Below are 41,778 nucleotides of genomic sequence, written 5' to 3' on the forward strand. Positions count from 1 at the left end.
CCGCCGGTCCGCCGCCAGTTGAAAGTCCCCGCCGGGAGTCTGGGCGAAGACGAAGCTGGAGCCGTTGTCGGTGCGAATGATGCTGATCGAGGTGGCGTTCAGGGGCCGCAGGTAGATCTTGTCGATGCCCGTCTGGAAGTCATAGAGGTTGTCGTAGGCAGTGACATTGGATTCCGACACGGCGTTGTAGACGAAGGTGTCCGCGGCCTCTCCGCCCGCGAGGGCGTCTGCTCCGCCACCGCCGATCAATAGGTCATTCGCCTCGCTGCCAATCAAAGTGTCAGCAAGGTAGGCTCCGTAGATGGTAAACGGAATGTTAGTGCGTCCGCCCACGAGGATGTCGGAGGCTCGTTGGACCCAACCTTCAACCTGAATAAACAGTTCTGGGGAGTTATTTTGAGGTCCAAACCAAGCATTAACATAACTTCCATAAACTGCCACCGACCCGAAAGGAGGATTAAAGCCTGAGAAAGTCGTTATAACGATGCTGGAAGGCACCAAAGTTGTAAGATTGATGGAATCAATACCAGTCTCAAAGTCAGTTATAAGATCATAATCACCAACATCGACTCCTAGATTTCGATTGATCCGATTGCTGTCCGTAGTATTTACGTATATAAACTGATCTCTACCCGATCCACCATATAGGGTGTCGCTTCCTCGAGAGCCTGTTAGGAAGTCATCGCCTACTCCACCGCTCATCGTGTCCCCCTGATCGGTACCGATCAAGACGTCGGAAAGATCGGAGCCAGCCATGTTGACCCGAAACTGATTGTTCTGGGGGTCGCGGAAATCAGCACCTTGTATGGTTCCGTTAACGCCGATGACATCCTGCTCGCCGGAGCCACGGCCTATAAACACCACGGTGCCACCACCGTTGGTCCGAACCGTGCTGACGGTCGTGACCGCGCCCTCGATGACCAGAGTGTCGACGCCGGTCTGGAAGTCCGCAATGGAATCGATCGCCGACCCCGTCGAATCTCCCGCCGCGAACACAAACCGGTCGGCGCCCGCCCCACCCGTCAGCTGATCAAGGCCCCGACCTCCGCGCAAGATATCGGCTCCTGCGCCGCCGATCAGGGCGTCGGCGAAGTCCGAACCGATGACGCCCTCAATGCCATTCAGAATGTCGGTACCGGCCGCGCCGGTGGCCGATCCCGTAGCAAGGTTGACGGTCACGCTGCCCGAGGCGTCGCTGTAGTCAGCAAAATCTATGCCTGCACCGCCGATCAGGGTGTCACTACCCAATCCGCCCCCGAGAGTGTCGTTGCCGTTGTCACCCTTCAGGGTGTCAGCGCCGGCTCCGCCGCGCAGGACGTCGTCGCCGTCGCCGCCGTTCAGGGTCGAGGAGTCTGCGGTCCCGGTGATCGTGTCGTTCCCCGCTCCTCCATAGATTCGCGTCGCACCGGACAATGTGTCGTCGCCCGTCGTGCCATAGATGCCAATGACCGTTGTATCGACAATCCCCTGAGGTGCGCTCGAGACGGGTCCGTTGTTCATATAGGCGCTGGTCGGGATCGAGGACGCCGCGACGTTCAGCAGCCGCCCGTAGATCAGGTCGGGGTTGACGCTGGAATAGAATACGGTGTCGGCACCTTGCTGGGCGACATAGACGCGGCTGTAGGACGTGCCGGTCCCGACCGTCGTGCTTTGCGACAGATCTAGACGATCGTTCGCCACGTTGAAGTCCGTGACGACTGCGGTCCCGACGGGGTTCCAGATGGCGAAGGTGTCTGCGCCCGCGCCGCCGGTCAGCCGAACCGTCGTGTCAGTGCCGGTCGGAACAATATAGATCTGGGCGCGCGTATCGAACGTGTTGATGATCCCGATGCCCACCGTGATCAGGTCGTCGCCGTCGCCGCCGTCGATCACCGCGTGGCTTCTTGCCGTGAGGGTATCGGCGCCCGCATCGCCGTTGATCCGCACGGCCAGACCGTCCTGCGCGACGACGCGCCGGTTGGACTCGAAGGTGCTGGACACGCCTGAGTATCCGACCGTGATCACGTCGTCGCCCGCGTCGCCGTTGAACACCGAGCCGTTGGTCACGCCTTCGGCCACGATCTGGTCATTGCCGTCGCCACCCGACACGACGTCATTGACGTTGGACAAATGGTAGTTGGTCACCGTGTCGGCTGGAACAAAGGTCAGGAAGCGCGACCCTGGGTCCAGGTAGTCGTCGCCCGCGCTTCCCGTCAGGGTGTCGGCATAGCTCGAGCCAATCAGTCGGTTGATACTGACCAGCTGGTCGGTGCTGTAGCCGGTGTTCTGGAACCCCGAGACGGCCAGGGACACGGTCACCGCGTTGGTCGCGTCCAGATAGCTGACGGTATCATTTCCGGGCCCGCCGTCGAGATAGTTCCGACCCGACCCGCCGCTCAGGACGTCGTCGCCACCCGCCCCGATCAGAACATCGTCCCCGCCCAGGCCGGTGATGACGTCGTCACCCTCTCCGCCGGTGAGATTGTCGTCGCCTGCGGTTCCGGTGAGGGTCGGCATGGATCAACTCCCTGATGTCTCCGGCAACCCTACGCCCCGGTCACCTGATGGTTCAACTCACGATAGGGCGACGGAAGTCGGACCTTCGTGCCCGGCCCGGAACGTCGGAGCCGGTGGTACCGCGCCGGCGATGCCAAACTCTCCAACTTCGAGCGTCAAATCCCTTGCGCCAAAAGGCATTGCGCGATTCTCGAGCCCTTCGACCTGGCGCCTCTTCCAGCCGTGGTAGACTGCGGCCTCGCCCCGGTCTTTGACAATCAGCCCGCGTCCGCCCCGGAAGGAAGCAGGAGTCCGGACTCAATGGACTCTTCGGACTCTGTTTTTCGAGTCCGGACAGTCCACGAGCGTCAAGCGTCCTTGACATTTTCAGACCATTCGGACCTTTCAGACCCGCACTTCTACCTCTGAAGTCGTATCCTCACCTGATCCCACCCACGGTCCGGCCCCGGTCGCATCCGTGACCCCGCTGAACCCCCGCTTGCCCGAAGACGTTACCGGCACTAGGTTCCGCCGCTTCCAGCGCGGCCTCCCCGCCCGCCTCATCGGACGCCCCATGGCCACCCACTATCTCGAGTTTGAAAAGCCGATCGCCGAGCTCGAGGAGAAGATCGAGGAGCTGGGTCTGCTAGCCGCGACCTCGGGCTCGTTCGAGACCGAGATCGCAGGCCTGAAGAAGAAGGCCGATCAGCTTCGTCGCAAGACCTACGCCGACCTCGACCCGTGGATGAAGACCCAGGTCGCCCGCCACCCCGAGCGGCCCCACTTCATCGACTATCTGGACCAGCTGTTCACCGACTATGTCGAGCTGCGCGGCGACCGCCAGTTCGGCGACGACCAGGCCATCCTGGGCGGCCTCGCCCGCTTCCGGGGTCAGGCCGTCGTCGTCATGGGCCATGAGAAGGGCCACGACACCGCCACCCGCCTGACCCACAATTTCGGCATGGCGCGGCCGGAAGGCTATCGCAAGGCCGTGCGCCTGATGGACCTGGCCGACCGGTTCGGCCTGCCGGTGCTCAGCTTCGTCGACACCGCCGGCGCCTATCCGGGCCTGGGGGCCGAGGAACGCGGCCAGGCCGAGGCCATCGCCCGCTCGACCGAGCGCGGCCTGACGCTCGGCGTGCCCTTCATCACCACGGTGACGGGCGAAGGCGGCTCGGGCGGTGCCATTGCGCTCGCCGCCGCCAACAAGGTGCTGATGCTGGAGCACTCCATCTATTCGGTCATCTCGCCCGAGGGGGCCGCCGGCATCCTGTGGCGCGACGGGGCCCGCGCCCGCGACGCCGCCATGGCCATGAAGATCACCGGCCCGGACCTGTTGGGGCTCAAGATCGTCGATCGCCTGATCCCCGAGCCCGTCGGCGGGGCCCATGCCGACCCCACGGCCGCCGTCGATTCCGTCGGCGACGCCATCTCCGAGGAACTGGCCGCGCTCAGCCCCCTGGACCCCACCGCCCTGCGCAAGCAGCGGTCCGACCGGTTCTACGCCATCGGTCGCCTAAGCTGAGCGTTAACCGCTTCTCCATCGCGGTCTGACAGCGTCCGGGCGTCTTCAGTACCGGCGTTGCCCATGAGCTTTTCCGAGAACCTGCGCGAGAGCGCGGTCTTCAACTTCACCGACGCCGTCACCATGGTCGTCGACGACTCGCCGTTCAGCATGGAGCTGACCGTCGCGGCTCTGCGCGGCTTTGGCGTCCAGGTCCGCTATTCCTGCACCACGGCCGCCGCAGCGATGGATATCCTGAAGCAGCACACGGTCGATCTGGTGTTCGTCGATACCGAGATGCAGGGCATGGACGGCCAGGACCTGGTGCGCTGGGTGCGCAACTCGAACCTGGAGCCCAACGCCTTCGTGCCGATCATCATGACCGCCGGCCACGTCCGCAAGTCCAAGGTAGGCGACGTGCGCGACTGCGGGGCCAACTTCCTGATCACCAAGCCCTTCAGCCCCGCCAGCCTGCTGCAGCGGCTGATCTGGGTGGCCCGCGACGCCCGCCCCTTCCTGCAGGTCGGCGACTACCGCGGCCCCGATCGCCGGTTCAAGGACGCCACGCCCCGCGACGAGAACGAGCGGCGTGGCGACATGCGCAAGCTGGCCGCATTCAACCGACAACAGGCGGCCGAGGCCGCGGAGAACGGCTCATGAGCGTCGTCCTGACCATCCCCCGCACCTCGCGCCTGTCCAGCATGATCAATGCGCCGGGCGGCATCAGCATCGGCGTCGCCCTGACCCAAGCGCGTGACAATGTTCAGGCCTTGCAGGAACGGGGCCTGGAGATCGTGGCGGAACGGGTCGCGGCCCTGATGGCGCTGGCCCCGCCCGTGCCCGATGGGACGGATGCCCTGGAGCGTCGCTCGACTGCCTATCAGCTCGCCAGGGCCGTCATCGACGCCGCCCACCCGTTCCAGCGGGACGACCTGTGTACCGCCGCCTCCAGCCTGTGCGACCTGGTCGATGCGGCCCCCGAGGACAGGCCGTTCGATTGGCGCATCGTCACCGTCCACGCCCAGGCCATGCAGTTGATCCTCGCCCTGCCGCCCGAGGCCGCCGACACCCGTCGCCAGATCCTGGACAGCCTGGCCCAGGTCGTGGCGCACAAGATTCCGGGCGCGGCGGCCGACTGATCTATTCGGCGGCGGGAACCGGATTGCGGGCGCCGCGCGTCTGCTTCTTCCACAGCGAGGCGTATTCGCCGCCGACCCGGGCCACCAGTTCGTGGTGCGCCCCCCGCTCGACGATCCGCCCGGCCTTGAGCACCAGGATCTGGTCGGCGTCGGCGATGGTCGACAGGCGGTGGGCGACCACCAGGGTCGTCCGGCCCGCCTGGGCCCGCCGCAGGGTCTTCTGGATCGCGGCCTCGGTACGGCTGTCCAGGGCGCTGGTCGCCTCGTCGAGGATCAGGACGCACGGGTCGGCCAGCAGGGCCCGGGCGATCCCCACCCGCTGGCGCTCGCCGCCCGACAGCTTCAGACCCCGCTCCCCCACCCGGGTCTGCATCCCGTCCGGCAGGGCGCGGATGAAGGCCGCCAGTTCCGCCGCCTCCGCCGCCGCCCAGATCGCCGCATCGTCGGCCTCGGGCCGGGCAAAGGCGATGTTGGTGCGGATGGTGTCGTTGAACAGGGCCACGTCCTGGGGCACCAGCGACACGGCCCGACGCAGCGAGGCCTGGGTGACGTCGCGCATGTCCTGACCGTCGATCAGCACCCGCCCGCCCTGCGGATCCAGCAGGCGCAGCGCCAGCTTGACCATGGTGGACTTGCCCGCGCCCGACGGTCCGACCAGGGCCGTCGTCGTCCCCGGCGCGGCGACGAAGCTGACGTCCTCCAGCCCGTTGGCCCGGGCGTCATGCTGGAACGACACCTGCTCGAATACCACCGAGGCACCTCGCGCGTCACGCGGGGGCGGCAGGTCGGGAGCGCCGGGGGCGTCGGCGACCTGAGGGCTCTGGCGCGTGATCTTGAGCATCTCCTCCATGTCGATCAGCGACTGGCGGATCTCGCGGTAGGCGAAGCCCAGGATGTTCAGCGGCGCATAGAGGGAGATCATGATCAGCACGGCCGCGGTCACGTCGCCCGGCCCCATCCGCCCCGCCGCCGCCTCGAACCCGGCCATGACCGCCATGATGCCGAGACCCACGTTCATGATCAGGCCCTGAACCCCGTTCAGCAGGGCCAGGGAGGTGTTGGCCTTCAGCGAGGCCTGGTTGTAGACGCCCAGCGCCCGGTCATAGTCGGCGGCGGCGCGTGTCTCGGCCCCGAACGACTTGACGGTCTCGTAGTTCAGCAGGGCATCGACCGCGAGACCGGCCGCCTCGGTGTCGGCGGCGTTCATCGTGCGCCGGTGCTCGATCCGCCAGTTGGAGATGGCGAAGGTCAGGCCGGTGTAGATCACCACCACGACCACGGCGACGGCCGCGAACCGCCAGTCGTACTTGCCCCCCAGCACGGCGGCGGCCATGATCAGCTCCAGCACCGTGGGGATCAGGTTGAAGGCCAGAATCCTCAGCAGGAAGTCGACGGCCCGCGAGCCCCGGTCGACGGTGCGCGACAGCGAGCCCGACCGCTTGGTCTGATGGAAATCCAGCGACAGGTTCAGGGCGTGGGCAAAGGTCTCGGCGGCCGTCCGCCGCTGGGCCGCCGCCCTGACGGGCGCGAAGACCACGTCCGAGATCTGGGGCGCCGCCGACGACAGGAACCGGACCAGAGCCCATCCGACCGCGAAGCCCGCAAAGCCCAGGCCGATCGCCACCTCGGTCGGCTGATCGCGGGCCAGATGATTGACCGCCGCGCCCAGCACCAGCGGTGCCAGGACGCCCAGCGCCTTGCCGCCCAGGGTCAGGAGGATCGACAGGAACAGCCGCAGACGCAGCTGCGGCGCCTCGGATCGACCCACCAGCCGCACGAGGTCGGTCAGGGCGGCCAGGGTATTGGGATCCTCGACCTTGTCGGTCGGGGGCTTGCCGATCATGGCCTTGGTATCCGGGTCCCGGCTCCTGCCCCCGCGCTCGACGCCTCTCATGGTCATGAGGGGTCATATGGGCTGTGTCGCCGCCCGGTGAAAGCCGTCAGTTGAGACCCGCGATCGCCTCCAGCAGTTCATCCACGGCCTCTTCCCGGGTGGCCCAGGAGCAGACGAAGCGGACGGAGCCGTCGTCGAAGCGGTAGCAGGCCCAGCCGAGCGCGTTCAGGCGGGCGTGGGCGGTCTCGGGCATGCGGACGAAGACGGCGTTGGCCTCGACCGGGTGGGCCAGGACGAAGGGGGATCGGGTGGCGATGCCTTCGGCCAGACGCATAGCCATCAGGTTGGCGTGCGCGGCCCCGCCCTCCCAGTCGCCGCTCTCCAGCAGGCCCAGAAAGGGCGCGGCGAGGAAGCGGGCCTTCGACGCCGTCTGGCCGGCCTGTTTCAGGCGGTTGTCGAGCCGCCGGGCCAGGGACTTGTCGAACAGGACGATGGCCTCGGCACAGTTCGCCCCGGCCTTGGCCCCGCCGAAGACCAGGACATCGACACCCAGCCGTGCGATCTGCGTCAGGTCGAAGCCCGCGGCCGCCGCATTGGCGAGACGGGCGCCGTCGAGGTGGACGCCATAGCCGCGCGCCTTCACCGGCTCGATCAGGTGGCGCAGTTCCTCCTCGGAATAGACGGTGCCGTATTCGGTGGACTGGGTCAGAGACAGTGCGGCCGCGGGCTGGCGGTGGCCGACCTCGGGCTCTTCGAGGGCGGCCAGGAGCGCCGTCTCGTCGATCCTTCCCGACAGGCCGGGCAGGCCGATCAGGCCCATGCCCTGGCCGAAGAAGCCTGGGGCACCGGTCTCGTCTGTGCAGACGTGGGCGGCGTGGTGGGCCAGGACGGCCTCGAACGGAAAGGCCAGCATGGACAGGGCGATGGCGTTGGCCGCCGTGCCGGAGAAGACGAAGCGCACCTCGGCGTCGGCGTCCAGGCGGGCGCGGATCTGGTCGGCGGCGCGGGCGGTGACGTCGTCGGCGCCGTAGGCCCGGGCGAACCCTGCGTTGGCGGCGATGACGCCTTCGAGGGCGGTGGGGGCCATGCCGGCGGTGTTGTCGGAACCGAAATCGTAACGCATGGGGTCAGGCTTCACTGGTGTCGGGCTGGTGGTCGGCGGAGGTCTCGTCGGGCGAGGTCGAGGACCGGCGAGGCAGGGCGGCCCCACCTTCGACGTAGACCGACAGGCCGGGTTCGGGGCCATAGGGGACGGCGACCTGGTGCGGGAACGGGATCTCGATCCCGGCGGCGTCCAGCGCCTCCTTGGCCGCCTGGAAGACGTCGGCGCGGGCCTGCCAGTAGTCGCCGGACAGGGTCCAGGCCTGAAGCGTCACCTCGACCCCGCTGTCGAGCAGGTTGGTCACCCCGGCCCAGGGCGGCGGGTCCTTCAGCACTTCCGCGATGCCGGCCGCCGCCGCGACCAGGACGTCGCGGGCCTGGCTGAGATTGGCCCCGTAGCCGACGCTGATCTTCAGCTCCATGCGGCGGGTCTTCTGGCCCGACAGGTTCAGGATGGTGTCGTCGAAGGCCAGCTTGTTGGGCACGACGATCTTGACGTTGTTGGCATCCACCATCTGGGTCGTGAACATGTCCAGCCGGGTGACCTTGCCGATATTGCCGTTGATGTTGATCAGGTCGCCGACGCGGTAGGGCCGCAGGATCAGCAGCATCATCCCCGCCGCCACATTGGACAGCGTCCCCTGCAAGGCCAGGCCGACGGCCAGGGAGGCGGCCCCCAGCACCGCGATGATCGAGGTCGTCTGGACCCCCAGCCGTTGCAGCACAGCGATGAAGCCGATCAGCAGGACGATGACCCGCACCACCTGCACGGCAAAGCTGAGCACCGTGGGGTCGTGCCGGAAGCCCCGCACCCGCCCCAGCGCCCGCCGCGTCCCCGCCGCCGCCCATTTCGAGGCGAAGATGGTGACGACCAGGATGATGACGGCGATCGAGGCGCTGACCGCGAACTGACCGGCCAGGTCGGTAACCTTGGCGATCATGGCGGCGTCGAAGGCCACGGCCTTCTGACCGGCGGCCACGGCCTGGGAAACGGAGTTGGAGACGGGCGACGACATGCAGCGGGGTCTAACGCCTCAGGCCCGGAATGGAACCCGGCGGGCGGGATTTCATGGGGATGTGGGTTGGGGTGGGGGCTGAGCGGCGTGGGCTGGCATGCTGAAAAAACAGGAGTCTGAAAAGTCCGAATCGTCTGAAACTTGGGGTTGGGGCTGGCACCGCTGCGAAAAATGCAGGGTCTGAAAGGTCTGAATGGTCTGAATGCCGGGTCGGGCAGAGAACCCACCCTGACAGCACGACACTGAAGGTCAGCTGGGGGGCGGGATAACGATGACGGCTTACGACCGAGGCTGTGTGAAAACGCCTCGGGAATGAGCGAATTTAGGTAGCCTCCTGAGGTCTTCAGGAGGTGGGTATGAGCCGCTTCGTTCAGGGTGTAGATCGCCGGCAGCCGACGCTGCTTCCCGAATGTCTCGACGACTATGTGGCCGAGGATAATCCGGTCCGGGTGGTCGATGTCTTCGTGGACGAGCTGGATCTCAAAGAGTTGGGTTTTGAGGGCATGACGCCGGCGGCGACGGGCCGACCAGCCTATCATCCGGCCATGCTGCTGAAGCTCTACGTCTACGGCTACCTGAACAAGGTGCAGTCCAGCCGCCGTCTGGAGCGTGAGGCGCAGCGCAACGTCGAACTGATGTGGCTGACGGGGCTGCTGGTGCCGGGCCACAAGACCATCGCCGGTTTCCGTCGTGAGAACGGTCCGGCGATCCAGGCTGCCTGTGCTCAGTTCGTTGTGCTGTGCCGCGAGCTCGGCCTGTTCGGAACCGCCCTGGTCGCGATCGACGGCTCCAAGTTCAAGGCGGTGAACGCCCGCGACAAGAACTTCACCGTCTACAAGGTGAAGCGGCGGATCGAACAGGTTGCCGAGCACATCGCCAGCTACCTCGAGGACCTCGATACGGCCGATCGGCACGAGGGGGATGGCGTGGAGGCACGGTCGGTGAGGCTGGTCGAGAAGATCGATCGCCTTCGCGCCCAGATGGCGATGTTGAAGGTGATGGAGGCTGAGGTCGAAGCGTCACCTGACGGCCAGGTGGCCCTGACCGATCCCGACGCTCGCGCCATGGCGACATCAGGCCGGGGGAGCGGCATCGTCGGCTACAACGTCCAATCCGCCGTCGAGGGCGAGCATCACCTGATCGTCGCCCACGAGGTGGTGATGACCGGCTCGGACAAGCAACAGCTCGCGAACATGGCGGGTCAGGCCAAGGAGGCCATGGGCGTGGAGAGGCTCGATGTGCTGGCGGACCGGGGCTACTTCTCCGGCGAGGAAATCCTGGCCTGTGAAGCCCTGGGCGCGACGCCCTTCGTGCCAAAGACGCTGACGTCCGGGGCCAAGGCGAATGGGCGCTTCGGCAAGCAGGACTTCGTCTATCTGCCTGATCAAGACGTCTACCGTTGCCCCGCCGGCTCCCTGCTTCCGTACCACATGACCGTCGTCGAAAGAGGCATGACGCTGCATCGCTATTGGGATCGGGCCAGTTGCACAGGCTGTAGCATCAAGGCTCAGTGCACGCCTGCGGTCGAGCGAAAGGTCACGCGCTGGGAGCATGAGGCGGTGATCGATGCCCTTCAAACCCGAATGGACCTGAGGCCCAGAGCCATGCGTGAACGGCGAAGCCTGGTCGAACACCCGTTCGGCACCATCAAGGCCTGGACGGGCCACACCCACTTCCTGATGAAGCGACTACCCAACGTGAAGACCGAGATCAGCCTCCACATCCTGGCCTACAACATGAAACGGGTCATGGCGGTGCTGGGTACCAAGCCGTTGATGGAAGCAATCAGGGCCTGAAACGATGGCGCTCTGCGCCTCAAATGCCTGTTGCGGTCGGAGCCGACCCCGCACGTTTTTACACGGCCTTGTGCGTAAGCGGCGAAGGATGGGTCTGCTGATCAAATGCCGGTGGATGTTGAAGGTGTTGTAGATCGCCGCGTGGGTGGTGAGAAATCTCGGGGCAGAGGCTTGGGATTTGAACTGCTGCTGTCGCTTTCCCCTGAAGCTAAGGCTGAACCGAAAGTACAGCCAGACCGCCTGACGGATTATATCAGCCGGAAATCTGTGGCGTTTGAATGAGATCGGCTTCACGAAACATCATCTCCATCAGCGGCTTACGCTGTCTAAAATGGAGACGTTTTAGCGTTAGACTGACAGCACCCCGCTCGGGCATGACAACAGATTCATGGGCGAGAGCGAGAGCGCGAGAGAGAGAGAGAGAGAGAGAGATTAAGCGGCGAGAGAGCCTAAATGCTTGGTGAGCCTACTTGCAATCGATTGCATTTTGCGATTGACTGCGTCATGGGATGAAGCCCTATCAGTTCTTCAGAAGTCAGTTCGTGTCCATGTCGAATAGATCCCCTGACATACTCTTCTCCAATCACGTCCGCGATCACCCGTCGTGGTCGGTGTTCGAAGCGCGGTTTCAGGACATCTACGGCTCGGGTCCTGAAAGGATGGCGGTGCTGGCGCGCATCACCGACAGCTTGGCCGACGCCCTGCGAACACGCTCGACCGCTCTGGTCGAGTTGGACCGGGCCAGATCCGCTGCGCCGGATTGGACATCCGTATCGGGAAACGTCATCTACACCTTCTACGTCGATCGATTCTCGCAGGATCTGGCGGGGCTGATCGAGCGGCTCGACTATCTCCAGAGCCTTGGCGTGCGCTGGCTGCATCCCCTCCCGCTGCTCAGATCGCGACCCGGTGATAGCGACGGCGGCTTTGCGGTGGCGGACTTTCGCCAGATCGAGCCCCATCTGGGGAGCATGGACGACCTGGCCGCCCTGACCACAGCCCTGCATCAGCGGGGCATGGGCCTGCTGCTGGACGTGGTTTGCAACCACACGGCCCGCGAGCACGCCTGGGCCGTCGCCGCCCGCGCCGGGGACCTGGCCAGCCGCGCCTTCTACCGGGTCGAATCGACCGAGACGTCGGTCGCGGCCTGGGGAGAGCATCTGATCGACGTCTTTCCCGACACCGCCCCAGGCAGCTTCACCCACGAGCCCGAGATGGGCGGCTGGGTCTGGACCACATTCTACCCGTTCCAGTGGGACCTGAACTACGCCAACCCGGCCGTCTTCATCGAGATGCTGGACGTGCTGCTGTTCCTGGCCAACCAGGGGGTCGACGGGTTTCGCCTGGACAGCGCGCCCTTCCTCTGGAAGCGCGAAGGGACCTCGTGTCGCAACCAGCCCGAGGCCTACCGGATCGTCGAGGCCTGGCGCGCGGCCCTGTCGATCGTGGTGCCCGGCGTCGTCCTGCTGGCCGAGGCGATCGAGAGCATCGACGACGTCCTGCCCTTCTTCGGCCAACAGTCGCCCGGCTGCGACCTGGCCTACAACAACGGGGTGATGACCGCCTTGTGGGGTGCCCTGGCGGACGAGGACGCGGGCATCGCCAGGACCCTGATCGAGGCGGCGTCGGTGCGGCCGGCGCATGCCGCCTGGCTCAACTATGTTCGCTGCCATGACGACCTGATCTGGAATGCCCTGGCCGCCTATGCGGAGCCGGCGGATCTGAAACGCTGGTCCGACTTCTACGCGGGCGGGGGGTTCTCGGGGGGGCGAGCTTTCCAGACGGCTCCGGGCGGCGTGCCCTCGACCAACGGCATGGCGGCGGCCCTGGTCGGTCTCGGGCGCGACGGCGTCGATCAGGACCTGGCCGCGCGCCGGTTGACCCTGCTGTACGGGATCATCCACGGCCTGGACGGCTGGCCGCTGATCTATATGGGCGACGAGGTGGCGCTGGGGAACGACGAGGCTTTCGACCGAGACCCCGCCCGACGCGACGAGGGTCGGTGGCTGCACCGGCCGGTCATGGACTGGTACAAGGCCGAGGGTCGCGACGATCCCGACCGGATCGAGGGCCGGACCTTCGCTGCGTTGAGGCGGTTCGGCAAGCTTTCCCGGTCGCTGGATGGGCTCGACATTCGCGGGCCGGCCCGGCCGGTCGCCCTGACCGAAAAGGCCGTGCTGGCGTTCGAGCGGTTCGAGGGGTCGCGTCGGCTGCTTGTGCTGGCCAATCTGTCGCCCCGTGGCGTGGTCGCCGATCTTCCACCCGGGTGGGCCGGCGGGGGCCACGACCTGGTGTCGGGCCGAGACCAGAGCGGCCCGTCGATCATGCTGGAGCCCTACGATCTCCTCTGGCTGGCGGATCGGACGTGAGCCGTTTCGCCGGCATCGAACTGGGCGGCACCAAGGTGCTGGTGGCCTTCGGCTCGGGCCCGGACGACCTGTCCGAACCGTTGCGAATCCTGACCACAACGCCGGACAAGACATTGGCCGCCGTCGGCGACCTGCTGGCGGCCGAGCACAGCCTCGGTCCGCTCGACGCGATCGGCATCGCCACTTTCGGCCCGGTGCGGCTGGATCGCCATGCACCGGACTGGGGCCACATCCTGCCCACGCCCAAGCCCGGCTGGACCGGCGCGGACCTGATCGGACGCTTGCACCGCTTCGGCGTGCCCATCGCCTTGGAGACCGACGTTTCCGGAGCTGCCCTGGCCGAGGGCCGATGGGGCGCGTCACAGGGGCTGATCGATCACGCCTATGTCACCGTCGGCACCGGCGTGGGGGTCGGGATCGTCAGCGGAGGCCGTCCCGTCCACGGGCTGATGCACCCCGAGGCCGGTCATATCCCGGTGTCCCGCGCCCCCGCACGCGATCCCTTCACAGGGGCCTGCCCCTTTCACGGCGACTGTCTTGAAGGGCTGGTTTCCGGACCGGCGTTGGCGGCGCGGCTGGGCCGGCCCGGCGAGACGGTCGCGGTGGACGATCCGGTCTGGAACCTGATCGCCGACTATCTGGCGCAACTGGCCGCGACCCTGACCTATGTGGCCGCGCCCCGGCGGATCGTGATCGGCGGCGGGGTGGGAGGCAATCCGGCACTGCTGGGGCGTGTCCGAACGGCCCTGAAGACGCGGCTCGGCGGCTATCTGCCGGCCCTGGACGACGATGCGGCCCTCGCGGCCTATCTGGTCCCGCCCGGCCTGGGCGAGCGATCGGGCGTTCTGGGCGCGATCGCCCTGGCCGCCGATATCTTTGAACAATCGAGATCCCGCAAGACGGCGACCGCACCGGCGGCCGACCGGGGGTCCGTGGAGGACGACGCCCGTGACCCAGACCGCACCGACGCCTGACCGGGCGCTGAACACCCGGCTCATCAAGGGCCTGACGTTCATGATGTTCATGATGTTCGCAATGACCACGGATTCGGTCGGCGTCATCATCCCCGAAGTCATCCGCGAGTTCGACCTGGGCATGACCGCGGGCGGCGCGTTTCACTATGCGAGCATGAGCGGGATCGCCCTGGCCGGGCTGATGCTGGGTTTCCTGGCCGACCGGATGGGGCGCAAGCCCGCCATCATCCTGGGTCTGGCTCTGTTTGCGGGCGCAGCCTTCCTGTTCGCGGTGGGGCGGTCGTTCGAGTTCTTCCTGGTCCTGCTGTTCGTCTCGGGCGCGGCGATCGGGGTGTTCAAGACGGCGGCGCTGGCCCTGATCGGCGACATTTCGACCTCGACCAGGTCGCACACCGCCACCATGAACACCGTCGAAGGCTTCTTCGGCGTCGGGGCCATCATCGGCCCGGCCATCGTCGCCGCCCTGCTGGCCGCAGGTGCCTCCTGGAAATGGTTATATGTGATCGCAGGCGTGCTGTCGGTCGGCCTTATCCTGACGGCGCTGATGGTTCGCTATCCGGCGGCGGTGAAGACCGCCGCGCCGCCGACCGACCTGAAGTCCACCGTGCGCATGATGCGCGATCCTTACGCCCTGGCCTTCAGCCTGGGGACGATGTTGTACGTTGGGGTGGAGACCGCCATCTATGTGTGGATGCCGACGCTGCTTCTGGGATACGAAGGCCCCGCTGTCTGGGTCGCGGTCTATGCACTGTCGATCTTCTTCGTACTGAGGGCGGCAGGCCGCTTTCTGGGCGCCTGGATGATGAGCCGGTTTCGCTGGACCATAGTGCTGGTCGTCGCCAGCCTGGCCATCCTGGTCTGTTTCGCAGGATCGATCGCGGGCGGGCGGAGCGCGGCGGTGTGGCTGTTGCCACTGTCGGGACTGTTCATGTCGGTGATCTATCCGACCCTGAATTCCAAGGGCATCAGCTGTTTCGCCAAGGCCGAGCATGGCGCGGTGGCGGGGGTGATCCTGTTCTTCACCTGCGTCAGCGCCGTGCTGGCACCGCTCGCCATGGGAGCGGTCAGCGACATCTTCGGCGCGCCGATCTACGGCTTCGTCCTGGCCACGGTCCTGGCGGCGATCCTGTTCGGAGCGCTGGCGGTCAACGCGGTTCTTGACCCTGCCAGGGCGCGCCTCGCCCGGTTCGACGACAGCCAGTACGGGGTTTAGAACAGCGCGAGTTCGCGATCTCGAAGAACGCGATCCTCGCCATTCACGCCAATGACGACGTTCAGGCCGACTGACGCACGATCAGTTCGGGGGGCAGGATGACGGAGTTTGTGTCCTCGCCGTCAAGCCGCCGCATCAGCAGATCCACCATGGCGATAGCACCCGCGGCGATGTCCTGACGCACGGTTGTCAGGGCCGGGGCGGCGTGGATGGCGATTTCCAGGTCGTCATAGCCGACCACGGCCACGTCGCCGGGCACCGCCAGCCCCCGCTCCGTCAGGGCGCGGATCGCGGCCATGGCGATGATGTCGGTGGCCGCAACAATACCATCCACGCGCGCACCGCCGTCCAGGAACTCGCCGATCGTCTCATAGGCGGTCTGAGGCGTCAGGTGTACGGCCAGCAGATGCTCGGGCGGTGCCGCTCCCGCCTTGCGGTGCGCCGCCAGGAACCCCTCGTACCGCTCGCCCAGCTCGGGGAAATCCGGATTGCCGAAGAAGGCCAGGTGCCGGCGTCCGCGGTTCAACAAATGTAGCGTCGCAATCTCTCCGCCCGTGCGGTTGTCGGTGCCGACGGTGCACTGGACCCGACCGGGAAAACTCGCGCCCCAGATCACCAGAGGCGGATAGCGCTGCGCGACCTCTTCGATGGTCTCGATCTGGTCCGACTGGCCGATGATCAGAACCCCATCGACCCGGCCCGAATCGGTCATGTTGGCAAGCCAGTCGTCGCCGGACGGAATCACTCGCGAAAGCAGCAGATCGTAGCCCCGCGCCGTCAGGGCATCGGCCAGATGCCCCAGCAGGGTGATGAAGAACGGGTCCGACACCGGCTGACCGACCTCGTGCCCCAGCGGCAGGATGACTCCGATCGCCTGGGTCCGCCCGGTCCTGAGATTGCGCCCGACGACATTGGGCCGATAGCCGTGCTCGCGGGCCAGGGCGGCGATACGCTCGCGGGTCTCTCGACGGATCGCCGGATTGCCGGCCAGGGCACGCGACACCGTCGAGGTCGAGAGCCCCGCCAGGCGCGCCAGATCAGCCAGGCTTCCGACGGTTTTCTTCGTAAGCGACATGGGCATTGAATGAGCCGTCCCAACCTGTGCGTCAAAAAGAAAAAGCGGCCCGGTCGAAACCGGGCCGCGACTTGCATCAGCCGCGCCGTCGGAGGGGTGACGGTCGGCGGGGTCAGATCAAGAACGTCAGAACGCGTATCTCAGGGTCACACTGGCCGTGCGCCCATTCAGAGTCCGGGCCCGCAGGACATTTGCCGCCCCGGGCGTGATGGAGCCTTCCTCGCTCTCGGTGACCGCGAACTCGTCGAAGACGTTGTTGACGTTCAGCGACAACGACAGGTCCTCGGTCAGGTCATAGCTGGCGAACGGATTGACGATGACATAGCCGGGCAGGACCAGCTGGTTGTCGAACTGGGCATAGGACTCGGTCGTGCCGACGACGTTGGCCCCGACCCGCAGGGCACCCCAGCTGTAGGATCCCGTGGCCTGATAGACCCAGTCGGCCTGACGCCGGGGCGTGTTGCCGACATTGGCGGGGTTCAGGCGATCGGCGGTGATCTCCGCGTTCGTCCAGGTCACGCCGCCCGAAAAATCGAACCCGCCGTTGCGATAGAAGGCCTCGACCTCGATCCCCTTGGCCTCGTATTCGGCGTCGGTGAAGGTCTGGCTGGTGGCCTCGAAATTGGTTTCCTCGGTCTTGGCCAGGAAGGCCGTGGCGAACAGCTGGACCGGGCCACTGCGATAACGGACGCCCGCCTCGTACTGATCCACCATGTCGACGGCGGCGTCCGAACTGCGGATGTTGCCGTTGGCGAGGATGGCCGGGCCGAACAGCAGGCGATCGGCGTTGGCGCGACCGCCCCGGCTGGCGCGACCGAAGAGGGCCATGTCGTCGCTGACCTGATAGTTGGCCCCGATCGACCAGGAGGCGTAGTTCCAGTCGTAGTCGACGGGCTTGGTATTGGCGAAATCGATCACCGTGACCTTGGTCTCGGGAATCTGGATCACCCCGTCGCCGGAGATGTCGCGGGTGGCGACGATGCCATCGGCGAAGGTCCCGCTGGCCGTGCCCGAGTCGTAGCGCAGCGAGCCGTCGATGATCAGCGGGCCAGCCTCCCAGCTCAGCGCCACATAGGGGGCGTCGATGTCATAGCCGACGTCGTACGATCGACGGCAGCAGTTGCCGAAGAAAGTCGCGCCATAGCCGACCAGACCGTTCTGCGTCTGCTTCACGCCGGTGCTGCTGAAGACGTCGACCAGGGCGGCATTGTCGCCCTTGACCTCGAGCAGGTACGAATTCCACAGCCAGTCCATGTCGATCTGCTGGCTCGAGCGGTAGTAGCCGAAGGTGGCCTTCAGCGTGCCCGTCCCGGCGGCGAACTCGCGTTCCAGCTTCAGGTCGTTGGCCATGTTGCCGAAGTCGTTGATATCGACGTCGAACAGGACGATCTGGGCCAGCAGGCCGTTGCCGTTGGCGGTCGTGGGCACCAGCTGGCCCGTATTAGCGCCGTTGGCATAGCGCGCCACCGATCCCGCGCCGCCGATGCCGGCGGCGATGGCGGTCGGCGAGCCGGTTCCGGCAGTGAAGGGCGAGACGAACCCGCCCGTGGCCCTGGCGATGCGGAACTTGTCGGTCAGGGTCCAGCCGGCACCAAGGTCGAAGCTGGCCTCCAGGCCGCCCGAGAGGACTTCCGGGTGCATGCCGTCCGCGATGTCGGAGACCCGCGCGCCATTTGCTCCGTCCAGGCCCGGGCTGTTGCGGAACAGGGCCGAGTGCAGGGTCTGGCTGGAGGCGTCATAGCCCGGCAACGGACCCCAGCTCGGATCGCTGTTCGTGCCCGTCACCCGGATCGGCGACGGCAGATAGCCGATGGCGCGGTCATTCAGATATTTGGCGCTGAGCCGAACATAGCCGGCCTCGAACTCGCGGGTCAGCGAGGCGCGGACCTGGCCGCCCTCCTCGCCGGTATAGCCCGCGTCACGCGCGCCTTCGCCGGTGCGATAGAACCCCCCGATCGAGCCGAACATGGTCTCGCTGATGCGGCCGCCGAACTGGAAGTCGCCGCGCGTGGTGTCGAAATCCAGCCCCCGGGTCAGGGCGACGCTGCCGCCTTCGCGCGTTCCCGTCTGGGTGATCAGGTTGATGACGCCGCCCGGCGAGTTGGACGCGAAGGTCGAGGCTGAACCGCCACGCACCGCCTGGACCCGCGCCACGGTGGCGTCATAGCGAGTGAAGATGTCGGCGTTGCCGAACGCGATGTCGCCGAACTCCAGGACCGGCAGGCCGTCCTCCTGGATCTGCAGGAATTTGGCACCGCCCGTCGAGATGGGCAGGCCGCGCACGGCGATATTTGCATTGCCCTCGCCGCCCGACGACTCCGAACGGATGCCCGGAATGCTGCGAAAGATTTCGGCGGTGGAGCGCGGTGCCAGGTCCTCTACTGCCTCGGCGCTCAGGGTCGTGACCGACACGCTGGAACGCAGGGTGGTGCTGGAGCCCGCGACGGCGGTCACGACGATTTCGTCGACCGTCGTGGTTTCCGGCTCGGCACTCTGGTCCGCCGACTGGGCCCAGGCCCCGGTGGTGCCGAGCGCCGCCAACAGCGCGCCCGCACAAACGATCGTCATCCGCTTCATGGTCGTCCCCTTGATCCTCGAGCCTCTAGTGAGCCCGTGAGACCAGCTTTACCGAAAATGCAATCGATTGCAACAATCGATTGCTTCACTGCTCTTGCCTTGTGAGGGCGTTGTCAGGGAAGCTCTGGAAAGTTGAAAGGGTCCCTTCGCCATAAGCACAAGCCAGCCTTTTCAGCGCTCGCCTGTGGTCTTCGTAGCCTCCGACCTCAAACCGACGAAGGCGAGGAACCTGAGTTGGCCCTCTACGGCAGCGAAAATCGTTCCTGCCTTCCTTCTAGAGATGCGAGTGTCGGCCCGTAATCCAGAGCAGAATGACAGGCCCTCACGCGTGCCCTTCCCTCGCCCAACGGCCATTCTCCGAACTCACAGGAAAACTTCTATTCACGGACAGTCGGCCTCCATCCTCCGAGGACGAATTCCGGACGAGAATAGTCGGCGATGATCGCAGCGTCGGCCGGCGTTGTCAGGATCCGCATCGCGGGATGGCGTTGTGAAAGATCCACGGGCCGGCCTTCAATATCCATCGTGTTGAACTCCCAAAGACGCAGGTTGGACCAGTCGAACGCCGGCTCAGGTTCAACCGTACCCCACCCCGAGGGAGGCACCCCGGCGGTGCGGGTGTTGATGAGCACCATCTCCGCGTGGGGGAAGTTTGAATACGCCGTTCCTGCGGCCCCGTTGCGAGGCAGTCGGCCGAACACGCCCGGCGTCTTCGTGCCTGCGGGGTTTGTGGCGGTGATCGACCACGGCAGCGGCTTATCTAGATAGATGAAGGTGGAATCGACGAAGACGTTGCCGTGGCTTCCCTGAGGCGTACGGGTCCAGGTAAAGGGGCCGACCGACCGGATCTCGCAGCGCAGGCAGAACAGGGCGGCGTAGGCCAGGATCGTATCGCCGTCCCCCGTCAGAAGACTGTCGACCATGTAGATCGTGCCATGGGTGGTGAAGGCGTCGCCCGAGCCGTTCAAGATCATCCGGTCCACGATATTGCGCCGGCCCCGCATGAGCAGGGCCTCCGCCTGACCGATGTAGTCGTTGCGGATGGTAAAGGTCGACAACTGGATGTCGTCGGCGTTCGTGACACTGAACGCGGGGCGGATCCGGTTGAAGGCGCTGTTGTTCGGGTAGTGGACCACCACGCCGTCGCGGCTTTCACCGCGCAGGGTCAGGTTGGACTTGCCGTTGAGGTAGACGATCTCCTGATAGTCGCCGTTCCTGATGAAGATCGTCAGCGGTTCGGCCCGCCGCTCGGGTGCGAAATCGATCGCGCCCTGGACTGTGTTGAAGTCCCCGCTGCCGTCGGCGGCCACGACGACGCGATCGGCGTCGGCCGGCGGCGGCGCGAGCCTGGTCGAGAAGGTCCAGGTCAGATCGGTGGACATCCCCCCGTCCGCCGATGCCAGGACGCCGGGATCGATCCTGACGACATAGTTGCGGCCGTAGGTCAGTTTGCCATTGTGCGGATAGATGATCGCGGCATTGCCTCGCGTCATGATCGGAAAGGCGTGAAACCAGGCCCCACCGATCGGGTAGGCCTGGTAGGCCGGGTTGTCGGGTCCCGCGGGCGCCGGAGGGACCGGGGCGCGCGTGCTCCCGTCGGCTCCGATCACCCGACCTGTCGGATTGGGTGAAGCCGGAATCCCGACGTCGATGGTATCGACCAGGGTGTCGCCCTCTGCGTCGTAGATGCGAATCTTGCCCGACGTCGCGATGGTCGGCGGCCCGTCGAATGTCACTATGAGTTGCGTGTCGGGATTGACGCCGGTCGCCCCATCGGCCGGGAACAGTCGCGGCGCTCTCACGTCGCCCGCCCTCGCCGCTCCGGGGAACAAGAGCGCCAGGGCAGACAGCACGACCACCAGGACTAGCGAGAGGCAGAGCCCGTTATTGCGACGAGTAAAGGCCGACATGGCGAGTGTTCCAGGTGGAATGTGAAGACAGAGGCTACGGCGGACGCCCAGGCCGGCGCGAGGCGAGCCCGGACGCCAGGCGTCAGAACGTGGCGCGCAGGCCGACGAAATACTGACGGCCCGTACTGGCGTACTGGGTCACCACTTCGGCCCCATCATAGGCGAAGCGGTTTGAGGTCTGGTTGGTTAGGTTCAGGGCCTCGGCCGTGAGCGAGATCGAGGCGTTGAACCGATAGCTGAACGAGGCGTCGACATTCAGCGTCGCCTCGCTACCGGCGAAATCGTTGATCAGGGGCGTGGCGCAGAACCCCGGAGCGCAACTGCCGGTTTGAAGCGGATAGGTGGTAAAATACTCCGTGCGATAGGCGCTGGAGACCCGACCCGACCATTTCGGCGTCTCGTAATAGACGGTCAGGTTCACAGAGTCGGGCGAGGCCCCCAGGAAGGGTGCCGTACCGATCAGCTGGGGCCGCACGGGCGCCACGAGCGAGCCGGTGTCGATGATGTATTCCAGCTCGGATTCGATGTGAGTGTAGTTGGCCTGCATCCCGAAATACTGAAGCCAGCCGGGCAGGAAGGTGAAGTTTTGCTGATAGCTGATCTCGAAGCCGCGGATATAGCCTCCCGGCGCGTCCCGGGGCTGACTGAAGTTGAACGGCTGGTCGGTATCGACGTAGGCGCGCTGGGCGTCACCCGCAGGGGTGGTCGCCGTCAGGCTGGCGCGCAGGGCCTCCACCACATTGGCGTCGAGGAATTCGCTGAGCTTGCCTTCGGCGAGCACGGTCTGGGGGAAGGACGCGACCTCCTTGTCGAAAACCGCGACGGACAGCGCCGCACCCGGCGCAAAATACCATTCCAGCGCCAGGTCATAGGCTTCGGCGCGGAACGGCTCGAGCTTGGTGTTGCCGGTCGAAATCGACCCGCCGCTGGTCGCGCCGACCGTGCCGGGTACCGAGAAGGAGATGACGCCGGGTGCCAGTTGACGCAGGCTGGGCCTCGCCATGACCTTGGCCGCCCCGAAACGCAGCAGCATGTTTTCGCGAACTTCCAGCACCGCGTTCAGTGACGGCAGCCAGTCCTCGTATTTGTTGGTATTGGTGACCGCCGCGCCCGTGGGGGTGAAGCCGCCGGCCTCGACCTCGGTCAGGGCGTAGCGGACGCCCAGGTTGCCTCGCAACGGCATGCCGAACAGGTCGCGATCATAGTCGTACTGGACGTAGGCGCCGGTATCGGTTTCGGCGATGTCGTAGTTGAGGCCGAAGTTGTTGGACGCGCCACCGGACAGCAGACGGAAATCGCCGTAGCGATTCACGCAGTCGCAGTCGAAGCCGAACACAGCCGCCATCTTGTCGTTGTCGGGGGCCCAGAAACTGGTCGTGGTGCCGGCCGGCACATTCAGGCCCAGGCCCCAGTTGATCAGGCGGCCTGTGGCGGCGACGGTGGAACCGGCTTCCGCCAGGGTCGGGGAGATCGCCTCCTGGGACGCCCGGCGCAACTCCTGGGTTTCGAAGCTGTAGCGACGTATGGCCGCCCCGAACTTGATCTTGTCGCGCTCCATAAAATCATAGGCGAGATCCGCGCGCAGGTTTTCGAAGGTGTTCTCGGTATGCCGCGCCTGGATCCGCAGCACGGAATAGCCCTTGACCGTCTGCCAGGCGTTGGGGTCGGCGGCGTTGAAGCCGAAGTCCATCACCGGCATGTCGCCGCCGCCCCGCGCGTCATAGACGAAGTAACCGTTGCCTGCGGTCCCCTGCCCGGAGTCCAGCCGGATATAGTCGGACAACAGGCCCAGGCTGTCGTTCACGGACTGCGACATTCCGGCCACGACCGTGAGGGCCAGACGGTCGGTCAGTTGCTGTTCGAGCGTTGCCGAGACCTGTTTAAACTCGGTCGTATAGACGTTCTGGTCGTTGGCCGAGCGCAGGTCCAGATTGCCCAGCTTGATGTAGTCGGCCGTCGGGGCATCGGGATTGGAGTTGTCGACGTGGGCGTCGATCAACCAGGTCGAAGGCTTGCCGACCAGCGCGTCGATCATCGCCAACTGGTTCGTCGTCGGGATGTAACCCACCGAGGCCGGGTTGTTGTAATAGTCGAAGGCGTTGAGGTTGAAGCGGTTGGTGCTGTTGGCGAAGCCCGGCAGGACCGTGCCGTTGCCCTCCGAGCCTTCGCAGCGGATCGCCACGCCCGACCCGGTGGGCGCGCACGAGGTATACAGGGCCGCCGAGCCGACGGTGGCGTTGTTGTAGGTCGCGCCGGTGTTGTTCGCCCTGTTCAACCCGATGGTCGAGATCTGGTACAGGCGGGAATCGTTGTGGAAGCGGGAGTATACCGCGTCCACGCTAAGCAGGGTTCGTTCGCCCGGCCTCCACTGGAACCCTGCGGTCAGGCCCAGGCGATCGTTCTCGAGCTCCTGCTGGTTCAAGGTCGGCAGGGTCGGGACTCGGACGATCGAACCGGGTGCAATAGTGGTAATCGCCCCGTTTCGGACGGCCCGGATCGCCCCTCCGTTCGGATAGATCAGGTTGTAGGCGGCGGCGTTCGATCCCTGCTGGGTCAGGCATGCGGCCGTTCGGGTGACATTGACGCCGGGGATGAGGGCGCTGTTGATCGGAGCGGTCACGGAACCGCCGTTGCAGGCCGAACCCGTCGGCGCTGCGAAGCCCTGGCGCGCCATGATCCCCGAGGCGGGCGATCCTGCGGTCAGGGTCGGGGCGAACCAGGACTGGGCCGAGGCGTAGTCGAAGGAGGCCGGCTGGCGGCTGTAGCTGTCGGTGATGCGCGAGGCTTCGCTGTAGGAGACCGAACCTGTCAACCCGAACTGACCGAGGGGCGTCTCCCAGCGGTCGGAGTACAGGCCGGCGGCCTTGATCGAACTGCGCCCACCGTTCTCATAGTAGGCGTCCTGGACCGACAGGCCGATGCGGCGACCCCGGAAGTTGAAGGGGCGACCGGTGACCAGGTCGATGGTCGCGCCCAGGGATCCTTCGTCGACCTCCGCCGACGCCGTCTTCTGGACCCTGAGGGAGCTGAACAGCTCCGAGGCGAAGGTGTTGAAATCGAAACCGCGCGATCGGTTCGGTGTCGACCCGGAATCGTTGCCGCCCGCTGTCGCCAGGGCCTCCAGCCCGTTCAGGCGAACGCGGGTGAAGTCGGGACCGAGGCCCCGCACAGTGATCGTCCGGCCTTCGCCGTTGTCGCGGTCGATGGTTACGCCGGGAAGGCGTTGCAAGGACTCGGCCAGGTTGGCGTCGGGAAAGTCGGCGATGTCCTCGGCATTGATCTGATCGACCATGACGTTGGATCGCCGCTTGGCCTCCAATGCGCTCTGGAGCGCGGCGCGATAACCGGTGACGACGATCTCGTCGACCGTATCCGCATCGGGATCGGTTAGCGCGGGCGGGGCGGCCGGGCCCGCCGGCGTCTGGGCTCTGGCATCCTGCCCGAGGGCGAGGCTGCTGACCAGTGCCATAACCACGGCGGAGCCACTGCACATCAGGCCCCGCGACACGCTCGTTTTCAGGTTTCTCATTGTTTTCCCTTCCCTTTGTCTAGCCGCGCCATTCGGCGTGTTGATTGGTGTTCGAGGTCTGACGGCGCTCAGCCGGTCCGGGTTCGCGCCCATTCCGCATGGCGGCGAAGGACCGCGTCGCCCCAGGCGCCGTACCAGGCGTATCCCGCGCGCCTTTCCTTCTCGATCTCGGCCAGGCTGGCGCGGATCACACCGTCGCGTCCGGCGAAGATCGGTCGGTTGGTCGAAATGTCGTAGAAGCGAGCCCAGATCAGCGGCGCGTCGGGATCGGAAATGACCACCCGATCTCCATCGGTGGTCTCGACGCGAATGCCCGTGATAGCTGCGGCCCTGTACCAGGCCACGCCGGCTTCGATCGCGGCCACGACTGCGGGGCTCGGCCGGTCGATGCTCATCAGCAGCAGCAGCACGCCTGCGCTTTCACCGCCGCTCAACGACACGGGTTCGAACGCCCGGGCCCCGCGCGGTTCGTAGGTGACCTCGTGGTGTTGAGCGCACCAGACGGTCAGACGTCCATCGACGCGGATCTGGCTGCGAACAATGAAGTCGATGCCGAGATCGAAGGCTGCCTGGGCCTGGCGACGGCGCTCGTCACCCAGGAAGGCGAATCCGGCATCCCGGGCGACCTCCCTCAACAAGGTCATCAGATCGACCATCTCGTCGTCGTTGAAGGTCGCCTGATGGTCGTAGGCGTTGACGAAGACGGGCCAGGAGTGTGGCCAGCCGCCCGTCGGATACTGGGCGTCCAGAATGTAACCCAGTCCACGATCGACCGCCGTGGCGTATTGTGCGTCGGGGTGGGCTGCGTTTCTCCGCGCCAGAAAACGCATCTCGTTGACCGTCGCCTTGATGAGCGCGGCCCGCGTTCCCCATGGACCGACGGCTGCAGGATCGCCGATGTTGGGTTCGGCGGTGGTGTTCATCAACGCCCAGCCGCCGCTGACGCGGTCCTGCCAGGACAGGATGTTCTCCGCGACCCCGGCGGCTTCCGGCCCTTCATACCAGGCGTCCGGTCGCGTCGAGACTTCGGCCCACCAGGCGGACGGTCGATTGCGGTTGATCCGTCGCGCCTCATTGGCCGCCGCAACGGTCTGGGGCCCCGCAGCGCCGGTCCCGGACGGGCGGAAATGCCGGTCCATGAAGGACGCCATCGCTGTCAGATCCGCAGGAAGGAGCGCGTGACCGCCGCGATGGAGAAAGACGGCCAGATCGCCGGACGGCGGCGTCTCGACAGGCGGTTGAGCCCCGGTGACCCCCGCCTTGCCGAACAGGGCGTAAACCGGCGTCGTCGCCCGGGCCGCCAGGAACTCGCCGCGCGGATCGGACCAGGTGTCGGTCTCGCCGGTAACCAGCAGCATCGGCCTGGGTGCGATCAGGGACAGCAACATATGGCTGTCGACGGGCAGATCGCCGACGCGGTCGGAATAGGTCTGGTAACGCGGCGCGAACCAGTAGTCGTAGCGATCGGGATCGGTGATCGCAGCGATCGTCTCGCCATAGTCGCGTCGACTGAGGGCGGCCCCGCCCTCCCCCGAGATCAGCGGCAAGACCAGGGCGATGCGAGGATCCTGGGCGGCGGTCCACAGTGTCGTCTTGCCGAGGCGCGAGGCGCCGGAAAGGGCGATCCTGCGCGCGTCGATCGCCGGGTTGGCCGACAGATAGTCGACGACGCGGCTGAGTCCCCAACTCCACGCCCCGATCGCACCCCATTCGTCGGGCTCGCGAGGTTCGTCCTGACCGCCGAACAGGCTGCGGACGCCGAAGGCCGCACCGCCGTCGAAATCGGGCTCGATGTCGCCGTAGTAGACGTGGGCCACGGCATAGCCGCGCTCGAGAAAGGGCCGCGCGTCGAACCCGGCCAGCAACGGGGCCTCGCGATCCGGCACACGACTGCGGGTTCGCACGTTCCAGGCCTGGCCTTCGTCCATGCCGGGCTCGTCAAAGACCAGGGTGTTGGGCGAGAACCCGAGGTGCAGCAGGACGGGCACGGGGCCGGTGGCGTCACGCGGTGTGAACAGGACGACCCGGACGGCAAGATCGTCGCGGGCATCTCCGAACCGCAGACGGACCTGGGTGCGGCGCGCCAGGCCTGCCAGCGCTATGCCGTCCTGCTCGTACGCCTCTGTCGTCATGGGGATGAAGGCGGTCGGCGTGGCGCCGAACTGGTTCTCGACGAACAGACGCATCACCTCCGCTCGACGCCGGCGTGTCCAGGTCGAGGCGTCGGAAACGCGATCTCCGTCGTTGAGTGTCAGCGGGTCGGGCAGGCTGTAGACCCCGACCTGGGCCTCGTTCGTGTTTCCGCCCGGAGTGGATCGCGCACTCGACGTCTGGGCGTCAGCCGGCACAGGTGCCGATAGAAGCAGGAGAAGGGCGACGACCACGCGTGCCGCGACCGGTCGAGATCTCCTGAAAAAGGTGGGGCCGGTCGGCTCAGACCGGCCCCCAGGAGGAGCCCACAGGGAAGTTGCGCCTCTCGCCGGCCCTTCGGCCGACGACCTCACGGGGAGATTACCGTCCAGGCTGACCCCAAACCTCGGCGCACCGATGCACACGTCGTCTTTCGCGGTCGCCACAGCACCCTCCCCGAACTGCCGGATCCTCGCCGTCGCCAGCGGGTCCGTGCCCTTGCAGCCGCCTCATGCCACCGGTGTCACCGTGCAGGATGCGACGTTGTTTGTTGGTCGGATTTGGACACACTTCCCATTTGCCGTCAATACAGACTGTCGATTGCCGGAATTTTCGCGTTTCTATGGACATCACGCTGCGAACCGGAGCATCAACAGTTCCCAATGACCGCAAACCAGACCCTCTCTTCCAGCGCGCCCAAGGTGCGCGGGGGCCACGCCGAGCGCAGCGCTCAGATGCGGCAGCGTCTGATCGACGCGGCGGTCGCGTGTTTGCGGCGCGTGGGCTACGCGGCGACAACCACCCAGTTGGTCATGGAGGAAGCCGGCGTCAGTCGCGGCGCGATGCTGCATCATTTTCCGACCAAGGTGGATCTGATCATCGCCGTCGGCGAAGCGGCCGCCCTGCACCAGAACCGCTATGTCCGACGTCGACTCGCGGACGCGCCGGCAGGCATGGAGCGGTACCTGCTGCTGACCCGCGCGACCTGGGAGGCGATCTGCGAGCCGCCTGCCCTGGCCTTGATCGAAATCATGATGGCGTCCCGCAGCGACCCGGTCCTCGGAGCGCGATTTCTTTCCATTGCCGAAATGCTTGAAGCGGAACAGCGCGACGGCGTCTGGAACCTAGCTAAGGAATTGGGTGTCAGAGATCGTGAAACGATCGATCGCATGGTTCGCCTTCACATCGGGGCCATGCGCGGGCTCGCGATCGAGATGATCTTCAACGGTGATCGGGCCGCGGCCGAAGCCAGCATCAGCCTGCTCGAATCCTACACACGCAAGTTGACGGGCGAACTTTTGACCACTCGTCTCAATGACGCTCGCACAGGGTTCGAACGGGGTTTATGAGGGTCACACCATGGACCGTCCAGTCGGGCCGTGGCTGAACTGAACTTGGGGCACTGTCAGCCCAAACTCATTGCGCCTTGGCTGGCCGACATTTAGCCTCACCATATGGCCAAGAGCACCAACCCATTCCGGTACTTCGACAGCTCGCCGGAGGTGATCCGGACGGTGGTGATGATGTACGTGAAGTATCCGCTGTCGCTGCGGAACGTGGAGGACCTGCTCGCTGAGCGCGGCATCTACATTTGCTACGAGACGGTGCGGCTGTGGTGGAACCGGTTTGCTCCGATGTTCGCCGCAGAGATCCGAAGGAAGCGGGTGTAGCGAATGAGGTCCTTCACCCATTGGCGGTGGCACCTCGACGAGGTCTACGTGAAGATCAACGGCGAGATGCACTACCTCTGGCGGACCGTGGACCAGGAGGGCGAGGTGCTGGAATCCTTTTCCAGCAAGACCAGGGACAAGGCGGCGGCGCTTACGTTCATGAGGAAAATCATGAAGCGGCACGGTCGGGTGAAGGCCATCACGATAGACGGCCTGCGCTCCTACAAGGCTGCGATGAAAGAGATCGGTAACGCCGGTAAGCTGGAGATGGGCCGCTGGGCGAACAACAGGGTGGAGAACTCACACCTGCCCTTCCGACGACGAGAACGGGCCATGGTGAGGTTCCGGCAGATGAAGACCCTGCAGAAGTTCAGCTCCGTCCACGCCGCCTTCCACAACCACTTCAATCAGGACCGCCACCTCATCAGCAGGGAGACATACAAGGCTCAACGCTCGGCCGCCCTGGCCGAGTGGCAGACGTTCGCCGCATAGTCCTCGCCTCCCCTGCCCGGACTCCCCTCAGTGGCGACGAGTTGCCGTTGGACTGACAGCACCCTCATAAGCTGTGTTGTTTGCTTTTCGAGACTTCACGGTCCTGGCTGCGAAGGTCGGCAGAACCAGCAGCGTCAACGCCGTCGCAGTCAGCAGACCACCGATGACGACCGTGGCCAGGGGCTTTTGCACCTCGGCCCCCGCCCCATGAGCCAAGGCCATGGGGATGAACCCGACGATGGCGACGAGCGCCGTGGTCAGCACAGCCCGAAGGCGGCTGAATGCTCCCTCCATCGCCGCCTCGGGCGGTTCGAGACCGGCTTGGAGCCGCTCGCGGATGGCCTGCATCAACACCAGACCGTTCAGCGTGGCGACCCCGGAGACAGCGATGAAGCCGACCGCCGCCGATACCGAGAAGGGCATGCCGCGCAGCAACAGGGCCAGCACCCCGCCGACCAGGGCCAGAGGCACGCAGGCGAAGACCAGACCGGCCTCGGCGAACGAACCCAACGCCATGAACAGCAGCACCCCAATCAGGACGAAGACGATCGGGATGACGAGACCCAGGCGCTGCTCGGCCCGCTTCAGGTTCTCGAACTGGCCGCCCCAGTTGAGGCGAACGCCGGACGGCAGGGCGATCTCCCCGACCTTGTCTTGCGCATCGCTGACGAACCCACCCAGATCGCGGCCCCGGACGTTGGCCTGGACCACCATCCGCCGGGAGCCGTTGTTGCGGCTGATCTGGTTGGGGCCTTCGGCGGTCTCTATCCGCGCCACCGACGACAGGGGCACGACGGTTCCGTTCGACGACACGATGGGCAGGGCCGCGAGGCTCGCCGGATCGTTGCGGGCCGCATCAGGCAATCGGACGACGACGTTGAAGCGACGATCGCCCTCGAAGATGCGACCGGCCTCCGCGCCCCCGATGGCGGTCGAGACCGTCTCGGAGATGTCGGCGGCGGACAGGCCGTAGTTGGCTGCCGCGAACCGATCGACGCTGATGGTCAGGGTCGGCAGGCCCGACGCTTGTTCGACCCGAACGTCTGCTGAGCCCGTCGTCTGACGAAGGGCTGTCGCCACCTGATCCGCCACCCTTTGGAGGGTGTCGAAGTCGTCACCGTACACCAGCACGGCCAGGTCGGTGCGGACGCCCGAGATCAGTTCATTGAAGCGCAGTTCGATCGGCTGGCTGAACTCGAAATTGTTGCCGATCTGCTGGGCAGCGACTCCCTCCAGTCGTTCAAGCAGGACTTCCTTCTCCAGCTTGGGGTCTGGCCATTCCTTGCGATCCTTCAGCACGATGACGCTGTCGGAAATGTTGGGCGGCATGGGATCGACCGCCGCCTCCGCCGTTCCGGTCCGCGAAAACATCGTCTCCACCTCGGGCTGGGCCGAGATCGCTTGCTCGAGATTCATCTGCATGATCAGGGACTGCTCCAGCGACGCGGACGGGACTCTCAGCGCCTGCATGGCGATGTCGCCCTCATCGAGGGTCGGGATGAACTCCCGCCCCAGGGTGGTGAAGGCGACGCCGCCGACCAACAGCGCCGCCACGACCGAGACGATCACGATGCGGGCATTGCCGACGGCGGCACGAATGGCCGGTTCGATCCAGCGACGGGCGAACCGCAGGATGAAGGTTTCATGCTCCTTGGCGTGGCCGCGCTCGTCGACATGGACGGTCTTCGGATCGCGGACGAGCAGTGCCGTCATGGCGGGCACGAAGGTGAACGAAAAGATGAAGGCCCCGACGAGGGCCAGCATGACCGTCGCCCCCATGGGCACGAAGGTCTTGCCCTCGACGCCTTCCAGCATCAGCAGAGGCGTGAAGACCAGCAGGATGATCAGCTGGCCGAAGGCCGCGGGCTTGACCATCTGTCGCGCTGACTGGACCGCGACGTCGAGGCGTTCGCGGCGGGTCAGCATCCGACCGAGCGACGCCCGCCGCTGCGTCAGCAGCAGAAGGGTGTTCTCGATCACCACGATCCCGCCGTCGACCATGAGGCCGAAGTCGAGAGCGCCCAGGCTCATCAGGTTTCCGCTGATGCCAAACCGGTTCATGCCGATGACGGCGAACAGGAAGCTGAGCGGGATCATCAGGGCCGTAATCGAGGCGGCGCGGATGTTCCCGAGCAGCAGGAACAGCACCACGATCACGAGCAGGGCGCCCTCAATCAGATTGCGAGCCACCGTCTGGATGGTCGAGTTGACCAGGGCGCTGCGGTCCAGCACCGTGACCGCCTCGATGCTGGCCGGCAAGGTCGGACGAATCTCGTCGAGACGCTCCCCCGCTGCCTGGGCGACCGTGCGGCTGTTACCGCCCGCGATCATCAGGGCTGTGCCGAGAACCGCCTCGTGCCCATCCCGACTCGCGCCGCCGAGACGGGGGGCCTGACCGATTTCCACGGTCGCCACGTCCGCGACCCGGACGACCAGACCGCCGCGATTAACGACCGGGGCCTGGGCCAGGTCCTCGATGGTCGAGGCCAGGGCGTCGGTGCGCACCGTCAGGGCTTCGCCCGCCCGCTGGACATATCCTGCGCCGGCCTGAGTGTTTGCCCGGTCCAGCGCGGTGATGAGGTCGCCGAGGCTGAGCCCATAGGCCGACAACTGGGAAGCATCGGGTCTGACGGCATATTCCTTTACGTAACCGCCCACTGTGTCGACACCGGCCAGACCGGGGGCCGTCCGCATCTGCGGTGCGACGATCCAGTCCTGAACGGTACGCAGGTAGGTTGCGCGACTCTCTGCCGTGGTCAGCAGATCGCCTTCAGGGGTCAGATAGGCTCCACCGGCCTGCCATCCCGGCTTACCCGGTTTGGCGAGGTTGGCGGCGGTAAACGGCTTGTAGTCAATCGTCCACATCAGGACTTCACCCAGGCCTGTCGTGATCGGTGACAGGTTGGGCTCGACGCCTTCGGGCAGGCTTTCGCGCGCCTGGCCCAGCCGTTCGGCGACCTGCTGGCGGGCGAAATAGATGTCGGTCTGATCGGTGAAGATGACGGTGATCTGGCTGAAGCCGTTGCGGCTCAGCGACCGGGTCGAGGTCAGGCCGGGAATACCCGCCATCGCCGTTTCGAGCGGATATGTGACCTGTCGTTCGATCTGTTCGGGCGCCAGCGCCGGGGCCACTGTAGTGATCTGGACCTGCCGGTTGGTGATGTCCGGCACGGCATCGATCGGAAGCTTGGTCAGTTCGAACAGGCCCAGTGCGGCGACGAGCGCCGTGACCAGGACCACGAACCAGCGGAAGCGGACGGAGGTTTCGATGAGGGCTTTGAACATGATCAGTGACCGTGCTCGGCTTCGCCCTTTGCGAGTTCCGCCTTGAGCAGGAAGGCGTTCGATCCGGCGATCCGGTCGGTCGCGGTCAGGCCGCTCAGGATTTCCGTTCGCCCGGCGGCCTGACGGCCGACGAGGACCGGCGCAGCGCGGAAGCCCGTCGCCGTGCGGACGAAGACGACATTGGCGCCCTCGACAGTCTGCACGGCCTCGGACGGGACCGTCATGCCGCTGACGGCTTCGCCGGTGACCACGGTGCCCGTTACCGCCGAGCCCGCCGGAGGAAGGCGTGACCCGGTCGGATGGGCGCGGATGACCGCCCCGCCGCCCTCGGCCCCCGCGCCGGCGGCGACGCCGGTGACCTGGGCCTCGAATTCACCAGCCGGTCCCTGGACCCGCATCGTCGATCCCGCCCGGACCTGGGCGGCGAGGGCTGGCGGCGCGTTGAACACGATCTCGACCCGCGCGGGGTTGGTAACCTCGGCGATGACGCCGCCCTGGGCCGCGAACCCACCGGGACCGACCTGTACGCTGGTAACCACCCCGGTGATCGGGCTGGAGACGTTGACGCGGCCCGAGGCATTGGGCGCGCCCGCCGCCAAAGCGCGAGCACGAGCGGCGCGGGCGGCCGCCTCGGCGCCGAGGGCCTGCGCATGAGCCACCTCGGCGTCGCGACGGGCAACCACGCCCTGGTCGGCGAGGCTCTCCTCGCGCGCATGCGCCTGCTGGGCCGCGACGGCGTTGGCCTGGGCCGCATCGGCATCAGCGCGAAGGCTGGCGGCGTCGCCGCTGACCAGAACCGCAAGGGCCTGACCGGCACGGACCGACTGACCGGGGGCGACCAGCACGCGTTCAACCCGACCACCGACTACAGCGGACACGGCGGCGCGGGCGTCGACCATCGGCTCGACCCGACCGGAAAGCAGGGTCTCGCCTCCGCCGCCACCGGTGATCGCGACGATACCGATCCCGGCGGCGCTAATCTGGGCGTCGCTCAGAACCACCGTCCCTTCGGGCGCGTCGGCTTCCTCCTCCGCATGCTCCCCCTCTTCGGCGTGTTCTCCCTCAGCGGATTCAGCGGCTGGAGCCGGGCTTCTGCTGACGGCGAACCAGGTCCCGCCGACGGCGACGACCACGACGGCGGCCCCGGCCATCAGCCAGGTTCTGTTGATCTGCGAGGGGCGTTTCATTGTGGCGTTCCAAACGGCGCGCGGCCTTGCAGGCGCGCGAGGTCGATTTCAGCTCGGACCCGCGCGAGGCGGGCGTCCACGGCGGCGTTGCGAGCGGAAATAAGGGCCGAGCGGGACGATCGCAGTTCCAGTTGGGAGATACGCCCGGCGTCGAAGCCGATGCGCGAAAGCCGGTAGGCTTCCTCCCCAGCGGTGACCCCAGCGTCAGCCGCCGAGACCCGGCTGGTGGAGGCGCGAAGGCGGGCTTGAGCCGCGTTGCGGGCCGCTTCGGCGTCCTGCCGGGCACCAGTCAACCGGGCATCGGCGGCGCGGAAGTCGGCCTGGGCCGCCTCGATGTTCCCCCGGTTTCGATCGAACAGCGGCAGGGGTAGGCTGAGCCCGAACGTCAGGGCCGTAGCATCCTCCCCCTCGTATCGACGGACGCCGATAGACGCGGTGACGTCAGGCTCCGCGCGGACGCGCTCGACCGTGATGCGGCTCTCGGCCGCCGCACGTTCGGCCTCTGCGACACGGACCTGGGGTGCCGCCGAGGTAGGGTTAGCGGGATTCGCTGGTATGCGGTCGATCAGGCTCACCTCGATGGAGGTCAGCGGCGTTGTTGACAGAGCGACTGCGGTCAGTCGCGCGAAAGCGGCGTCGCGTTCGGCCTCAGCTTCGTCGAGCGAGGCCCGAGCGGCTGCGGCCTCCGACTCTCCCTGGATGCCGCGGAGCATCGGCTCGCGACCCTCTGCAACCAGGATGAGCGCGGCGCGGGTGTCGGCGATGGTGACGGCAAGGGCCTCGTGCGCAAGATCGTAGCGACGCTGAGCGGCCTCGGCCTCGGAATAGGCAAGGGCAAGACGGGCGGCGGCCTCGACCCTTGCCTGGTCCTGTCGCAGCGACGCTGTATCGGCTTCGGCGCGAGCGGCGCCGACACGGGCGCCACGGCGGCCCCACAGTTCCAGGTTCTGACTGAGAGATAGTGTGGTCTCTGCATTCCCGTAGCCGTTGAACGAGCCACTGCCGAAGGCATTCTCTGCTTCCAATCCGAGGGTCGGGTTGGGGCGGACGCGGGCCTGGCGAACCCGTGCCTCGGCTGCGTCCAGCAAAGCGTCAGCCTCCACGGCGGAGGGCGTGAGGCCGATCTGTGCGAGCAGGATTTCAAACGCGGGGGCGGGATCAGCCCAAGCCGGGCCGGCGAGAAGGGCCGCAAAGGCGGCCCACGCGCAACCGACCGCGAAACGCGGCGGCCGGCAATGTAGGGATATCATGGTTCATTTTCCAGAGAGAGGACGAGAGCGTGCGCTGGTCAGCGCGAGCGTCGCGTCAGCCTCTGGGAGGGCGTTCCAGACCGTCAGGCGCGTAGGACACGCGCAGGTCATCCAACGGGAAGGCGTGATCGGCCCGAAGATCGGCGGTCTCGGTCCCCATGGTCAGGTCCGGCGTGACCATGGAACCGGAGTGATGGCAGTGACCGTGCGAGCAGGTGCCATGCATAGGCTGCCGGCCCTCATCCTGACCGCCGTCGACATCGCCCGCGACCGTCTGGTGAGCAGACGGCAGCTCCACCCCGCACTCCGCCGCCTCGACGACCGGTGCGAGAGCGAACATGGCGACGAGCAGCGCGAAGAGCGCCACGATCCACCGGGTTCTCGTCATTAGGGACGCCATATTCGCCGCTTAGCAGGTTTCATGGCCCAGGACCACAAGAGCTGAGGCCTGGTTCACAGGGAATGGTCAAAGCTGGCGGTTCGCCCCGTCACCTTCTGCGCATGACGGCCGCGACGCGAACCGCCGGATTCGAGGCAAAATGCAAAATCAACCGCAGGCGACCTAGGGTCGGTACTTAATAGCGTTTAGCGGTGCCGGTGCAGTTCTGATTCAAGGCGTCTGGAAGGGAGCCTTGGATGCGCAAGCTGTACTGGTTGGACGATGAGGCGTGGGCCCGGATTGAGCCGCACTTACCGCGTGGCCGTCGGGGCGCTCGACGGGTGGACGATCACCGTGTCATTTCCGGGATTGTCCATATGCTTCAATCGGGTGCGCGATGGCGAGACTGCCCGCCCGAGTACGGGCCGTACACGACGGTCTACAACCGCTTCAATCGGTGGAGCCGACAGGGTGTCTGGCACGACATCTTCAAGGCCCTGACCGGCCATAGCGGAATCTACTCTTCTGCGGCGATCGACTCGACCTCGGTCAAGGCCCACCGCTCGGCGGCAGGCGCAAAAGGGGGGCCTTCTTCCAGGGCATAGGGGTGTCACGAGGCGGGCGAACCACCAAGGTCCACGGCCTGGTGGACGAGCTTGGACGGCCGAGAGTCCTGCTTGTCGGCCCCGGAAACAGCCACGACATCACCATGGCCCATGCCCTGATCGACAAGGCCGGGCGCTTCAGGACCCTGCTGGCCGATCGCGGCTACGACGTCGACCACCTCAGAAAGCGCCTGGCCGAACAGGATGCCACCGTCGTCATCCCGGCCAGATCACGCCGCAAGCACCCGGCGCACCACGATCCGGTAATCTACCGCAAGCGCAACACCGTCGAACGCCTCTGGGCCAGACTGAAGGACTATCGACGCGTCGCCACACGATACGACAAGCTCGCCGGCAACTTCCTCTCCGGCGTCCTCATCGCAGCCATCGTCTGCTACTGAATCAAATGAGTCCGGACCCTAGGGCAGCCAACATCGCAATCAGCACAATAGCGATCCAAAGGCCTGTCTTAGACCCTCCGGTTCGACAACTCACCGCCCGCTTTATGACAGCGGCCGTGATAGGCACGGCGGTAGTGCGGAGGATCGACGGCGCGATCAATCGCGACGACCAATATAGGTATAGACACAAACGATTTTATCAATCAACCTTTCCGGAGCAGTCGACGCAGAGCGACGCATGGGCGCACACCCGGAGGATCCGAGACGTGACCGACATTCCCGCATCCGGCGCTCCCTCTAAGGGTTGGCGGCCATACCAGATCTACGTCGTCGTGCTGCTGCTGGCCGTGACGGTGTGCAACTATCTGGACCGCATCGTCCTCGGCGTGCTGCAGGAGCCGATCAAGGTCGAACTGGGCCTCTCGGATGCGCAACTGGGCCTGCTGACGGGCCCCGCCTTCGCTCTGTTCTATTCCCTTTCAGGCATCCCGGCGGCGCGATTCGCCGAGCGGTTCAACCGGGCCGGCCTGCTGGCCCTGGCCATCGCCATCTGGTCGGGGATGACCGCCCTTTGCGGCGTGGCCCAGAACTTCGGCCAACTGCTGCTCTACCGAATCGGCGTCGGTGCCGGCGAAGGGGGCTGCATCCCGATCAGCCACTCGGTGCTAGCCGACTATTTCACGCCACGTCAGCGCGGGTTGGTCATGTCGGTCGTCAGTTCGGCCCCGCCGCTGGCGACGATCCTGGCTCCCATGATCGGCGGCTTCGTGGCCGAAACCTGGGGCTGGCGCTCGGCCTTCCTGCTGCTCGGTCTGCCCGGCGTGGTGTTGAGCCTTCTGGTCTGGCTGACGCTGAAGGACCCGCGCAAGGCCACGCCCGCCAACACCGAGCGACGCCCGGCAACGTTCTGGACCGACTTCAAGTGGTTGCTGAAGACGCCCGCGTTCGTTTTCGTCTTCATCGGCGGGGCGTTCGTCGGCATCGCCAACGCGGGCATCGCGGGTTTCACCGTGTCTTTCCTGCTCCGGACCCATGAATTCACCCTGTCGCAGGCCGGCGGCATCGTAGGCATGACCGGGATCGCCGGCCTGGTCGGAGCCATGCTGGGCGGCGTGCTGGCCGACAAGTTTTCCGACAGTCGCGGCCGCTCCTATGTGCTGGTCCCCGCCCTCGGCAGCGGCCTGGCCGCCATCGCTTATCTGGTTGCCTTCGGTTCGCCGGACGCCCGTTGGGCCATGCCGTTCCTGTTGGCAGCGGCTGTGGCGTACAACATGAAAAACGGACCGCTGTATGCGGCCATCCAGAATATCGTCCCGTCGACGATGCGCGCAACGGGGACCGCCGTGTTCATGGTCGCGGCCACGGTGGTCGGCAGCACGGTTGGGCCCCTCCTGACCGGAGTCATCAGCGACACGGTGGCGGGCCAGAGGTTCGTGGGGGCCGGTGCCTTTACCGAAACCTGTCCCGGTGGCCGTGCGCCCGAAGGTGCCCTGGAGGCTGTCGGCGCTGCCTGTGCCCAGGCGTCCGCCTCAGGCCTTCAAGTGGCCCTGCTGGTCATGTCTGCGACCTTCCTGATTTCAATGGTCTTCCTGGCTCTGGCCAGCCGCAGCATTCGTATCAACGAGCCCACAGTCGCCGCCTAGGGCTCCGTCGGGAAGGCCCCGCGATAGACCTTGTCCAGCAGCGTCAGGAGGGTGTGGGCCTCGTCGTCGGTCAGGGCCGCCACCACGCCGCGTTCGTTGGCCACGGCCTCCTTCGCCATCCAGGCCAGAGACTTCTCGCCAGCCGGCGTGATGAACAGGTGATGCCGCCGACGATCGGCGACGTCACGGCGGCGTTCGGCCCATCCGCGCCGTTCCAGCTCGTCCAGCAGGGCCACGACGGTCGCCTTGTCCTGCCCCAGCTCGTCGGACAGCATCTTCTGCGACATGCCGGGATTTGCGGCCATCAGACCAAGGGCCGAAAAACCGCCGGGCCTAAGCGCCTGATCGCCAAGTCGCTCGCTGAACGACCGGGTCAGATGATTGTGGATCCGTCTCATCCGGAAGCCCAGCAGCGGGGTCAGGACGCCCAGAGAGCGCGTGGCCGAGGCCGGCGTGTGATCGATCTCGACGAGCATCGGTTCGGACATGGGCACGGATCCTTGCAGCCACAGAGAGCATAGCTTGGGGTCTATCAGATTCTCGACAAAAACATTGGGCGGTAGATAAATCGTATGTTGTAGAAACTAATATTGACTCAAGCCGATGCTCACGGCTCAATCACGCCGGATCGACCGGGCCGCCGTTGGGGGTGCGAGAAGCGATCGCAGAGGAACGACCGTGACCCAATCTTCCGTCTCCGCGCCCCGTCCGCTCGAGGGGCTCCGCGTCATTGACCTGACGCGCGCACTCGCCGGTCCCTATGCAACGCTTCTGCTGGCGGGCCTCGGGGCCGAGATTATCAAGATCGAAGATCCGAAGGGCGGAGACCTGGCCCGGGAAAACAGCCCTTACATAGGCCGGGACGGGGTCACGGTCATGCGGTCACACTCGGACGATCTGTCGGTCTCTCACCTGACCCGCGCGCGGGGCAAGAAGGGGATCAGTCTGAACCTGAAGACTCCGGAAGCGCGTCAGGTCTTCGCCGATCTGGTGCGAACCGCCGACGTGGTCATCGAGAACTTCACAAGCGGCACGGCGGACCGTCTGGGCGTCGGCTATACAGCGGCCCAGGCCGCCAACCCCGGTATCATCTACTGCGCGCTCAGCGGTTTCGGAGCCGGAGGTTCCGACGGGTCCAAGGCAATGGACGTCCTGATCCAGGCCCTGAGCGGCGCGATGTACACCAGCGGCGAAGAGGGTACGCCGCCCGTGCGCATCGGCATTCCCATGGCCGACATGCTGGCCCCGGTGTTTGGCGTCATCGGCATCCTGGCCGCTCTCCAGCACCGGGAGAAGACCGGCTTCGGCCAGTTCGTGGATGTGTCGATGCTCGGGGCGCTGACGTCCTTCGTCGCCATCGAGAACTGGCGCGCGATGGAGATGGCGGGCATGTCCGGGCGTACCGGACTGACCGTCCACCGCCTGTCGCCCTTCGGCGTCTTCCGCTGCGCGGACGGCTATGTCGCCATCGTGGCCGTCCATGAAGGGCTGGCCCGCGCGCTCTTCCGGATCATGGGCGAGCCCGGGTTCCAGGACGATCCCCGCTACAACAGCCGCGACGGCCGGGTCGCCAATGCCGTCGGGCTGGAGGCACAGATCGAAGCCTGGACCAGCACCCTGCCGACCGCCGAGGTCGTGCGTTTGCTCGAGGCCGAAGGCGTTCCGGTCGCCCCGGTCCGGCACCCGTCCGAGGGCATGCTGGATCCGCGCGTGGTGGCACGTGGCGAGACCATGCCCGTCAAGCATCCCCGCTATGACACCGACGAATCGCTGCGCACGGTCGGTGTCCCGATCCAGTTCTCCGAATGCCGCACGGGGTTCGACGATGTCCTGCCGGTCGAGATTGGCCAGCACAATGCCAGCGTCTATGGCGAAACTCTGGGCTATTCCGCCGAACGACTGGAGCAACTGCGGGCCGCGGGCACGATCTGATGCCGATCTCCGACATTGTCGCCAATGCCATGGCCGGATGTGCCGCCGCGTCGCCGGACGTCATCGCCTGCCTCGGATCGGATGCCCCACGCGAGCTGATTGCCGCCGCCGGGCTCGTTCCATGGGCGATCGTCCCCGCCGGTGTTGGCGGCACGCAGGCTCACTCCGGTCTGAGCGACCGATCCCGGGGAATTCTCGCCGCGATCGAGGCTGACGGGTTCGCGCCGCGCGGCCTCGTTCTCACCCATGCCGCCGCCGAGGATGCCCAGTTGTTCGCCGTGATGCGCGAACTTCATCGCACCGGGCGTGGGCCCCAGATGCCGTTCGCCTTCGTGGACCTGCTGCATGGCGTGGACGATGCCGTCCGGCGCTACAACCTCGCCCGGCTCACGGCCCTCCAGGCCTGGCTCGAGCAGAGGGTTGGGCACACAATCGATGCTGATGCTCTAGACGCCGCGCGCCAGCGAGAGAATGCCCTTAAGTCACGCCTGGCGGCACTGTTCACGTCGAGACGCAGCGGCAACATACCGCGGCTGTCAGGGGCCGATGGGCTCGATCTCATTCGCGTCATCAGCCGGGTGTCCGGCGCGAAGGCCACGCGCATCCTTGATGATCTCGACACGGCGTTAAAGGCGTCACCGGTCCTGGAAGGCCGACGGATCGTGCTGACCGGCTCCCCGCATGAGACCTCGGCCCTCTACCGACAGATCGAGTCTCTCGGCGCGATCATCGTGGCCGAGGATCATGGCTGGGGTGATCCCTGGCTCGCTGCGACACTGGACGAGACCGTGTCGGTGCCCGAGGGGATCGCGCTGCGTAGCCAGTCCCCCGCCTGGCCCAGCCCCATGCAGTCCGCCGACACGCGGGCAGCCGCACTGGTCCGGCGCGCCAAGGCGCTGTCCGTCGATGCCGTGATCCACTGCGCACTGCTGGGCGATGAAGCCGCGCCCTGGGATGTCAAACCGACCCGCCAGGCCCTCAACGAAGCTGGCATCGCCTTTTTCGCGATCGCCGGGCTCAGCCCGACCGCAGCCATCAACGCCCAGACCTCCAGCCAAATTTCCCATTTCCTGACCACCGGCGAAATCCGTACGCCCGCATCGAAAGTCACGACACCCCGGCCGTCCCCTGCATCAAAGCCTGTCGAGCCCGAACCAAGGCGCAGCCGCAAGTCGCTGGACTGCACTGCCGACTTCGGGGCCTGGCAGCGCGACTGGTTCGCCGGTGTGCGTGAGCAGGCCGCCAGCGGCCCCTTCGCCGTCGTCAATGCCGACGCGCCGCAGGAAATCCTGCGCGCCCTGGACGTCCCCTATGTCGTAAACCAGTGGTGGGCCTCCATCGTGGCGGCCAAGCAGAAGGCCGGTCACTATGGCCGCCTGTTGCAGGCTGCGGACTATCCGTCCCACGTCGAGACCTACAGCGCACAAGGCCTGGCCGCCGCGCTGGACGACCAGCTCGATGACGCGCCGTGGGGCGGGTTGCCGACGCCGTCGGCCCTTTCATTGATCGCCGGTTCCGATCCGGGCCCCAGGATCTTCGAGGCCTGGGCGCGCGAAACGGGGGCCGACCTGTTTGTCTTCGACCGCTCGATCGAGAGTCGCATCGACCTCCCCATCGACTGGTGGGACGACATGCCCGAACGTTGGGAGCAGACGCTGGAGCCCGAGCGGCTGGAGCTGATGTCAGCCCAGATCGAGAACCAGATCACGCGGCTGGAGGCCCTGACCGGCCGGACGCTGGACCTCGCCCGGCTGGTCGAGGTCATGAACCTGGTCAACGAGCAGGAGGACTACTACCGCCGCACGCGAGACCTTATCGCCCGTACTCATCCCGTGCCCGTCGGCGTCGTCGATACCATGCCCGCGACCATGGTCCCGCAGTGGCATCGGGGAACGGTCTGGGCTCGCGATGCCGCCAGACGATTCTACGAGGAGGTCGCGCAGCGCGCCGCCGACGGCGAAGCAGCCTGCCCGGGCGAGCGCCTGCGCCTGATGTGGGTCGGGCGGGGGCTCTGGAGCGACACGGGCTTCTATCAGCGGTGGGAAGAGAGCCACGGGGCGGTGTTCGTCTGGTCAATGTATCTCGGGCTGGCCGCAGACGGCTATCTGCGATCGTTCGAGGGCGAGCACGATGTGATCCGCGCGCTCGCGGCCCGGTTCGTGACCATGGGCGACGAGCTCCGGATGCCCACCTGGTCAGGGGCTTGGCACGTCAAGGAAGCCCGGACCCACGGATGCCACGGTGCCGTCGCCATCGACGACGCCGATCCGCTGGTGCTCGAGGCGCTGGAGC

General features: G+C 66.1%; 27 protein-coding genes and 2 pseudogenes. 14 read left to right on the forward strand and 15 right to left on the reverse strand.

All coding sequences use genetic code 11. From position 1 onward, the window contains the following. On the reverse strand, positions 1-2,496 hold a 2,496-nt coding region (locus tag ACILQR_RS02955; protein WP_395650020.1), incomplete at its 3' end, for a M10 family metallopeptidase C-terminal domain-containing protein. 553 nt (positions 2,497-3,049) lie between these two features. Here ACILQR_RS02955 and ACILQR_RS02960 point away from each other — a divergent pair. The 3 genes from ACILQR_RS02960 (at position 3,050) to ACILQR_RS02970 (ending at position 5,118) form a co-directional block, all read left to right on the forward strand. Further along, positions 3,050-4,000, forward strand: a complete 951-nt coding sequence (locus ACILQR_RS02960; RefSeq protein WP_395650045.1) for an acetyl-CoA carboxylase carboxyltransferase subunit alpha — start codon at positions 3,050-3,052, stop codon at positions 3,998-4,000. 63 nt (positions 4,001-4,063) lie between these two features. Further along, positions 4,064-4,639 carry a response regulator gene (locus ACILQR_RS02965; protein WP_395650021.1) on the forward strand — a complete coding sequence of 192 codons (576 nt, stop codon included), beginning with the start codon at positions 4,064-4,066 and terminating at the stop codon, positions 4,637-4,639. Next, entirely contained in the window at positions 4,636-5,118 is a 483-nt protein-coding gene (locus ACILQR_RS02970) for a chemotaxis protein CheE (RefSeq protein ID WP_395650022.1), read from the forward strand. The genes ACILQR_RS02965 and ACILQR_RS02970 overlap by 4 nt, the downstream gene beginning before the upstream one ends. Before the next feature lies 1 nt (position 5,119). Here ACILQR_RS02970 and ACILQR_RS02975 read toward each other — a convergent pair whose 3' ends face one another. The 3 genes from ACILQR_RS02975 to ACILQR_RS02985 are packed head-to-tail and all read right to left on the reverse strand — an operon-like array spanning position 5,120 to position 9,069. After that, positions 5,120-7,012: an ABCB family ABC transporter ATP-binding protein/permease gene (locus ACILQR_RS02975; RefSeq protein ID WP_395650046.1), complete on the reverse strand. Its 1,893-nt coding sequence runs from the start codon at positions 7,010-7,012 to the stop codon at positions 5,120-5,122. Positions 7,013-7,058: 46 nt separating this feature from the next. Next, positions 7,059-8,075, reverse strand: coding sequence for a threonine aldolase family protein (locus ACILQR_RS02980; protein ID WP_395650023.1), 1,017 nt, complete (start codon positions 8,073-8,075; stop codon positions 7,059-7,061). 4 nt (positions 8,076-8,079) lie between these two features. Continuing rightward, a complete protein-coding gene (locus tag ACILQR_RS02985) occupies positions 8,080-9,069 on the reverse strand; it encodes a mechanosensitive ion channel family protein (RefSeq protein ID WP_395650024.1) in 990 nt (329 codons plus the stop codon). A gap of 356 nt (positions 9,070-9,425) precedes the next feature. Here ACILQR_RS02985 and ACILQR_RS02990 point away from each other — a divergent pair, with 356 nt between their 5' ends. Further along, positions 9,426-10,865, forward strand: a complete 1,440-nt coding sequence (locus ACILQR_RS02990) for an IS1182 family transposase (RefSeq protein WP_395650025.1) — start codon at positions 9,426-9,428, stop codon at positions 10,863-10,865. A 72-nt stretch (positions 10,866-10,937) separates the two neighbouring features. On the opposite strand, the pseudogene ACILQR_RS02995 reads toward ACILQR_RS02990, so the two are convergent. Continuing rightward, a pseudogene (locus tag ACILQR_RS02995) lies at positions 10,938-11,033 on the reverse strand (IS6 family transposase); the annotation flags it as partial. Between the two features lie 380 nt (positions 11,034-11,413). On the opposite strand from ACILQR_RS02995, the gene ACILQR_RS03000 reads away from it, so the two are divergent. Genes ACILQR_RS03000 through ACILQR_RS03010 form a run of 3 tightly spaced genes read left to right on the forward strand, consistent with a single transcriptional unit; the run spans position 11,414 to position 15,421 of the window. Then, positions 11,414-13,234 carry an alpha-amylase family glycosyl hydrolase gene (locus ACILQR_RS03000; RefSeq protein WP_395650026.1) on the forward strand — a complete coding sequence of 607 codons (1,821 nt, stop codon included), beginning with the start codon at positions 11,414-11,416 and terminating at the stop codon, positions 13,232-13,234. Next, on the forward strand, positions 13,231-14,208 hold the full coding sequence (locus ACILQR_RS03005; RefSeq protein ID WP_395650027.1) for an ROK family protein: 978 nt from the start codon (positions 13,231-13,233) through the stop codon (positions 14,206-14,208). The genes ACILQR_RS03000 and ACILQR_RS03005 overlap by 4 nt, the downstream gene beginning before the upstream one ends. Beyond that, positions 14,183-15,421 carry an MFS transporter gene (locus tag ACILQR_RS03010; protein ID WP_395650028.1) on the forward strand — a complete coding sequence of 413 codons (1,239 nt, stop codon included), beginning with the start codon at positions 14,183-14,185 and terminating at the stop codon, positions 15,419-15,421. The genes ACILQR_RS03005 and ACILQR_RS03010 overlap by 26 nt, the downstream gene beginning before the upstream one ends. 61 nt (positions 15,422-15,482) lie before the next feature. Here the strand turns inward: ACILQR_RS03010 and ACILQR_RS03015 are convergent, their stop codons facing one another. The 5 genes from ACILQR_RS03015 to pelA all read right to left on the reverse strand — a co-directional run bounded on the left by ACILQR_RS03015 (position 15,483) and on the right by pelA (position 26,896). Next, on the reverse strand, positions 15,483-16,502 hold the full coding sequence (locus ACILQR_RS03015) for a LacI family DNA-binding transcriptional regulator (protein WP_395650029.1): 1,020 nt from the start codon (positions 16,500-16,502) through the stop codon (positions 15,483-15,485). Between the two features lie 120 nt (positions 16,503-16,622). Next, positions 16,623-19,073 (reverse strand): TonB-dependent siderophore receptor, encoded by a 2,451-nt coding sequence (locus tag ACILQR_RS03020; RefSeq protein ID WP_395650030.1) that lies wholly within the window; start codon positions 19,071-19,073, stop codon positions 16,623-16,625. Positions 19,074-19,450: 377 nt separating this feature from the next. After that, positions 19,451-20,983 carry a pectinesterase family protein gene (locus ACILQR_RS03025; protein WP_395650031.1) on the reverse strand — a complete coding sequence of 511 codons (1,533 nt, stop codon included), beginning with the start codon at positions 20,981-20,983 and terminating at the stop codon, positions 19,451-19,453. 82 nt (positions 20,984-21,065) lie between these two features. Beyond that, positions 21,066-24,512 (reverse strand): TonB-dependent receptor, encoded by a 3,447-nt coding sequence (locus ACILQR_RS03030; protein ID WP_395650032.1) that lies wholly within the window; start codon positions 24,510-24,512, stop codon positions 21,066-21,068. Positions 24,513-24,580: 68 nt separating this feature from the next. Then, positions 24,581-26,896 carry a pectate lyase gene (gene pelA / locus ACILQR_RS03035; RefSeq protein WP_395650033.1) on the reverse strand — a complete coding sequence of 772 codons (2,316 nt, stop codon included), beginning with the start codon at positions 26,894-26,896 and terminating at the stop codon, positions 24,581-24,583. Positions 26,897-27,304: 408 nt separating this feature from the next. On the opposite strand from pelA, the gene ACILQR_RS03040 reads away from it, so the two are divergent. From ACILQR_RS03040 to ACILQR_RS03050, 3 genes are all read left to right on the forward strand, one after another. After that, positions 27,305-27,991 carry a TetR/AcrR family transcriptional regulator gene (locus tag ACILQR_RS03040; RefSeq protein ID WP_395650034.1) on the forward strand — a complete coding sequence of 229 codons (687 nt, stop codon included), beginning with the start codon at positions 27,305-27,307 and terminating at the stop codon, positions 27,989-27,991. Between the two features lie 105 nt (positions 27,992-28,096). Next, positions 28,097-28,312 carry a hypothetical protein gene (locus ACILQR_RS03045; RefSeq protein ID WP_395650035.1) on the forward strand — a complete coding sequence of 72 codons (216 nt, stop codon included), beginning with the start codon at positions 28,097-28,099 and terminating at the stop codon, positions 28,310-28,312. 3 nt (positions 28,313-28,315) lie between these two features. Continuing rightward, a complete protein-coding gene (locus ACILQR_RS03050) occupies positions 28,316-28,804 on the forward strand; it encodes a transposase (RefSeq protein WP_395650036.1) in 489 nt (162 codons plus the stop codon). 27 nt (positions 28,805-28,831) lie between these two features. Here ACILQR_RS03050 and ACILQR_RS03055 read toward each other — a convergent pair whose 3' ends face one another. The 4 genes from ACILQR_RS03055 to ACILQR_RS03070 all read right to left on the reverse strand — a co-directional run bounded on the left by ACILQR_RS03055 (position 28,832) and on the right by ACILQR_RS03070 (position 34,893). Beyond that, positions 28,832-32,089 (reverse strand): efflux RND transporter permease subunit, encoded by a 3,258-nt coding sequence (locus ACILQR_RS03055; RefSeq protein ID WP_395650037.1) that lies wholly within the window; start codon positions 32,087-32,089, stop codon positions 28,832-28,834. 2 nt (positions 32,090-32,091) lie between these two features. Then, the gene (locus ACILQR_RS03060; RefSeq protein WP_395650038.1) at positions 32,092-33,276 is read right to left on the reverse strand and encodes an efflux RND transporter periplasmic adaptor subunit; all 1,185 of its coding nucleotides are present in this window, start codon (positions 33,274-33,276) and stop codon (positions 32,092-32,094) included. Continuing rightward, a complete protein-coding gene (locus tag ACILQR_RS03065; protein ID WP_395650039.1) occupies positions 33,273-34,364 on the reverse strand; it encodes a TolC family protein in 1,092 nt (363 codons plus the stop codon). The genes ACILQR_RS03060 and ACILQR_RS03065 overlap by 4 nt, the downstream gene beginning before the upstream one ends. Positions 34,365-34,581: 217 nt before the next feature. Then, entirely contained in the window at positions 34,582-34,893 is a 312-nt protein-coding gene (locus ACILQR_RS03070) for a hypothetical protein (protein ID WP_395650040.1), read from the reverse strand. A 269-nt stretch (positions 34,894-35,162) separates the two neighbouring features. Between ACILQR_RS03070 and ACILQR_RS03075 the strand changes: the two are divergent. Both ACILQR_RS03075 and ACILQR_RS03080 read left to right on the forward strand, forming a co-directional pair. Further along, positions 35,163-35,911: pseudogene (locus ACILQR_RS03075) on the forward strand (IS5 family transposase). Between the two features lie 266 nt (positions 35,912-36,177). After that, positions 36,178-37,554, forward strand: coding sequence for a spinster family MFS transporter (locus tag ACILQR_RS03080; protein WP_395650041.1), 1,377 nt, complete (start codon positions 36,178-36,180; stop codon positions 37,552-37,554). On the opposite strand, the gene ACILQR_RS03085 is transcribed toward ACILQR_RS03080, so the two are convergent. Beyond that, complete coding sequence (locus ACILQR_RS03085) at positions 37,551-38,042, reverse strand: MarR family winged helix-turn-helix transcriptional regulator (protein ID WP_395650042.1); 492 nt, start codon at positions 38,040-38,042, stop codon at positions 37,551-37,553. The two genes, ACILQR_RS03080 and ACILQR_RS03085, sit on opposite strands and share 4 nt — an antisense overlap. Before the next feature lie 190 nt (positions 38,043-38,232). Here ACILQR_RS03085 and ACILQR_RS03090 point away from each other — a divergent pair, with 190 nt between their 5' ends. Further along, the gene (locus tag ACILQR_RS03090; protein WP_395650043.1) at positions 38,233-39,486 is read left to right on the forward strand and encodes a CaiB/BaiF CoA transferase family protein; all 1,254 of its coding nucleotides are present in this window, start codon (positions 38,233-38,235) and stop codon (positions 39,484-39,486) included. Next, positions 39,486-41,778, forward strand: a 2,293-nt coding sequence (locus ACILQR_RS03095) for a 2-hydroxyacyl-CoA dehydratase (RefSeq protein ID WP_395650044.1), incomplete at its 3' end; no start/stop codon positions are given. The genes ACILQR_RS03090 and ACILQR_RS03095, both read left to right, overlap by 1 nt.

It is taken from the genome of Brevundimonas sp. (assembly GCF_044239655.1).
Lineage (GTDB): Bacteria > Pseudomonadota > Alphaproteobacteria > Caulobacterales > Caulobacteraceae > Brevundimonas.

Coding starts and splice junctions, on each gene's coding strand:
- ACILQR_RS02960 (WP_395650045.1), top strand. CDS start 3,050: ATGGCCACCCACTATCTCGAGTTTGAAAAGCCGATCGCCGAGCTCGAG.
- ACILQR_RS02965 (WP_395650021.1), top strand. CDS start 4,064: ATGAGCTTTTCCGAGAACCTGCGCGAGAGCGCGGTCTTCAACTTCACC.
- ACILQR_RS02970 (WP_395650022.1), top strand. CDS start 4,636: ATGAGCGTCGTCCTGACCATCCCCCGCACCTCGCGCCTGTCCAGCATG.
- ACILQR_RS02975 (WP_395650046.1), bottom strand. CDS start 7,012: ATGAGAGGCGTCGAGCGCGGGGGCAGGAGCCGGGACCCGGATACCAAG.
- ACILQR_RS02980 (WP_395650023.1), bottom strand. CDS start 8,075: ATGCGTTACGATTTCGGTTCCGACAACACCGCCGGCATGGCCCCCACC.
- ACILQR_RS02985 (WP_395650024.1), bottom strand. CDS start 9,069: ATGTCGTCGCCCGTCTCCAACTCCGTTTCCCAGGCCGTGGCCGCCGGT.
- ACILQR_RS02990 (WP_395650025.1), top strand. CDS start 9,426: ATGAGCCGCTTCGTTCAGGGTGTAGATCGCCGGCAGCCGACGCTGCTT.
- ACILQR_RS03000 (WP_395650026.1), top strand. CDS start 11,414: ATGTCGAATAGATCCCCTGACATACTCTTCTCCAATCACGTCCGCGAT.
- ACILQR_RS03015 (WP_395650029.1), bottom strand. CDS start 16,502: ATGCCCATGTCGCTTACGAAGAAAACCGTCGGAAGCCTGGCTGATCTG.
- ACILQR_RS03020 (WP_395650030.1), bottom strand. CDS start 19,073: ATGAAGCGGATGACGATCGTTTGTGCGGGCGCGCTGTTGGCGGCGCTC.
- ACILQR_RS03025 (WP_395650031.1), bottom strand. CDS start 20,983: ATGTCGGCCTTTACTCGTCGCAATAACGGGCTCTGCCTCTCGCTAGTC.
- ACILQR_RS03030 (WP_395650032.1), bottom strand. CDS start 24,512: ATGAGAAACCTGAAAACGAGCGTGTCGCGGGGCCTGATGTGCAGTGGC.
- ACILQR_RS03040 (WP_395650034.1), top strand. CDS start 27,305: ATGACCGCAAACCAGACCCTCTCTTCCAGCGCGCCCAAGGTGCGCGGG.
- ACILQR_RS03045 (WP_395650035.1), top strand. CDS start 28,097: ATGGCCAAGAGCACCAACCCATTCCGGTACTTCGACAGCTCGCCGGAG.
- ACILQR_RS03050 (WP_395650036.1), top strand. CDS start 28,316: ATGAGGTCCTTCACCCATTGGCGGTGGCACCTCGACGAGGTCTACGTG.
- ACILQR_RS03055 (WP_395650037.1), bottom strand. CDS start 32,089: ATGTTCAAAGCCCTCATCGAAACCTCCGTCCGCTTCCGCTGGTTCGTG.
- ACILQR_RS03060 (WP_395650038.1), bottom strand. CDS start 33,276: ATGAAACGCCCCTCGCAGATCAACAGAACCTGGCTGATGGCCGGGGCC.
- ACILQR_RS03085 (WP_395650042.1), bottom strand. CDS start 38,042: ATGTCCGAACCGATGCTCGTCGAGATCGATCACACGCCGGCCTCGGCC.